Source organism: Deltaproteobacteria bacterium (assembly GCA_016930875.1).
Classification (GTDB): Bacteria; Desulfobacterota; Desulfobacteria; order Desulfobacterales.
Genome location: JAFGFW010000170.1, coordinates 1 through 57,671, shown reverse-complemented (window position 1 = coordinate 57,671; position 57,671 = coordinate 1). Strand labels below are relative to the sequence as shown.

Here is a 57,671-nt window from a genome sequence, read left to right as displayed (position 1 = left end):
AGACCAAGAAAAGAATCCAGGAAATGCAGCAGAGCAAAAAGGATGCCGCAACTGAGCTTGACTCTCGACAGGCAGAAGGGATGAAGGCGAGTCGATATCGAATCTATACTGACTATTTGCAAGGATTGAGCGATAGGATTGAATCCGAAAACGAACGTTTGGTCGGGATCGGCAGAACAGTTAAAGAAAAGCACCAGGCTGCTGAAGCCGAACGGATCAAGAAAGAGACTCTGGAGTGGGTAAGGCAAAGCGAATACACAAAGCATCTGCAAAGGATTAACCGGGCAGAACAAAAGGCGGCAGATGAACTTGTCAGCCTGAGGCGAGGCTCGTGTGAGTTTTAAGGGAAGGCAAATAGTATGAGCAGTAAACGCTCACCCATAAGATCTTATGCATTGATAACACTGTTGTGCTTTCTTATTGTCAAGTTAGGCTTGACCACCATATTTGTATGCACAAAAAACCCCACTCTTTCAGCGCCTATTTGGGAAAGTGCTGCAGCGTTGGCAAAGGATGATAAGGCAAGCCGCACAGAGAATCGGACATCAGGGCCACCGCCAGACACAGCGAGCCAAGCGCCTCCTGATGTGCCAGACCTGACCGAGCTCCAGAAGGAGATCGCCTCGCTTGAAGCCCACTTGAAAGGGATCAATCAAGATATTGACAAGTACTTCAAGGCGGGTGCGGCAAAGACCGTAATAACTCCGGAAACCCTTGAACAGAAACGCGCTCAACTGGAGAAAGAAGGAGAACGGCTCAAAGAGGAACGGAAACGGATAGAAGCGCTGAAACAGGAACTCGATGAAAAGTTTGTCAAATTAACGAAAATACAGGATGCCATACAGAGCAAACTCGACGAAAAGAAGATCCTTCAAGACAAAAGGATCAAGCACCTGATCAAGATATATACGACAATGCCTCCGAAAAAAGCTGCCGCCCTTATAGAAAAGCTTGAGATGGAAATCATTATTGCTGTGCTTTCCAAAATGAAAGGAGAAAATGTGGGGCAAATCCTCCCGTACGTGCCGTCCGAAAAAGCCGCCGCGATAAGCGAACGCCTTGCCAAACTCGGTTTATGAGTATAGGATCTAATTTAGGGATTCAGGGATTGAGGAATTAACGAATTGAAGGATTAAGCGATTGAGGGATTAGGGGATTGAGGGATTACATGAATTTCCGCCAACCCGCCTGCCGGCGAGGCAAGTTCCTGGATTCCTCAATTCTAAATTCTTCAATTCCGGTTCATCCGGGTTACGGACGTTCCATTTTTTCGATATAGATATTGAAACTGTCCTGGGATTGGCTCGGAGTTGTTGCCTCCGGTTTGGAAGACACACCTGTACCATAAACAACGCTTTCATTGCCTTGTTCGTCCACAACCCTTTTTACAGGAGTGGTATGAAACAGCTTCAGTATCATTTCCTCTGAATAACCCGCTTTTTTCAGTAGCTCAATTTGCTTTGCTGAAAGGTCCGCCTTGGCAGGGTCCTTGTATCGGTCGGCCAAAATTACCCCCTCCAGCATCTTATCATCCGCCCCAGATTTCTTTAGTGTTATTAGAAAAGCGGCTGTGACAGAACATGTTTGTTCGGCAATCAGCGTTTGAATCACAGCATCGCTGATCTTTGCTTTTCTCATTTTCTCGATATCGCCCGGACTGACCAGAGAGTTCATTGCCCAAACGGCAGAACTCAGGACTATCGCCAGACTCATAGCGCCAATGACTCTTAGATTTCTTTTCATGTGGTATCAGGCGTAGATGTCCACCAAGCTCCCCTTTTCAAAACTGGTGGGGTGTTTCGCAGGTCGAGGAATACGGGGTTTGCGGAAATCGTTAGATATCTCGTTTGTATCTTGACGTTGAAGAGTGGCCATGTATGGGTGTTTCCCGGAAGATGAGGTTGTTTTTGCAATTGGGAAAACTTGAACATGTTGTGTGGGACTGACTCCCATCTTTAACTTGTCTCCTTAAGAAGATATCTCATCTCATATACAAAATAATAGAAGGTAAGTCTCGTAAAGTCAAGTGTTTTATTTCACATGGAAAACGTGGGCCTTTGGGCGTCACTTCTTAAAAAGTTCGGGCAACGCGGTTGCCACAAGTGCCGGGGGCTGAAGGCTTTTTCTTCCAGACGATATCAATTATGCCCAAACATCGTGGCCATATACTTATGATTAGAAGAAGTTATTGCCAAGAGCAAGAGACCGTGCCAGCAATCATAAGTATCTGACCACTGCGAAGACCTGTGCCAATAACAGAGATATCGCCTTGCAGAAAAAACCTTCATCCCCTTAGTATTGAAAACCTACCTTCGGGCTTCGTCGCCGACTTCGCCAAAGTAGCCTTGGCTACGACGGCTGAAAGAGTGAGACGGCTCTGCGATACTCGGTTCGGTATGGCGTCGAAATGGCTAGCATATCAAAGCCACGTCCCCTGGGCCCGGATGTTTCCGTTACCGGCTTGGGAAACCGGGGAAATATTTTCCTCCACACCTTCTGCAGGGGAAATTATTTCAGCCTTTTCCGCGTATTTCGTGCTCTAAAATGCATGCCGCTTCCCTAACCTCCTGTCTTTCCAGCTAATATCTCAGACGATCTCTTTTGGCATGTTCGTTGCTCTAAACACAGCCAGCGACCATGAAAACCAGAGGGATCAAATAAGACAAACATGAATCCGCAAGCAATAAAACTCGACTGTCTGCTTGAGCACGTGAACGCCGTCCAACCACAAGGCGCTGCAGGAAGGACCGGGAATAAGGGAGAACCAGGGAAGCTGTTTTTGCTGTTTCTGGACCAGACATTAGATGCTGCGAAAAAAGGTTTTTCGCCTAAGAAGCGTCAGGGAGCAAAGGGGGCAAATACTGATCGTGACTGGCTCGATCTGCTCCGGAACCAGTTGTTGTCTGCCGGCCTTGCCTTAAAGGACATTTCGTTATCTGGCAATGCGTTGCCTGGGCTGGAAAAACTCCTGTTGGCCGAGGGCCTCCCGGAATCCGATGTAAAAGCCTTTCTCAAACGACTTTCTGGTGGTGATAGTGGACGTGAGATCAAAATCACCGAACTTTTTGAGAAACTCGCAGATTTAAGAAGAATGTGCGAGAAAAAAGCCAGTGATCCTGTGCTTGAAGTCTCGGCCTTGCCCTATTTGGAGACCCTGTTACGTTGCCTTGGGCTGGATGTCCAGCAGGCAAAAAAGGTCATCAGCCAGGCAAGGGTTGACGGCGGAGGTCTAAACCTGAAAGATCTCATTCAGAACCTGGAAGGAATTGCGGAGGAGCTGCCCAAAGGAACCAAACACTTTGAGCAACAGTCCGCTGAGGAAGTAAAGGGCATGCTGGCACGCATGGGCCTGGCAAAAGAGGCGGCCAGAATAGACGGGCCCGTGTCTTTGGAACGATTTGTCCGGATCATTGAAGAGAAGATTGGCAGCCTGTTGCCACAGAGTTTGTCGCAAGATCAGGTGGAGAGTCAAGTAAAGGGGCTTCTGGCCAACGTGTTATTGGCATCTAATGAAAACGGCCCGAAGTTCACCTTGGAGCGCCGTTATTCCCGCACACTCAAGGGGCTTCCCCATGATGGACCCAAGGGTAAGGGTAATCGGGCGGGGGAACCAACGGCAGAAGCCTGGAAAGAAGTGGCATCGCAGTTGAATAAGCCTGCAGTCAAGGGTGAGGGGCCTGCTGAATTGCGGTCAGAAAGGGACAAGTTCTTTCACGGAATAAAAAGACTGGCTGATACTGTTCGGAGTAAACCTTCGGAAAAGACGCCTGAGCAGAAAAGCGGGACTGCAGCCCTCCTGGGAAGAGAAGCCATGATGGGCCGAGCGCCTGTTTCTCAGACCGTTGCAGGGCAAGGAGCCAGAGTTATTCCCATGCACGTTGTTGATCAAGTGGGAAGACAGCTTGGCCTGGCCCTGAAGAGGGGAGACAACCAGGTGCGTGTCCAGTTAAAGCCTCCCCACCTCGGATCCATTCAACTGGAGATGACGCTCAAGGAAAACGTATTGAAAGTGGCCATGATCGCCGAGCATCACTCTGTAAAAGAACTCTTGATGTCTCATGTCCATGAACTCAGAGATGTCCTGGTGCAGCAAGGTGTTGAACTCCAAAAGATAGACGTTGAAATCAACCATAACTTCGGCCACTCCATGGCCAATGCTCAAAGGGACCTCAGCGGGGCACAATTGCGGAGGCACAGCCCTGCTTCTTCATTTGGTGAATCAGAAGGCGAAGCGGTGATTGCCGATACAGCAGCGGGCCATATGCGCGGGAATGCCTTGCTGGATATGTTTGCATAGAAACAGAGTCACTAGTTATTAGTCATTGGTTACTAATGACTAGTGACTAGTCACCAATGACCAACTGAGAAAGGAGCGATAGCATGTCCATAGCAGCTCTTGAACCAATCTACTCTCAGACCCCGGACGTTAGCTCGAAATCCAAGGACGACCTCGGGATGAATCAATTTCTGACTATGCTGGTTGCCCAACTCAAGCATCAAGATCCCTTGAATCCTATGGAGGGCACGGATTTTACAGCGCAGTTAGCCCAGTTTTCCGGCCTTGAGCAGCAATTCAAGATGAACGAGTACCTCGCAGATATCCAGGGGGCCCTGATGGCTCAGGAGAACGGCAACGCCATTGACTATATGGGAAAGATGGTCAAGACTTATGATAACACGATTTGCATAAAGGACGGTCAAACGGACTTGAGTTCCTATGAACTGGAGAACGGGGCCGATGTGACCTTTACTATCTACAACGAGCAGGGGGTCGAGGTCCGAAAAACCTATGAGGGTTGGAAGGATGCCGGTGAGCACGATCTTGAATGGGACGGCCGGGATAATTCCGGCGAGATGGTCGATGACGGAGTCTACGCCATTGAGGTCGAAGCTAGAGATGAAGAAGGTTCCATTGTAAGATGCAATGCCTATGTCACCGGAGAGGTAACAGGTGTGACCTATGTGAGCGGTATGCCTTACTTTATGATCGGGGATAAGCTGGTGTCACCTGCCAACATTGTAGAGGTCAGGGAGAGCGGTGGTTAGCGGGCAGTAAGGAGTAGACAGTAGGGAGGAAGATGGAACAAGTGACCAGTGACCAATGACCAGACAAAAGGAGGGGAGATAACATGTCACTTTCAAGCGCGCTTTTTTCAGGCATCAGTGGTCTAAGTACCCTTGGAAATTCCATGACCGTTATTGGCGACAATATCGCCAATGTGAACACGGTCGGTTTCAAGGCAAGCCGGGTGACTTTTCAGGATGTGCTGAGCCAGACCGTGGCCACTACGGCCGGCACGGCCCAGGTAGGGCGTGGCACGAATCTGGCTGATATTTCATCGAGTTTTGCCCAGGGATCTTTTGAATCAACCGATTCCACTACGGATCTTGCCATTGGTGGCGAGGGCTTTTTTATGGTTAGAGATCCCAACAATGAAAACAATGAATTCTATACGCGGGCCGGTGAGTTCCAGTTTGACAAGGACGGCAATTTTACCAATCCCGCAGGCTACATAGTAAGGGGATGGTCGCTGGACTCAACCGGAAATAATACGGGTTCTATTGGGGACATCACTTTGTCTTCGTTTACGTCCCCTCCCTCTGAAACAGACAGAATTTCTATGATCACAAACCTTGATTCCGATTCCACGAGTAACACAATAAATTTGCATGAAGCGTGGGACGGGAGCCAAACAACACCTCTGGGTACCAGCGCCTACGATTATTCGACAACCGTCAAGGTGTTCGATTCTCTGGGAAGCACCCACGATGTTACCATCTATTTTGACCCCACTACTTCCAATAACTGGGAGTATATTGTGACCTGCAATCCGTCCGAGGATCAAAGAACCACTGCTGCTGACCCAGGCACCGGTTTGCTGGCAAGGGGGACCCTCACATTCAATACGAGCGGCACGATTACCAGCGGGACCATGAGCACTTTCAATGGCGGCGCGTCGTTGAGTGACGCAGGTCTCGGCTGGACTGCTCAGAGCGTTACAACCAATGGCTATCTGGCGTTTGACGCATCATTTGTCAGCGGCACAACCATGACTATCGAACTAAATGCAGGGACCCGCCGCAATAGCACGACCAGCACCTGGGAGCCGGAATCGCTTTCCACAACCCAGTATTCCACAGCGTCTTCAACGACCTTTCAGTCGGCCAACGGGTATGGGGCCGGAGCTCTGCAGTCTGTTACAGTAGGGGTGGACGGCGCCATTACCGGTCAATACTCCAATGGCGAGGTCATTCCCCTCTACCGGGTGGCCCTTGCCAAGTTTCAGAACGAGAACGGGCTTTACAAGGAAGGAGGCAACCTTTTCAGGGAGACCAGGCTGAGCGGCGACCCCATTACCGGCGCTCCTGGAAACAACGGCCTGGGCAGTATCTCGCCCAACTCCCTTGAGCAATCGAACGTGGATATTGCCACGGAATTTGTGAGGATGATTACGACCCAGCGGGGATTTCAGGCCAACTCCAAGATCATTACGGTGACCGACCAGATGCTGGCGGAACTCATCGCATTGAAACGATAGTAAGAAATGAGTGGCCATGATAGCCCATCCTTTTCTGGAAGCAAATTTGAAGGCCCTGGAAAGACTGAATGCACCGGTTTTTTGCTGGCTGGCCCGTCAGAAAACTGAGGTCCGTGACCTTGGTGAGAACCTCACGACCAACAGGTGGGGACTGCTTGACTGGCGCCTTCCTTCGGGCAAGGGTTTATTCGATGCCATCTGTCCAAAGACCGCGTATCGCGACTGGATTCCCAAGGACAAGCCGGAGACAAGCGCCACTCTGATTATTGGCTGTAACCTGGGCTATGGGATCAATCATGTTCTGGCGAACAGCCCGGATTCTCACAAGGTGTTGGTGGTCGAACCCAGAGCCGAAATGCTCCTGGCCTGTCTGGGCCAGACCGATTATCGGCCGTTTCTTGAGAAGAGCAGGCTCTTGTTTGTTCCTCCAAACCTCGAATTTTTGCGCAAAGTCGTCTGGAAGCTGGACCTGCAATATGTGTTCGGAAATATCTTTGTTCTGCCTGACATACCCAGCCACCAATTGGGACCTGAATATGCCACCTGGGCCAACCACTGGAAAGAGATCCTGGAAAACTTCAGCGCTGACGTGAATACATTACGGTCAAATCAGGACGTCATGGTCAGGAACGAACTCAAGAATTTCGGCCGGGCGATTCAAGACGGAAGCCTTTTGGCTCTTGAAAACCAGGGCCGGGGGCTGACGGCAGTCATTCACGGCGCAGGTCCGTCTTTGGCAAGATTTGCCCCGCTCCTGGCAGAAAACCCGGGCTATGCCCTCCACGCCTGTGGCCTGCAAACCCTGCCAGCCCTGCAAGTGCATGGGCTTAAACCCCATTTGTGCCTTGCCATTGATTACACTATGGCCATGAAAAGGGTTTATGATCGGCTGGATATGCAATGGGCCAAAGACATCCCTCTCATCTATTCCTGCAAGGTAGCTCCTGAGGTAGTGAGGGCCTATCCTGGCCAGACCCTTCCCTTTTGGACCGTTTGGGGGTTGGGCACATACATGCCGCGGGATCGGGAACTGGTCTTAAGGAGCGGGGGAAGCGTTGGAGTTGCCTTGACCCGGTTTCTCAGGTGGTGCGGCGTGAGCCAGATCCTTCTCGTGGGATATGACTTTGCCTGGCCAGGGGACAAAACCCATGTGGCTGGTCACCTCGCATGTGGAAATACATTCCGTTTTGACCCCAAGCGCCACATCGTGATGAAAAACAGGGAAGGCAAGACTATCTATTCGGACCTGGCCTATATAACCGCACTGAGGGATCTGGAAAATGACCTGAAACAATGCGACATTCCTGTTTATAACCTTTACGGCGGAGGGGCAATCATTAAGGGAAGCAAAGAGGTTACCTGGACTCAAGTCATTGACAAGGGGCTTCTGAGCTCAATAGAGGGAAGCCTGGAACACTTTGTTGACACCCTGAAGCGGAGCAGGTCGCCCAGGCCCTGGCCTGAGTTTGAAGCCCGAAGCCCTCGGTGGGTCAGTTCTTTGCGGTCAGTGCAGAAGCGGCTCAAAAGGCTGTTTGAGAAGGCGGGCAGACACCAGCAGGAAATCCATACAGTATTAACGCAAGTCCTTTTTTTTCTTCGCCAGGATCCTTTGTACCAGCCGTATTTGTACAACGAGATCTTCAATATTGCCGGCCTGGTCCACGCTCGGTCCAGGTATGGCCTGAGAGAAATGGCAGAGTGCAGGTCTATATTGAAACGGGTTGCAAAAAAGGTCCGGGAAATGGATCAACACCTTGTATATAACAGGAAAGCCGCATAGTTAGGAACTGAGAAAGTGGGAAAGTGAGCAGGTGAGGAAGTGTACAGCATATCTACGATCTTCAATGACCAATGACAAGCGACCAACGACCAATCACCACTTCCTCAACACGTCAACAGATTGACAGGACCTTTCCCATTTGACACGCTTTGTCTGTCAGAAAACGCGATGGTGTCATTCACAACGGAATTCATTGCTTCTCAAACAGGCGGGCCTCTTGCAAGTTAGCCATAAAAGTATATGGATTTAAAAGATATTCAAGTCATGTCTCTAATGCTCTTACCGTTTTCGTCCTGCTAACTACCTCCCATTGATCACTCACACCAGCCATTTGATCGAAGTGGCACAAAGGTTGCTGTGATCCTTAAGTTGAGATCACACTATATTACAGGGGAACAAACATGGACATTGCAACCGTTCTCGGAATTGCTTCTGCCTTTGGCCTTGTGCTTGTGGCCATTTTTATGGGCGGAGGCCTCGGCCTCTTTGTCAATGCTCCTTCCCTGATGATCGTGGCCGGTGGAACCCTCGGCACGACCATGATCAACTACCCTTTGAAAGAAGTACTGGGTGTAATCGGGGTTGTGAGGAATGTCTTTTTTTCAAAGGTATCGCCGGCAAAGGATATCATCAACCAATTTGGCGAGTTTTCCAACAAGGCCCGTCGCGAAGGGATTCTTGCCTTGGAGTCTGAGGTAAAAAACATTGATGAGGAGTTTCTGCAGAAGGGTCTTCAACTCTCGATCGACGGGCTGGAGCCTGCCTCGATCAGAGAAATCCTTGAAACCGAGATTTCCTATGTGCGGGATCGGCACAAACTCGGCGCAGAGATCTTTACGACCATGGGGACTTATGCTCCGGCGCTCGGTATGGTCGGCACCCTCATCGGTCTTGTGCAGATGTTGCAGTCTATGAGTGATCCGAGCTCCATCGGACCGGCCATGGCTGTGGCCCTTTTGACTACCTTCTACGGCGCGGTTGCGGCCAACCTTCTTTGTATGCCAATTGCCGGCAAGCTCAAAACCCGCAGCAGCGAGGAAGTCCTGGTCAAGGAGTTGATGCTTGAGGGCGTGATTTGTCTTTCAAACGGAGAAAACCCTCGCATCGTGGAGCAGAAGCTTATGGCGTTTCTCCCTCCAAACCAGCGGGAAGCAGAGACCCAATAGGAATTGAGTCAAATGTCAGGTGAAATAAAACGGGAAAAAAGACAATCTGAGGGCGGTCCCAGCCAGGCTGGTATAAGGGTCTTGATTGTCAGCCTCTTTATTATTCTCCTGGCATTTTTTATCGTGCTTAATTCGATTGCCGTTGTTGATGAGAGGAAGACCCTTGCGGCATTGGGTTCATTGATAGGAAGCTTTGGGATTTTACCGGGCGGGCTTTCTGCTTCTAAGGAGGGAGAGGTGAGACTGATTTCCGCAACCCAGGTCCCCATGGCTTCGCGTCGAGCAGAGTCAATGGAGATACCTGATCTGGACAAGCCAGACACCAGATCTGTCGCCACACGAACAATGCCGAAGGGGGAGGTAATCAGTATACAGGACCGGGTGCTTTTCGACGAAGCAAGCTACAAAATCAAGCCTGCAGGCTACGATTTTTTGAAGAGACTTTGTAAGATCATCAATGAGGAAGGATACCCTGTTGAGATCACCGGGCATACGGACAGCAGACCTCCGGATGAGAAATCCGTACGTTCCAACTGGCAGCTTTCATCTCTGAGGGCATTTGAGGTCTTAAAGTTTTTTGTGGTCGTTGGCAAGGTCCTTCCGTCACGCCTGACAGCCTATGGCTGCGGAGAGCATAGACCGGTTGCAAGCAACGAGACAAGACAGACAAGGGCGCAAAACAGCAGGGTTGATATTATCCTGGCGCACAGTTCAACTGGAAAGCTTAAAGAGATTATTCAGAAGGGCCAATCCGGATTCGTCGTTTTCAAGCGATTTGTGTTTAGCATCTTTGATTAGGCGGGCAGGGCATGGGGAAAAACAACAACGAAAATGATGTCAAGACAGATACCACCATGTGGATGGTCACCTTCGGGGACCTGCTGATGCTTTTGTTAACGTTCTTTGTGATGCTTCTGACCATGTCATCCATGGACGCGAAGGCCCTGCGCTCTCTCTTTAGTGTTTTTGAGAGTGGCCTTGGTGTTATGGAGTTTTCTGATTTGGCGGCGATAAAGCCCATTAAAGAGCAAGGTGAAATTGTTTCTTCAAAATGCGGTGACCTGTCGATGCTTAGCGCTCTGAATAATCGGCTGGACGAGTTGTTAGGAAAGCGCCAGGAAACAGAAGTCGGGAGCCTGGAGACACTGGAAGGCCTCCTTGGCATAGGCCGTGGCCGGGAAACCGGTGAAGGCCTTGGAGGCTTGAGCAGTGTTATGGATGTCTCAGAAGATGAACGGGGCGTTGTCATTACAATTATGGCAAATGTGCTGTTTGACTCCGGTGCGGCTGAGATCAAAGCAGCCATATTTCCGTTACTCGATACAATTGCTAAATTGCTCGGTGGCGTTTCCAACGAGGTGCTCATTATGGGGCATGCAGACAATATTCCAATGCGCAGCGGGCGCTACCGTTCCAACTGGGAGCTTTCTTTTTATCGAGCCTTAAACGTGCACGGATATTTTGTGCAAGATAGAGGCCTTTCGCCCAAACGACTTGCCGTTGGAGGATACGGCGATTTGAGGCCGCGATTTTCCAACAGCACAAGACAGGGACGCGAGAAAAACAGGAGGGTGGAGATTATCCTAAAGAGGATATAGTTTTGGCTGTCTATGGATTACAAGAAAACATTTTTGGGGTAATGATTATCGAAATGAAAATTGAAGAGGCTTTTGTGAAAGGCTCTACAAGCCTGCAGGGATCGTGACTGAAAGGAGCGCAACATGGCAGAAGAAGAAAACCTGTCGGTTAATGAAAGTGAAGGTGCAGGAGGGGACCAGAAAGGCTCCTCCAAGAAGTTCATTGTTATAGGAGTCGCACTAGTCCTATTGCTCGGAGGCGGCTTTGCAGGATGGAAATTCTTTTTGGCTGAAAAATTCTCGGCACAGGACGGCGAGACGATTGAAGAGAGCGCGGAAACCGCTGAAAGCTCACCCGGGGCCAGGATCATTTATGAAATGAAGCCTTTTATTATTAATTTAATCGGTCAGCAGGGCAAGCGATATCTTAAGACAAAACTCGAACTCGAGGTTGACAGCGAAGCTCTCGAACAAGAGCTTGCAGAACGTGGCTCTCAGTTAAGGGACGCAATTCTCTTGCTGCTGGCAAGCAAGTCCTTTGATGATATCAGTACGCCGGGTGGAAAGATTCAACTCCGAAGTGAGTTGATTGCCCGGATCAATCAAACTCTAAAAGGGGGCGCTATCCGGACACTGTACTTTACGGAGTTTGTCGTGCAGTAAAGGGGTGGTGGAGTGACTCATGTCAAACGTTTTATCACAGGAAGAAGTCGATAGCTTACTAAAGGGGGTCTCAAGTGGCGAGATTGAGACTGAACCGGATAGCCCTGAGTCTGAAGATGTTGTCGTCGCATATGATTTTACTCGTCAGGAACAGATGCTCCGTAACCGAATGCCGAGTTTTGGGATGGTTACGGAGCGATTCGCCACGACTTTCCGGACCGACCTTTCTGCCATGGTCCGGAAAACCGTAGATATTGAGGCAGAGCCGGTTGATATGGTCAAGTTCGAAGATTATCGTCTTTCCCTGCCTGTCCCCACAAGTCTCCACATCTTTCGAGTTGACCCTCTCGTGGGACAGGCCCTCGTTGTTTTGGACGGTCGTTTGGTTTTTAGTCTGATTGAATGCTATTTTGGCGGCAAAGGGACAGAACAGGTGAAGATTGAAGGGCGGGACTTCACACCCATAGAGAACGCCATGATTCGGAAAGCCGTCAGGATCTGCCTGGAGGATCTCGCCGCAGCGTGGGAGCGCATTTTTAAGGTTAAAATGACGTATGTGCGTTCAGAGGTCAATCCAGAGTTTGCCACAATAGTGATGCCCGGCGACCTGGTTATAGTGAATCGTTTCAATATCGATATCGAGGGGATAGGGGGAAATATGAGTGTGTGCATTCCGTATTCCACTATCGAGCCAATTCGTAACAAGTTCTGTGGAGGCCTGCAGGGCGATCAAGTGAATAGTATGGATGCGAAATGGGAAAGGCGCCTGCACGAGAGGATTCGCGAGACGACGGTCGATGTGGTTGTCGAGCTGGGCACAGCGAAAATTACGGCAGAGAGGCTGCTTGATGTCAAGGTTGGCGATGTGATTCAGCTTGAGCAATATGCAACCCAACACCTGATTTGCACGGTTCAAGGTGTTCCGAAACTTGAGGGACGTCCGGGTATCATGAGGGGCAGTCGGGCTATTAGGATAGAGAAACTGAACCTAATGGGTGAGATATAATATCTGACAAATTTTAAGGAGTGACCTATGTCCGATATGTCGCAAGACGATGTTGATAGCGTTGGATCCGGAAACGATTCAACAGTGGAGGAGCAAAAGGATGAGAGGAGCCCGGATACTTCTCTGGAGACGGCTGAAGCCGCTAACGCACAGGGGGGAAGGGATGAGCCTGACGGGGGCAGGGGTTTGGACTTTATCCTCGACATTCCGCTGGAGGTGTCGGTTGAATTGGGCCGAACGCAGATGCTCGTCAATGATTTGCTCCGGTTGGGACAAGGTTCAATTGTCGAGTTGACAAAGCTTGCCGACGAGTCAATGGATGTCTATGTGAATCGCAAGTTATTCGCACGTGGCGAGGTAGTAGTTATCAATGAGAAATTTGGCATAAGGCTGACTGATATTATTAGTCCCATTGAGAGAGTCAAGAAACTGGCATAGACGGAATTGCCGCGCAATTTCATACAAGGCGGCTAGATAAGGAATTAGATCACTTGGACGGGTTAAGAGAAACATCGCAGATGATTCAACCTGACCTCTGGGGGGCCGGCCTCAAGACTCTGGCCATGTTGTGTATTGTTATCGGAGTCTTGATACTTGTTCTCTTTCTCATGAAGCGATTTCTGTATCTAAGAGATAGCTCAGGGCAGGGACAACTCATCAAGATGCTGTCGTCCTATCATGTTACTCCTAAAGAGCGAATTGTCTTGATTGACGTGGCAGGTGAAAAGCTGGTGATCGGCATCACTCCTGAAAACATAACTTGTTTAGCAAGAATTGCAAAATCAGAGGCCCTTGAAAGGATTGAAGGCGCAAAGCCCCTTCAGGCGGGCCGTGGTCTTTTCGAGAAATTGCTGACGTCGTCCCTGAAAGGCAAAGCCAGATCAACTGAGAGATAGGATCGATTGGAAGATGCAAAATAAGAAACGCAAAGTGAACCGACACACCGTTTTCATTTTTTATTTTGCACTATTGCTGATAATTCCTGCTATCGCCTTTTGTGCGTCTGTTCCGCTTCCATCGCTCCAGGTGGGCATTGGACAGGCAGAAAACCCGGAACAGGTCTCAGTGTTGCTTCAGGTTGTTGCATTGCTTACCGTGCTTTCCCTGGCGCCGGCTATTTTGATTCTAATGACTTCGTTCACAAGGCTGGCTGTGGCCTTTTCGTTTTTAAGACATGCATTGGGCACTCACCAGATGCCGCCAAACCAAATCATGATTGGCCTCGCCTTGTTTCTGACTTTTTTCATCATGATGCCGGTGTGGCAACAGGTTAACGACAAGGCTATCAAGCCGTATATGAATGAAGAGATATCGCAAGCTGAGGCGCTCGAGGCGGCCATGGCTCCGGTCCGCCGGTTTATGTTCAGGCAAACGCGAGAAAAGGATCTGGCGCTATTTGTGAATATGGCTAAGTTGGACAAACCAAACACGTCGCAAGATATTCCTTCTTCTGTTTTGATACCCGCCTTTGTTGTGAGTGAACTTAAGACAGCTTTTATCATTGGGTTTTTTCTTTATGTGCCATTCTTGATCATTGATATGGTAATCGCGAGTGTTCTTCTTTCAATGGGGATGATGATGCTGCCACCGATAATGATATCCATGCCGTTCAAACTCATTCTATTCGTTTTGATGGACGGGTGGCACTTGATTGTGGGTTCTCTGGTTAAGAGTTTTGTGAGCGGGTGATATGACTCCGGAATTTGTTGTCGGATTTACTCAAGAAGCTATCAAGGTGACGATTCTGGTCGCAATGCCGATGCTGGGCCTTGGGCTTATCGTGGGGTTGGCGGTAAGCATCTTTCAGGCTGTCACACAGATCCAGGAAATGACTTTGACCTTTGTTCCCAAAATACTGGTTGTGCTTTTGGGCCTCCTGTTTTTCTCTAACTGGATGCTACAGCAACTGATTGACTTCGGACAAAACTGTATCACACAAATACCGATATATATTAGATGACAGTGGAATAATGAAATGGTGGCATAATGGACCTTCTTGGCCTTTCACCTGAGCAATTCAAATCATTTGTTCTGATTCTGATCCGGATCATTGTTGTACTGTTTATGTTGCCTATTTTTGGAGGGCGCATGCAGCCAAACGCTGTCAAGGCAGGACTCGCCTTGCTGATTAGCATCGTCCTCTTTCCGGTAGTTCATCCGGATCCAAACCTGTTTCCGGAAGGCCTTCTGGCTGTCGTAAGGCTTATCCTTTCCGAGTTGGTTTTTGGGCTTGTTCTTGGTTTGATCCTGCGATTGTTTTTTGCCGGGGTCCAGTTAGGGGCGCAGCTCATCGGGTTTCAGATGGGATTTGCTATTGCTAACGTTCTTGATCCCGAGTCAGGGGCGCAGGGTTCTATTTTGGCCATGTTAGGCTATTGGATTGCCATTTTGTTTTTTTTGCTCCTGAATGGCCACCATATTTTACTAAAGACGCTGGTTGATAGCTTCTCTGTTGTCGAGGTGGGGTCATTGGGTTTGCATGATGGACTCTTTAGCAGGATGCTAGAGGTTTCAGCGGATATGTTTGCGATGTCCATCAAAGTGGGCGCTCCGGCCATAACTGCGCTGCTTTTGACAAGCGCTTCATTTGGCATCATTGCCAGGGTGGTGCCACAGATGAACATTCTTATTGTTGCTTTCCCGCTAAAGATAGTTGTTGGGCTGTTCTTTTTTGGCCTTTCATTGGAAGTCCTGCTTTGCTTCACGAAACGGTATCTTGTGGAATTTGAAGGCGTGTTGAGGATCGTAATGAATTTGGTGAGGGTGTAAACATTGGCAGAAGGGGATTTCCAGGACAAAACCGAAAAACCGACCGGCAAAAAGCGGTCTGACGCAAGAAAAAAGGGACAGGTTGCGAAAAGCCGTGAGGTGAGCTCCGTGGCTGTGCTCTTGGCCGGGCTTTCAACGCTTTATCTGTTTGGCTCCTTTATGTACGGTCACATAAGGTCCGTGATGGAAAAAAGCCTTTCCATGGTCTCGCAGCCCACTTTGGGCTTATCGGGGCTTTTGGTTTTTGGTCAGGATGTCGTGCAAAGCTTTGTCATAATAGTGGTCCCAGTGATGGCAGCCGGGGTCATAGTTGCTGCCTTATCGAATTTTCTTCAGGTGGGTGTGATGTTTACCTTTGAGCCGGTTATTCCGAAGTTTTCCAAAATAAGTCCCCTCAAGGGCTTGGGACGGCTCTTTTCCAAACAATCCTTTATGGAGCTGTTTAAGTCCGTGGCAAAGCTTGCCATAGTTGGCGTCATCGCCTACTGGACGGTTAAAGGAGAGATGGACCGGTTTTTGGACCTTGGAGGGATGGGCGTCGCAGCGATCGCCTTATATATCTTAAAGGTCATCTTGAAAATCTTTCTCCGGGTTTGTGTGGTTATGATCTTTTTGGCTGTCCTCGACTATGCCTTTCAGAAATGGCAGTTTGAACAGCAATTGAAAATGACCAAGCATGAGGTTAAAGAAGAATTCAAGCGGAGCGAAGGTGATCCGCTCATCAAATCAAGGATCAGAAGGATTCAACTGGAGATGGCTAGAAGACGTATGATGCAGGAAGTGCCCAAGGCCGACGTCGTGGTGACAAACCCGGTCCGCCTCGCTCTGGCCATTAGGTATGACCGCGCTGTCATGAACGCGCCGCAGGTTGTTGCCAAAGGATCGGAACTGGTAGCCGAAAGGATTAAGGCGCTGGCTAAAGAGCATGACATACCTATCGTTGAAAACAAGGGATTGGCTCAAGATCTTTACAGAATGGTTGAGATTGGCAGTGAAATACCTTCTGCTTTATTTCAAGCGGTGGCTGAGGTTCTGGCTTATGTCTACAGGCTAAAGGGCAAACTGGGATAGTAACCGTTTACAGGTTCACCCCGTTAAACAGGGTTCCCTTCTGGAAGTTTAACAGGGTGAACTCTGAACGTGTGAACGCTTAGAGGGGGATTTCGTGGCAACAGCAGGAGTAGGGACTCAGCAGAACACATTTTTTGCAAACAACAGTGATTCCGTCATGGCCCTTGGCGTGGTGGCCGTTTTGATGGTCATGATTATACCGCTGCCTCCATTTTTGCTGGATTTTCTGTTGGCCCTTAATATCACTATATCCGTTATTGTTATTCTGATGGCCATGTATACGGTTAAGCCTTTGGATTTTTCCATATTTCCATCTCTTCTGTTGGTGACCACACTGTTCAGGCTCTCATTGAACGTGGCTTCCACAAGGTTGATACTACTCCACGGAAACGAAGGTGGATTGGCTGCAGGGAAAGTCATCAAGTCATTTGGGAGCTTTGTTGTTGGCGGCAATTACGTTGTGGGGCTAATTGTTTTCATCATCCTGGTTATCATCAATTTCGTTGTCATCACCAAGGGTTCCGGGCGAATCGCTGAGGTGGCCGCACGTTTTACCCTTGACGCAATGCCCGGGAAACAGATGAGTATTGATGCGGATCTGAATGCCGGCCTTATAGATGAGAATGAGGCCAGACAACGCCGGGCTCTTGTTGCAAGGGAGGCCGAGTTTCACGGGGCCATGGATGGCGCAAGCAAGTTTGTTCGCGGAGATGCCATCGCAGGGATAGTCATTACATTCATTAACATCATTGGTGGTTTTGTCATCGGGGTCCTTCAAAAGAAGATGGCCGTTATCGTGGCAGCGCAGAACTACACGCTCCTTACGGTGGGTGACGGGCTGGTGACTCAAATCCCCGCTCTTATCATATCAACCTCTGCAGGTATTGTTGTGAGCCGTACTGCTGCCGAATCCAGCATGGGGGTTGATTTTGGAAGACAGCTTTTCTCCAACCCGCGAGCGGTATATGTCGGATCGCTGGTGATCTTCTTGTTCGGACTTGTTCCCGGCCTTCCCCATCTGCCATTTATGGTTCTCGGCGCGATTATCGGAGGGTGCGTCTATGTCTTCCAAAGAAAACAGCAGGAGGCTCTGGCGCAGGAATCTGCCAAAGAGGCTGAGACAGCAAAAGCCGAAGAAGGGGTCCCTGAATCGGTGGAACATCTTCTTCTGCTTGATCCCATGGAGCTTGAGGTGGGATACGCGATCATATCCCTTGTGGATAGACAACAGAACGGGGAGCTTCTCGATCGAATCAGGTCGATGAGACGCCAATTTGCCTTGGAAATGGGTATGGTCATTCCAGCGATTCACATAAGGGATAATTTGAACCTAAAGGCGTCTGAATATAGGATTTTGATAAAGGGTGTGGAGGTTGGCAGGTTCGAATTGATGGTCAACCATTTAATGGCCATGGATCCTGGGGACGTTGGCCAAGTGATCGATGGTATTGCGACCAGGGAACCCGCCTTTGATCTGCCTGCTTTGTGGATACCCGAAAAAAAACGAGATGAGGCGAAATTTGCGGGATACACCGTAGTCGACAATACTGCGATCATAGCAACGCACCTGACCGAAGTTATTCGATCCCATGCCGATGAATTGCTGGGGCGACAGGATGTTCAAAATCTCTTAGATAATCTTGCAAGAACCCACCCCAAAGTCGTGGAGGAAGTCACGCCCACCCTGCTTTCTCTGGGCGCAATTCAGAAAGTGTTGCAGAATCTTTTGAGAGAGGGAGTTTCGGTCAGGGATTTCCTGACGATTGTGGAGGCGCTGGCTGATTATTCGCCAGTTACCAAGGATCCTGACCTCTTAACAGAGTACGTCAGGCAGAGGCTCGCCCGCGCCATTGTGAGCAACCACATACCTGAAGACGGCGTCTTGAATGTTTTGACTCTCGAACAAGACGTTGAGGACGTTCTGCTGGATAGCGTTCAACATACTGAGCATGGTTCATATTTGTCAGTGGACCCGAAGGTGGCCACTTGCATCATGAAATCAGTCAACAATGAGACAGAAAAAGCTATGGCTAAAGGATTTCAGCCCATCATCCTATGTTCTCCGCAGCTCAGGCGACATTTTAGAAGGATGATCGAGCAGTTTGCGCCATCTCTAATGGTGCTTTCTCATAATGAACTCTCAAAGAATATCCGCTTTAAATCCTTGGGAAAGGTGCAGTTACAGCATGGAGGTTAGGAGGTTTCAGGCAGACACCATTCAAGAAGCGACCAATATGGTCAAGCGAGACCTTGGCTCGGATGCCCTCATATTGTCAACGCGAAAGCTGGACGTTGAAAAGGGGGCATCAGCATACAGAACCAAGGGGCTGTTTGAAATAAGCGCGATGGCAGGTGAAACACGCAGGGATTCAACAAGGGTGCCGCCTCAAGATCCCGCTTTTTTCGATGCTCTGAAGTCGGAGTTGATGAACATAAAGGAGATGCTTTTTCTTTTGGGTCGATCTCGGCCCCTTGCGGAAGGTTTCGCGGCCAATCCGGAGGCGATGGACGTCTATGCCAAAATGATTCGAAGCGGCATTGGCGAACCTTATGTTCACGCATTCCTGAAAAAGGCGGGGGCGTTTGATGAAGATATGCGATCAGATTCGAATGGATTGCACGAGCGGGTCTTGAAAGAGGTTTTAAAGGTCATCGATATCACCGATCCTTTTGCTCGGGCTGAAGGTCAGATCGTAGCCGCTCTTGTCGGGCCTACAGGTGTAGGCAAGACCACAACGATTGCCAAGTTAGTGGCCGATCTTAGCCTGAAACAGAAGATGACCGTAGGACTTATCTCCATAGACAATTATAGAATCGGAGCTATGGAGCAGCTTAAGACGTATGCCGCCATCCTGGGTGTGCCATGTTTTCCCGCATTCAGCTGCGCTGATTTGCAATTTGCTCTAAGACGACTGAATGAAAAAGATGTCATTCTTATAGACACGGCAGGGCAGAGTCACTACGACATGGAGCGTATGAAAGAGATGGCAGGGTTGGTCGGCAGTGATCGCTCCATCAAGAGTCATTTGCTTCTCAGTACGGCAACCAGTGCATCTGAGATGGATGCGGCCGCCAGGAATTTTGGTCGGTTGAACCTGAGCAGTTACATTTTTACCAAAACGGATGAGACCAGAGCAAGAGGAGTAATCGTAAACCAGTCTTTCAAGCTAAGGATGCCCATTTCCTTTATCACAACAGGCCAGCGGGTTCCGGAAGACATTCTGAAGGCAACCAAAACAGGCATACTGAGCCTGATTTTTCAGTAGGAGAGTATTAAGGTGGATCAAGCAGACGGCTTGAGACAGATGGTCAGAAAGAAAGTCCATGATATGCATGGCGGTCGAGATCGACGCAGATATTGTGAGGAAACATCCTTTACGCGTGTCATTTCTGTCACGAGTGGCAAAGGTGGCGTGGGTAAGACCAATATTGTAGGAAACCTGGCCATAGCGCTGAGAAGACTCGGAAAGAGCGTGTTGGTATTGGACGGGGATTTGGGCCTGGCAAATATTGACATTATTTTTGGCATTAGCCCTGCCTACAATATCAGGCATGTAGTCAACGGTGAAAAAAGTCTGGGCGAAATAATAGTGGAAGGGCCCGAAGGAATTCAAATCATTCCGGCTGGCTCCGGAGTCCAAGACCTGGTCCATCTGACGCAAGGACAAAAACTCAACCTGCTGAATGAGTTTGATGCATTAGAGGAAAATTTTGACATCTTTCTGATCGATACCGGGGCGGGCATTTCTTCCAATGTCATCTATTTTAGCATTGCTGCGGATGAGCGGATTGTAGTGGTTACCTCTGAGCCTACTTCAATAACAGATGCCTATGCCTTGATCAAAGTGATGTATACCAAGCATGGCACGAAGACTTTCAAGTTGCTGGTTAACATGGTGGACCGTGAAGAGGAAGCCAAGTCGGTTTTTGAGAACTTGAGCAACGCTGTCGTTCGCTTCCTTAATGGGATATCGTTGGAATATATCGGGTTTATTCCAAGGGATGGCAATGTGGAAAAAGCGGTTAGGCAACAGAACACTGTGATCCGGAGTTACCCGGAGAGCATATCAAGCAAGGAGTTCTCTGTATTGGCTGGTCGCATGCAGGTCTCGTCAGCAGATGTGGCGCAGGATGGGAATATCAAGTTCTTCTGGAAGAAACTAATAACTCGTTAGTCATTATGCAAAGAGCTTCAGCAATATACTCATACGGCAACACGAAGACCAAGTGGCCCAGCGCTATGAATGATATGGAGCGTAGCGCCTTGATTGTTCAATATGCTCCCTTGGTGAAATTGTTGGCAAACCGCTTGGCCATGCGCGTCCCGCCAAACGTCTCTGTGGATGACCTGACCAGTGTGGGCATTATGGGACTGCTGGATGCTATTGACAGATTTGATCCATCTCGAGATGTTCAGTTCAAGACCTATGCCGAATTCAGGATCAAGGGGGCTATGCTGGATGAACTCAGGAATTTGGACTGGATTCCGCGATCAACCAGAAAAAAGCTCCATGATATGGAAAAGGCCATCGTGGCCGTTGAAGCCAGGTTCAACAGGCCGGCAGATGACGCGGAAATTGCCGATGAGATGGAAATTGATCTTGATACTTACTATGGCATCCTCAGCATGGCTAAAGGAATTGATCTCTTGAGTCTGGATGGTTATGTGAAGGACGACAGGGATAATACGGAATCCAGAAAATCCTTCAAGAGTTTAATCCAAGGAGATGACAACCCAGGAGATCACGTGATTGTCTCGGAACTGAGGCGTGTCATAGCCAGAGCCATCAAGACACTATCGGAGAAAGAACAAATGGTGGTTTCGTTATACTACTACGACGAGTTGACACTGAAAGAGATTGGGAAGGTACTGGGACTGACTGAATCGAGAATTTCCCAGATTCACACCAAGGCCATTATCAAACTTAGAGCCAAGCTGAAGCCATATCACCAGACATAAGAGCTCATGCATGGACAATCTGGAAGAAAACACAAAGCAGCTTGATAACAATGACAATATCGAACCCGAATCGAGCGTCGAAAGGGAAGGTCAGCCTGAGACCAATAGCTCAGCCGGTAGGGGAGGCGAAACAGAGGGCGGTCAGGTGGCAGAGGCCACAATCATATTGGAAGACGCCACTGAACCGACTCGATCTGCAGAGTCAGAGGAAACGCTAGAAGAGAGTGGAAATTCTACGCAAGACTCAAGGGAACAGGAGACAGAAACAGCATTTCCGGATATTTCGCCTTCTGATGCCCCTGAAAGTGGGCCCCTGTCGGCAGTTCGTGCCCAACTCAAGAAATATCAACGTCCCATTGCCGGCTTCATTGTTGGCACATGTGTGCTTTTTTCGGTTTACGGGATAACAGGACTCGTCACAAAGGGCAAAGAGGAAAAACGCAAGACAGTCTCTGTGCAGGTATACCAGGCTTCTGTAGAGAACGGCACGGCTGATATTTTTCATTTTGCCAGGTTTCTGGTTTTTCTTGCCGAAAAAGGTGACAGGGCATATCTGTTGTTGAGTCTTTCGATTAAACCGTCAAACAGCGCGGTGTATAGTGAGGTGGACGAGAAAATGACCCTTTGCAGAGCTGCCATCTACGGAGTTTTGAGTAAAATAGCTATGGGAGAAATGGAACGGATTGACTCCAGGAAGAAGCTGAAGAAAGATATTATTGATGCCCTTAATGCCGTACTTGTGACCGGAACCGTGGACAGGATCGATTTTACCGAATTTCTGCTGGTGTAACCGGAAGCCAGGCGCCACGTGATACTTGATGCTGGTTACTGGATATAAAAGGATTTCTTTTTGATTTATCCAGCATCGAGCATCTAGCAACCAGCATCTTTACGTTGCGAGCTATATAGGTATTCTACCACCATAAACTGGTCGGTTTGAGGCCGTGGGTTCACTAGACAATGGCGCGTATCACGGACATGAAAGTCCCTCTTGGGCAAGGGACTGGAATTAGAGAGATACAAAAAGGCAAACGGCAGGCCTTTGAACTGAACCGGCCTTTGCCCGCAAATAGGAGAAAAGGGAAGAAAAAAAATAGGTCCGGCGATAAGTCCGCAGATTCCCGACGGAGTGCATACCAATACAAAGATTCAACAAAGAAGAGGGGTCAAGAGAAAGACTCAAAGATTCCGGGCGCCCTGTTAGATGTGGTGATTTGAGCCTGGGAACAAGAATGATGGACTTTTTACGAAGCCGTCAAGGATGAGTTCAAAATCGATTCATCATGCTGACAACATCCGTGGAATTCTGGGCGATCATACAGATTATTGTGGATCTGTGCCTGATCGTACTTTTCATCGTCTTTGTAAGACAAGTTAAGGCCCTGGGCGACAGGTCCGGAGCATCCGGGACGGAACATATCACTGATACACTTGAGCCTGTCCTAAGAGATGCGCAAGAAGTGGCGGGGCAATTTGAGGTCCAGCTCAAGGAGAAACAGAAAATAGTCAGAAGGCTCAACGAACACCTTGACAGGCGCATTATCAGTTTGAATTTGCTGCTCAACCGTGCTGAAGCCAGCCTTGCTTCCGGTGGGAGCAAGGCTATACGCCATAAAGATAAAGACGTGTGTCATTTGCAGCAAGAGATCATCACGCTTTCAGATAAGGGGCTCAGTTCGGAAAAGATAGCAAATCGCCTCGGCATTGCCAAAGGTGAGGTCAGCCTTGTGCTGGATTTGAGAAAGAGATTTCAGGAAATGGATCAGGCTTAACCCCTGCCCAGTCTCGTCCGATTGAGAAATGCTTCATAACCTTGACTACATTGTGCTTTCCCCGTCCAAGCTCGACCCTGGCAAAAAAGCAGACAATAGAGCAATTCCGCTATTAAAGAGACATGAGGTGGTAGAGGGTAGAATCATAAAATCAATTCCCCCTTATCACTCGCTTCTCCTGATCAAGGGCAAACAACTCGTCGCGCGAACACGAGTGCCGCTTAGGCCGGGAGACGTTGTCTTCTTCAAAGTAGAACAGCTTGCGCCGGAATGCATCCTGAAACTGGTTGAGCTGAGACATGAGAGCCTGGCTGGCGTTGGTGATCTGCTGAAAGGGAGCGCTTTTCAGGGGTTTCCCTATAATGCCCTTATCGACATCTTGAGTGTCTTGACAGTGTCTCTCAAGGATTCGGGTCCTGAGAAGTCGCCTCATATCCTCATGCGAATGTGGGCGTTGCTCGGCCGCATATCGCTTCACCCCGACAAAGCGCTTGACCCCGGGTTTTTGAAGTCATTCATAGATGGCTCGGGAATGATCTGGGAGCACAAATTGAAGTCGTTGCTTCTTTTGGGTTTGGAATCTCGGAACCAAGGCGCTGCCTTGACGGAACATGATTTGAAGGGATTGGCGTTGAGGTCGCTGGCAGATGCAGGCGCCATAAAGTTGTTATCCGGAAAGGGAGTAGGCAGATTCATCGACGCCCTTGAGCAACTTCAACTGCTGAATCTGAGCGGTTTGGAGGAAAAGGGCAAACTTCTATTTGTTATTCCTATGCAGTGGGATGATGGATTCAGCTTTGCCCAGCTTTTGATTGACATTTCGGGTAGGCGTGAAGATGGCGAGGATAAAAAAGATCAGAATAGGGTCGTCAACCTTTCTCTTTTTCTGGATATGTCTAGCCTTGGACCAGTTCTGGTGGATGCGTCGGTCTTTCAACAGGTCATAAAGATTGGCTTTTGCGTTTGCAATGAAAAAACTCAATCCCTTTTCAACAACCACACGGGTCATCTAGTAAAGCAGATCGAAAGACATGGCTTTTCCGTGCAGCAGATAAAGTGCCGGCTGGAGGAAAGAGGTCATCTGGCAGAGACATCGCTGGTTGACGCCATCTTGGATCCGGAAGAACACTACATCAGTATAGTCATATGACTCGAGAATCAAAAAAGGCAGTAGCCCTAAAATACAGGCCGGCTGACGGTTATGCGCCCCGTGTCACGGCAAGTGGCACTGGCGTGGTTGCTGAAAGAATTATCGAGTTGGCCCGAGAGCACGGAATCCCTGTAAAGGATGACCCCGACCTTGTTGAGGTCTTATCAAGGCTTGATCTTAACGAGGAAATCCCGCCCGAACTCTACGTAGTTGTTGCTGAACTCCTTGCCTTTGTCTACCGGCTGAACGGAAAAAACGGCCTGAAGTAGGAAGATTTTTCCCAGACCAGGGAATCAAAGGGCATTCACGGTTGGTCCTGTCAGGGTCAGCGCCACAAGAAAACAGCCCTTTATCGAGTGCACGACTCGTGTCGGACTGATTAAAAGTATCTGAAATAACATATAAAAAGCCTGGTCTACCTGTAGTTGTCTGTTCATACATGCGCAAGCCTTCAATAAAAACTCACCTGTGAGCAGGTATGGCATTTTCGTTGCAATCCCACTGATCAAAAAGAAGGAGGGCTGATTAAGTTGAATCCTGGTGTTTATAATGCGGTCAGAGGATGTCGCATTCAACAGTTCAAATTTGACACCATTGCCAACAATCTCGCCAATGTTGGAACTGCTGGATTCAAGAAGAGTGTTCTCTTTTTTGACGAGGCCCTGAGGGTCCACGAGAAAACAAACATGGCTCAAGGCAATATGAGGAATACAGGCAACCCACTGGATCTTGCTTTGTCTGGAGAAGGATTTTTCAAGGTGAACACCCCAGCCGGCATAAGGTACACACGAGATGGGAAGTTTCACCTTAACGCCCAGGGTGAGCTGGTGACTTCAAATGGCGACCCTGTGATGGGGTCAGGCGGTCCTGTCTCCATTGACGGAAAGGATGTGACTGTTGATGCCACCGGACGAATAGACGTGGATGGGACTGAGGTGGATACCTTATCGATCGTTTTTTTTGATCGATCTGGTCGCCTCCGGAAAGAAGGGCTGTCTTACTATGTCTATGAGGGAGATGTGGGGGAGGGCCCGCGTCCTGAACGGACCTCTGTTAGGCAGGGGTACCTTGAGGAGTCTAATGTGGCGCTCACAGAGGAAATGATCAGGATGGTGGAGGCCCTGCGAAATTTTGAATCGTACCAGAAAGTGCTCCAAACATTTGACGAAACCGACGGAAAAGCGATTAATGAAGTCGGCAAACTCTAAGGGTTCGCGAAGAAATCACTCAATATTTTCAGGACTCGAAGTCCGAGCAAATGGAGGTTACCTATGTTAAGGGGATTATGGACAGCCGCTTCGGGCATGGCCGCCCAGCAGCTAAACGTTGATGTCATTGCCAACAACTTAGCCAATGTAAACACGGCTGGTTTTAAGAAGAGTCGTCCTGATTTCCAGGATCTTATGTATCAAACGCTGCGTCTGCCGGGCGCTACTACGGCCGCAGGGACCCAGCTCCCAACGGGAATTCAGGTTGGGATGGGCACAAAACCGATGGGTGTGCAAAAATTGTTTTCACAGGGGGATTACAGCCAGACAGGTAATGAACTTGATCTGGCAATCGAAGGGAAGGGTTTTTTCAAGATCGTGAGCAATGATGAAGAGGTTTACACCAGGGCCGGCGATTTTAAGACCGACAGCGAAGGGTATGTCTGCACGCCTGGCGGCGACAGGCTCGAGCCTGAGATCACAATCCCTGCAAATACCGTTTTTATTTCCGTAGATTCTACGGGAAGACTGACAGCCTTTGGCGCGGGCAACACGGAACTGGCCACCTCTGATATCAAGTTGTACACTTTTCCAAATCCAGCGGGCCTCTTTAGCATGGGGCGAAATCTTTACCGATCCACGGAAGCATCCGGAGAGGAGACTGAAGGAGCGCCGGGAACAGACGGGGTGGGGACTATCGCCCAGGGCTATCTGGAGATGTCCAATGTGAATGTGGTGGAAGAGATGGTTACGATGATTATTGCCCAGCGGGCCTACGAGGCCAATTCAAAGGCTATCCAGACTTCTGATCAGATGCTTCAAATGGCTAATAATATCAAACGGTAGAGGAAAAATGAGAACTCTCAATGCCATACTATTGGCCACAATTATTGCTGTGGGGACAGCATTTGGCTATTCTGATGTCCGGGCAGATACGCGGGCTTACGTTGGCGTGATGGATGAGGCGTTGGTAAGAGCAGAAAAGGTCTATTTGAAGGACGTTGCTCGGATAGAGGGGCCGTCCGCTCTGCAGAAACGACTTGGAGCCACCTATTTGGCCTATTCTCCGAACCCGGGAAAGCACAAGACATTGCCTGGATCGTGGATCGAGTCTAAGGTTCGCTCGCAGAGGTGGCTTCCTGAAAATATTGTTCTAAGGATACCTGAGTATGTCAGGATCGGGAGGGCTTGTCAGTCTATTGAAGACGAGGACTTCTTGCGCCGTTACACCGGCTTTATTGCACAACAGATCAATGATCCCCATGTTGATTTTGGAATCAGTCGCTTCAGGGTCATTGGCAACGGCCCCCTGCCGGAGGGAGATGTCCGTGTTGATCTCAGAAATCAAGCTAATGAAAAGCCCATGGGGCATGTGAGCCTGAACGCCTTTGTAAGGGTCAACGGGAAAATCGAGAGTCGTGTTGTATTATCAGGTTGGGTGGATAGATTTGAAGAAGTTGTGTGCACTGTTGGACCCTTGTTGCGCCACGCCATCCTTGCCAAAGAGGACTTGTGTTTTGAGATGAAGAATATCTCCAAACTCCCAACCAACGTGACCAAAACACTTCAGGCGGTTGTCGGGAAAAGATTGAAACACGCGGTAAAGGCCGGCAGTGTGTTGATGGCCAACACAATCGAGGATCCGCCACTCATAGAAAAGGGAGATCGAGTGACGATCATTGCCGAGTCGTCGACGATAAGGGTGACAGCCATTGGCATAGCGAAAAGCAAGGGATTTGCCGGCGAGCAAATACGTGTCACAAACTGTATGAACAATAAAGAAATAATAGCCTCAGTGGTTAACGGCTCAACCGTAAGAGTTGAATTCTAAGGAGCGCCTGGATATGAGAACTAGGATGTGCATGCTGGGTTGCATTGTGATTGTAGGCATAATGGTTTTCTCAGGATGTGTCACGCCTGCGCAGAAAAAGCAATTGCAGGTCCATGCGGAGGACATCCGGGGACACGAATTTGAAACCCTAAAATCGCCGGCGCCATCTGAAGGGTCATTGTGGACAGATGCAGGCAGCGCCTTGCTGTTTGTGGACATGAGGGCCAGGGAGGTTGGAGATCTTGTCACCATAAGGATTTCTGAAAAGCCAACAGGCAAATTGTACGCCAAGACACAGACAAGCCGTGATTCGAGTATTGAGGCGGGGATTCCGAATCTCATGGGTTACATGAGCGCCCTTGGCGACAATCATCGGTTAGACAAAGCCAACCTGTTCAAGGCCAATTTCAAGCCGAGTTTCACCGGCCAGGGTACAAATAATCGCGAAGGCGAACTAGACGCTTACGTTACGGCAAGAGTGATACAGGTGCTTGCCAACGGAAATCTTCGCATATTTGGCAGACAAGAGATTAAGGTTAACAACGAGACCCAACACATTGCTATCTCCGGGATAATTCGGCCTGAAGATATTGACACCAGCAACGAGATTCAGTCAACCTATGTTGCGGATGCAAGGATAGAATATTCCGGCAAAGGCGTGATAGCGGACAAGCAGCGTCCCGGCTGGCTCATGCGAGCAGTTGACTGGGTATGGCCGTTTTAGGAATTAGATATATGAAAACAACAGCAACACAGTCAAAGACAATTTGCTTCACCATAGCCTTGCTGATGCTTTTGGTTTCCGAGGTTTTCGCCGCGAGGGTCAAAGACCTGGCATCGATCAAAGGCATTAGGAACAACCAACTTGTCGGTTACGGCCTTGTCGTTGGATTAAACGGCACAGGGGATAAGTCCGGGACAGGCTTTACGGTGCAGTCCCTGGCCAACATGATCGAACGGCTGGGCATCCATGTGGACAAATCAGCTATTTCAGTCAAAAACGTGGCTGCTGTTATATTGACTGCCAACGTGCCTCCCTTTGCGAGAATTGGAAACAAGATTGATGTGCTGGTCTCCTCCATAGGAGATGCCAAGAGTCTTCAAGGGGGCACTCTTTTATTAACGCCTTTACGTGGTGTGGATCGAAGGATCTATGCTTTGGCCCAGGGCCCTGTCTCGGTCGGTGGTTTTGCTGCCGGCGGCGCTGCCGGCGGAGGTGTGACCAAGAACCATCCCACTGCGGGCAGGCTTTCAGGGGGGGCCACGATTGAGCGTGAAATCCCTGTGCCTATGCAAGGCAAGCAGGAGCTTACTATCGCCTTGGGCAATCCTGACTTCACAACAGCTGTCAGGGTGCGTAATGCAATCAATACAAAATTCGGCCGGTATCTGGCCAGTACAATTGATTCCGGGACCGTTAAGATGCGCATACCGGAAGAGTTTCGTGAACGTGTGGTGGAGATGGTTGCGGCTCTGGAAAGCCTTCAGGTAACGCCCGACACGGTTGCGAAAGTGGTGTTAAATGAGAAGACAGGCACGGTTGTTATGGGCGAGAATGTCAGGATTTCCACGGTGGCCGTGGCCCACGGTAATTTGAATATTGTAATCAAGGAGCGCGCTTCCGTGTCTCAGCCTGCCCCCTTTGCTCCTACACCACCTCTCGAAAGCGGGACCCAACAATTCAAACCTGAAGACGGTGTCGTTATGGGGCCGGGAGGACAGACGGTCGTGGCCCCTGATACTGATGTCGCTGTTCAAGAGGAAAACAACAGGTTAATTCTGCTTCCCAGTGGCAGCACCATTGGCGAATTGGTCAGGGCGCTCAATGCCATCGGAGTAACCCCAAGAGATCTGATCACCATTTTTAGGTGCATAAAGGTTGCCGGCGGGCTTCATGCCAAACTGGAGCTTATGTAAAAAGAGATAGTCGGTGGTTGGTGATCAATAGGTTGGATGCCGGATTTCGGATGGCAGTAAGAAGTAAGCAGGAGGCGCCAATGGCAGGTGACGAATGACCAGTGACAGGCGACCAATGAGTGACATGACAGGCATAACAGCAAGCGAGATAGGGCTGAGAGCCCATGTTGTTTTGAAAGGGACAGACCGGAAAGACGCGAAGCTCAGACAGGCGTGCGCTGATTTTGAATCGATTTTTATCTATTTTGTCCTGAAATCAGCGCGAAAGAGCATTCCTGAAAACGGGCTTCTCGACAGCTCTCACGAGAGCAAAATTTACAAATCGATGTTGGATGAACAAATGGCCCAGTCCGTGGCAAAGGGGGGAGGCATGGGACTCGGGCAGTTACTCTATGAGAAATTGACGGATCAAGTTGCAAAGCAATATGACAAGATGTCTGGCGCCGAGTCCTCAACTTTAGCAAGTAAGCATTTTATCCGATAAGAACCTTGTGTGATTCCGAAACAGGAGAAAATCCCTATGAAAGCGCCAATTAAGAGCCTTGAAGATCTGTTTTATGAAAAAATCATGCTGTATCAGGATCTTGTGGAATGTTTGAAACAGGAACGCGAGTTCCTGATCAAGACCGATATGGACGCCCTATGGGAGATCTCCGATAAAAAACAGTCAATTGTGCCTCGCATCGAGGCGGTCCGCGTAAAGGCGCTGGCCGCTCTGTCCGAGGCCTCCATAGACCACGGTATGGATGTATCATCTTTTTCCCTGGCCACAGTGCTGTCGCTTATTCCGTCTGTGGAACGTAAACGGTTTAAGAAGGCCTATTTGTCTCTCGTAGGCCTGAAGACAGAGACCCGGCAACGGAGCCGGGAGAACAAGCAGTTTATTGAACAGAGCCTTGATTTTCTTGATCAGCTCATCAGTATCATTGCAAATGGGCATACGGCAGAACCCCTTTACAATGGCTGCGGGTCTCTGAATTCCAACGGCCCGGCGAATGTGTTGCTCACTAGAGAGGTGTAACTATGTCATCTGGTATCGGACTGGTATTGAGCATTGCCAAAGACGCCCTGGCAGCACAGCAGTACGGTATCTACGTAACCAGCCACAATATTGCCAACGTGAATACGCCTGGTTATTCCAAGCAGACTGCTGTGTTTGAAGCAAAGAAACCTGCGCCCTTTGGTGGCGTGCTTCTCGGCAGGGGGGTGGACACAACCGAGATCGTTAGGGCCAGTGACCAGATTATTGAAAATCGTGTCATGCAGCAAAAATCGAGCCTTTATTGCTACAAAGAAATGGAAAATTATATGCTGGCCATGGAGGGGCTGTTTAACGAGAACTCAGACACCAGTTTGAGCACTATGCTGGGGGAGTTTTGGAATTTGTGGCATGATATATCAAATGATCCCTCGGGTGCTGCCGAACGGATTGCCCTCTACGAGCATAGCCTCCTCATCTCACAGCAATTTAAATCCATTGATTCCGATTTGTTGCAGCTCAACACGGATTTGACCAACGCGGTTAAGGCCGGCGTAGGAAGGGTCAATGAAATTACGGCCGCAATCGCTAATCTCAACAATGAAATCGCTGGTCTGGAGATCGATGCTTCGGCTAATGACCTGAGGGATCAGCGCAACGTGCTTGCTTCAGAACTTGCCGAGTACATAGACATGAAGATCTTTGAGCAGAGCAATGGGGCGTTTACCATCGTTTCGGCCAAGGGTGTTGTTCTCGTTGACGGTAATGACGGATACGACATTGAGCTCGACGGGAGTTCAGTCAAATGGCAGGGCTCCGGCGGCAATGAGGTTGACATAACGGACAATATCAGCAAGGGGAAGCTGGGCGGATGGCTTGATATGCGGGACGAAATCGTGGCGAAATACAAGCAGGACCTGACAGAGCTGGCCTCTGAATTCATCTGGGCTGTAAACAAGCAGCACAGCCAGGGTGTTGGGTTGACCACTTTCAGCTCGGCGACCGGTACGTACGGCGCTTCAGCTCCGGGCGCGGCCCTTACAAGTTCTGCCTCCGGTCTGGATTACTATGAAAAGATCAGTGGTGGGACGTTTGAAGTCTGGCTATATGACAGTACAGACACTCTGGCGAACGGGGGAGGGACAACTGTGACTGTGACTGCTGGTGTAACCACATTAAACGACATAGCAACAGCCATTACCGCACTCGATCCAGACATATCAGCCAGCGTTAACGCTGATGGGAAGTTGGCAATTACGACTACGAATAACCACACCTTTGCGTTTTCAGATGACACGAGTAATGTCCTGGCCGCGCTCGGGATCAACACGTTTTTCACAGGCTCGGCTGCCGGGGGCATGGGTGTAAACGATGTAATTGGCTCTGACAAAGACTACATCGCTGCGGCCAAGATAGACAGCGACGTAACATCTTCCGGTTACGGGACCTTTGCCACTGGCGACAACACCAATGCGCTTGCAATTGTTGACCTGCAATACACCTCCATGTCCGTCTCAGAATGGACTTACGACAGGATCAACGGGAACACTGAGGGGACTAGCACTGCTACAATTGAGGAGTACTACCACAGCCTGGTGGGTTCTCTGGGGATCAAGGGGTCGAGTATCTCGCGGAGCAGGGCCTTCAATGAAGTCATGGTGAATGAACTCAAGACCATGAGGGAGAGCATTTCATCCGTTTCTCTTGACGAGGAGATGACCCAGCTCATGCAGTATCAGCATGCCTTTGCAGCAGGAGCCAAGCTCGTTAGCGTATCGGATGAGATGTTGCAGACGTTGCTCGGTGTAAAGTAATGGAAGGGGATTTGCCATGAGAGTATCGAACAAGATTATTTTCGATAATGTAAAGCTCAACCTGGCCAAGATCACTGAGGAATTGAACAGGGCAAACATGGTGGTGGCGACTCAAAAGCGTATTCTCAAGCTTTCTGATGATCCCGTGGGCCTGACCCAGGTGCTCAGCATGAAATCGAGTCTTTCCAACATTGAGCAGTTGAGCCGCAACATATCTATGGGCAAATCCTGGCTTGTTGCTTCTGAAAGCGCCCAGACCAGCGTTCAGGACCTGGTTTCAGAGGCCAAGGCCTTGTGTGTTCAGATGGCCAGCGCCAACACCGGGGCAGCGGAAAGGCGTTCTGCGGCCGAGATCGTTCAGAATACTCTAGAAGAGGTTGTCTCCCTGGCTAATACCCAGGTGAACGGGCGGTATGTTTTTGCCGGGTCGAAAACGGATGCAGCGGCCTTCACGCTCAACAGCGACAACAGTGTCACATACAACGGGGACAGCAACCCGTTTACTATAAAGATAGGCAAAGATGCCACAGTAGAGATCGGAGGCGACGGACAGGCCGCGTTCCAACCTTCGGGCGCGGGCGGTAGTGACGATATTTTTAGAATATTGAAGGACTTGAAAACAGCCCTGCAGGGCAACGACATCAGCGGCATTCAAACAGCCATGACAAACCTGGATACTCATTTTGACCACAATTCTGCCCAGATTGCCGATGTAGGGTCCAAGATGATCCGCATGGAGATCAAGGATAACGTGCTTCAGAATCTGGATATTGCAACTACCGAAAGTCTTTCGAAGATTGAGGATGCAGAGATCACGGAGGCGATCATGGACTTGAAGGCCAAGGAGGTGGCCTACCAGGCTGCCCTGGCTGCATCTTCCAAGGTTCTCCAGTTGAGTTTGGTGAATTACATGTAATATCTGGTTGTGACGCCAGGGAGGGCGGCATGCTTATACTGACAAGGAAGTCGGGAGAAGAGATAAACATCGGTGATGATGTAGTTGTCAGCGTTTTGGAAATCAAGGGATCACAGGTCAAGCTTGGGATCGAGGCTCCAAAGGGAATAGCGGTTCATCGCGGCGAGATCTATAACAGGATTCAGGAAGAAAACCTCTTGGCCGCACGGGTGGAAGCCAATGATTTTGCAGCGGCAGCACAACTGTGTGGAACCAACAATGAGTGTGACAATAGGAGCGGGAGGATAGTATGAAGGTTGAAACCACGCGATTCGGGACCGTGGAACTGCCGGAAGAAAAGCTAATTAGCATGTCCCATGGAATGCTTGGTTTTGCAGACAAAAAGCGATTCTGCCTTATCCAGCACAAAGAAGAGTCCCCTTTTTTCTGGTATCAGTCCCTTGATGATCCCGCGCTGGCCTTTGTCATTACCAACCGATGGTTATTCAAGCCCGATTACGAGGTTGACCTGGATGCTGCGGTTCAGGCAATGGGATGGGACCAACAAGGCGAGAAGGTTGCTTTGGAGTGCTACATCATTGTCACCATCCCCAGGGGGGCGCCTGAAAAAATGACGGCAAACCTTATCGGGCCGATGGTTCTAAACCCAAAAACCTGTGAAGCCGTACAGATTGTCTTATATAATGACTCTTATTCTCACAAATATCCCCTCGTTAAGAAAAAGGCCGCTTGATGGGCCGCTCCTTTGGTTCATACAAAAGACAAGGAATCCCTGAGTTCCGTCGCACAAGTGCAGAGGGGAATCCTCGCCCCTTAAACTCCATGGCGCGGCATCCATGGGGAAAGTCCTTATCCCAAGTGACATAGTAATGCTTACACTTGTGACAGTCGATATATACTGACCTAATACTCAGATCATCACCCACAACTTACAGCTCCTGATCGGGTTGTATTATTCAGGTTTCGTGCCAATTCTCCCATTTAGATAGATCGAGACCTCGTTTAAGACATTTCCGTCCATATTCTGGTTGACACCACGTATCAAAGTACATTATAAAAACAAACGAAAAGCAACGGTAGCCAGAGATTCGGGGGGCCGTATGGAGCAGGTATTACTGTTGAATGCAACTTTTGAGCCTTTGAAGGTGATCGACTGGAAAAGGGCCATAAGGCTTCTCACCTTGGGAAAGGTGGAGGTGTTGGAGGAGTACGAAAGGGATATCCACTCCGTAACCTTCGCTATCAAACTTCCGTCAGTGCTTCGGCTCCTTAGATTCGTGAGATACAGAAAGAGGGATATCAAGTTTTCCAGGCTCAATATCTATGGCCGGGACGGATTCCGATGCCAATACTGCGGGCAGAAGTTTGAGTCGAAAGATCTTTCTTTTGATGACGTTGTGCCCAAGAGGCACGGTGGAAAAACCGAATGGACCAATATTGTCACGTCATGTTGCATGTGTAACCGGATCAAGGGAGGTAGAACCATGAAGGAGGCGGGTTTCAGACTCTTAAAGAAACCCGTAAAGCCCTCTTGGGTGCCGTTTATCATGGTTACGATCGGTGTGAGAAGTGTTCCCAATGCCTGGGTTGATTATCTGTATTGGAATGCGGAGTTGATGGATACGTAAGGCTCGCTCAAAAACAACTTCACTCCTTGTTCAGCTTTTTTCTCAGCTCCCCAGCGCGTTTCGCTCTTAGGGCTCACGCAAGAATAAATTCGCAGAGTTGGCGCTCAAATTTGGGAACCGCCATGGGTCTCCTGTTTTCATCCAGCGAAATCATCGAGGGAAACATCACCTGGGCCATTTCAACACTTGATTCGCGAACAGCCTTTTGTCTTGTCATCTCACCTCTCACCACAGCTCATGATCTTGATTGATGTTCTTGTTGATGGATGTTAAACTTTAATAAAGGTTAGGGCTGGGTCAATGTAAAGAACAAGTGATGAAAAAACTGGCTGTTATTTTTCTGATAGTCTTGGGATTTATCTTTGGCTGGTGGCTGGCAAGGGAAAACAGAAAGCTGTTTGAATTGCCGGCGCCTGCAGGACGATTCCAAAGAGCTGTCATTGATAAGAAGAGCATAGTCATTGGCATGGACACTTGGCAGGTGAAGGAGGTTTTGGGTGTGCCTGAAAAGAGGCATGTGGTATTGGAAACCCAAGAAATGAGAAAGGAAGAATGGATATACGGGGATAGACACTTCTATTTCACGAACGGATTTCTGACCTCTTTAAAAGAATAAGAGTTCGGGAATGCGTGGCAGGCCTATGTGGCGTCTTTCTTTCCAGATAAGCGCAGAGCCTATCCCCAATATCGCAATACTTGGCAGCCAGCCCCTTGAAAGACCCTATTCCAGTCGAGTGAAAAGAGGATTTGATTTTCAACAGAGTTTTCCCATATCATGCATTTTGAATTATTGAGAACGCTTCCAACTCGGGACCCAATGCCATTAACTTAAGGAATTTTGTTCTGTCATTTCGAGGAGCATTGGCGACGAGAACTCCTTTGAATTCAAGCAGAACAAGATTTTTCCCTGGCCCAGACCGGGTTCATATGCCGACTTCGCCATAGTCCGCCTGAGTCGGATGACGGCTGAAATAGCACCGGTTATTATTCTCATGTCGCGCCCCTGGCCCAGACCGGGTTTTTCTCTCCTAGGCACTCTCCAACTTGTGTCGCGCCAAGGCGGGCAGGGCACGCGCTTCGCTCGAAATGACAAACTAACACTGACTTGAGCCTAAGTCAATGACATTGACTCGGGACTTGTTTTCCTTGCCTTGTATCGGCATCTAACCCGGATAACTTGATAGTATAGGAATTTCCTTTTTTCGTAGCGGGGAATTCAGCCGTCGTAGCCATGGCTACTATGGCGAAGTCGGCGCCGCGTTGCATAAAATCGCGCAGCGATTTTATGATCAGGTCGTATTTGAGATAGCCAAGCTGGCTGAATGATGCTATAAGATTAAGAGGTTACTGAGAAAGCCTTAAGGCGAGATCTCAAGCACAAAGACGCGCTGGCGAGCAGTGAAGAGGAGAGAATCGTGATGGAAAGAGTCGGGTTTGTATCCACACGGATTGCCGGAACAGACGGCGTGACGTTGGAGACCTACAAGTGGTATCAGGTTCTGGAACGAAACGGCTATGAATGCTATTTTTTCGGGGGAGAACTCGATACGCCGCAGGATCGGTCTTTTTTGGAACCCGTGGCCCATTTTGAAGCACCCGAGATTCTCGAAATCACTACCCTGTGTTTTGAGAAGACTACACGCAGGGCCTCGCTCTCTGCAAAGATGGCTGAGCTCAAGGAACATCTCAAGTCAAGACTTTACGAGTTTTGCGGCCATTTTAACATTGATTTACTGATTCCGGAAAATGCCCTGGCCATTCCGATGAACATTCCTCTGGGGTGGGCGCTCACAGAGCTCATAGCCGAGACAGGAATGCCGGCCATAGCGCACCACCACGATTTTAGCTGGGAACGCAAACGCTTTCTCATCAACGCCGTTCACGACCACCTCCAGTGTTCCTTTCCCCCGAATCTTCGGTCCATGCGTCATGTGGTCATAAACTCCGAGGCTTCCCGGCAACTGAGCTTCCGGAAGGGTATGAGCAATGTGGTTATTCCAAATGTTTTTGATTTTGCAAGCCCGCCTCCACCGCCTCCCAACGGCAAGTTACTCCGTGAAGAACTCGAGTTTGAAGATGATGATCTCTTTGTCCTTCAGCCCACAAGGGTTGTGCCCCGGAAGTGGATTGAACGGGCAGTTGAGCTAGTGAGTCTGATGAAGCTTAAGCGGCCCCGAGTCGTAATTTCCCATGAATCCGGTGACGAGGGTAGTCTCTATGCCAAACGGGTGATAGAATACGCCGAACGTCTTGGGGTAGAGGTCGTATATGTGGGTGACAAAATCGGATCAGCCAGATGTTTTAAGGCTAGATGCGACAGGAAATACACGATTGAAGATGCATATCACAATGCCGATCTGGTTACGTACCCTTCAGGTTATGAAGGGTTCGGAAATGCCTTTCTGGAAGCGATCTACTTCAAGAAGCCGGTTGTCGTAAATCGCTATTCAATATTCATAGAAGATATTGAACCATGCGGCTTTGACGTCATTTCATTTGAATCCTTTGTCACGTCTGAGCTCATAGACCGGATCAAATCATTTCTGGAACCTGGGAACATAGGATGGATCGTCGAGAAGAATTATGAGTTAGGCAAGAGGCATTTCTCATATGAGGTGTTGGAGAGAAAGCTTCTGCCTTTGATAGAATCTTTCCGGTAACATATGCCTGTGAACAATCCTGACAAGACCTCTGGGGTGTCTTTACGGCTGGGGATTTTGCACTACTCGTGCCCGCCGGTTATAGGCGGCGTGGAAGAGATCCTCAGTCAGCAGGCCTCTGTTTTTCATCGGAGGGGCCACTCGGTCTCAGTGCTGGCCGGCATGGGTGAGGTATTCACCAAGGATTTTCCTGTACGGATAGAACCGGTCTTGGGTTCAAAAAACGCTCGGATCATCAAGGCCCAGGAAGAATGCAAGAAGGGGCGTCAAGGGGCCTTGGAGGGGCCCACAAACAGGATTCATGGAATTCTAAAAGACTGGTCTCGAGACATTGATATCATAATTGCCCATAATGTGCTTCACATGCCGTTTAACCTTCCCCTGACCCTGGGCTTGCGACGTCTTGCAGATTCGGAAGACGGCCCGGTAGTGGTGAGTTGGGCCCACGATTCGCCTTATTTTCAAGCCGGTCCCCCGAAATATCTGAACGGGCTCCCATGGCTTGTGCTTCAGCACGTGCATCCGAACATACATTACGTGACTGTCTCGGAGTCACGAAAGGAGTTGTTCAGGAAACACTGTGGAGATGCCTCGTGGAGGGTTATACACAACGGGATTGATCCGGTGCGCTTTTTCTACGTTGATCAAAGATCGGTGATGCTATCAGAAGAACTTGATCTGTTTGGCCGGGACCTTGTGGTCGTGCAGCCGTCAAGGATCACGCCGCGAAAGAACCTGGAGCTCGCCATCCACATCATTCGAGGGATCAAGTTATTGGGTCATAACGTCCTTTTTGTACTCACAGGCGCCTATGATCCTCATGAAGAACGGGCTGTGGCGTATTACCGAAGACTGCGGTACTGGATCAAGGAACTGGGCCTGCAGGACAACATCGCTATTTTGGCCGAGTACAGGTTTCGCAATAAGACAAAGCTGGTTTCTGATCGTGTCTTTATTCGAGACCTTTATCTTATGGCGGATCTGCTCCTTATGACGAGTAAGGACGAAGGCTTTGGGCTGCCGTTGTTGGAGGCAGGTATGATCAAACTGCCCATTGCTTGCTCCGACATCTGGCCGTTTAGGGAACTGGGTGAGGGTGTATGTTTCTTTGGGCTGGATGAACCTCCATTGTTTATTGCAGGGCGCATTGTCGAATACTTGGCATGTTCAAATACTCACCTGATGTTTCGCAATGTGATGCGCCGATATGTGTGGGATGTTGTTTACAAACAAGAGGCGCTGCCGTTTCTTCGTGAGATCACCGGTAGGACTGGAACCCCTGACAAGGCAGGGTCAAAAGGCCAGACACCTGATCAAAGAAAAAACCGGGAGTCCGTGACCAAGGCATGACGCAAGATGCAATTATTTGTCCCAGAAAGGGCAAGCACGATCCCAGTATCGGTCCTGTCGCTGTCATGGTGGCCATGGAAAAAGATCTGGCCCTGATGCGGAGATCGATGGGCATCCAAGGCAGAGCAAGGTCCAGAATTCTGACGAGCAATTTGTACACGGTTGCGGTGTCTCATCAGGACATCACCTTGGTCGGACCTGTGCTTGGCGCCCCTTACGCAGCAATGGTTCTTGAGAAGTTAATTGTGCTGGGGGCGCAAAAGATCCTCTTTTTTGGGTGGTGCGGTTCGCTGCAACAGGTGGTGCAGATTTCAGACTTCGTGGTTCCTGACAGGGCGGTGATAGGGGAGGGGACATCCGGGCACTACCCGGTGGCTGATTCACGCCCAAGGCCGTCGGGGATTGTGTTTAAGGCCATTGAGCAGAGCTTCAAGGAGGGCTTGATCTCTTTTCACAGGGGCGCTGTGTGGTCAACGGATGCCCCTTACAGAGAAACCAAGCAGGACGTCATTTTGTTTCAAAACAGGGGTGTGCTTGGCGTGGATATGGAACTCTCGGCTTTATTTACCGTAGCCAGGTTCCGTCAGGTGGACATAGGGGCGCTGCTTGTGGTCTCAGATGAGATTGGCTCACTGCGCTGGATGCCCGGGTTTTCAAGCAAAAGGTTCAACAGATCGCGCAAGGTGGCAGCCGAGGTTATACACAGGATATGTCAAAAAATGAGCCAATCCGTGGTCAAGGAGAAGTAATAAGATAATCACGAAGGCGCGAAAGGACGAAAGCACGAAATAGAGATAGTATTAGAATTTTCGTGTGTTGCGGCGTTCGCCTTGAGAAGAGACGTATTTTCGTGCGTTGCGGCGTTCGCCTTGAGAACAGCACGTGGTAATTTTTTCTTTTTTGGTTCCGGCTTGTCCGGGTTAGGAAGAGGCATAGTTTTTGGCCATGAACGAAGATCCCAGAAAGATGATTGCCGAACTCAGAGAAACTATTAGTCGGCACAATTATGCTTATTATGTATTGGACGAGCCAGAGGTTTCTGATGCCCAATACGACCGTCTGATGCAGGAGCTTATCGCCCTTGAGACAGCGTATCCGGCGCTTATTGAGTTTGATTCCCCGACGCAGCGGGTGGGCGCGCCACCCCTTGAGAAATTTGAAACAATTGCTCACACCATTCCCATGTTGAGCCTGGAAAACGCCTTTAGCGAAGAAGATGTGCTGGCCTTTGATCAGAGGGTTCGGCGGTTCCTGAAGACAGAAACGGAAATCCTTTACACTGCCGAGCCAAAGATGGATGGTGTGGCTGTGGAGTTGGTGTATGAAAACGGCAGCCTGATAGAGGCCTCCACCAGAGGTGACGGATACACCGGTGAGCTCGTTACATTGAACATCAGGACGATCAGGACGATTCCCCTGGCCCTGCTTGAGACTGCCTCCATGACAGCGCCCTCTCGTCTGGAGGTAAGAGGAGAGGTATTTATCCCCCTTGATGCTTTTAGGCGCTTGAACAAAGAGCGTCTTGACAAAGGGAAACCCGCCTTTGCCAATCCGCGAAACGCGGCAGCAGGATCTCTCAGACAGCTTGATTCGAGGATAACGGCAAGGCGTCCTCTGGACATTTTCTGTTATGGCGTGGGCACGGTGACTGGCCTCCAATTCACCTCGCACTGGAAAATCCTTCAGACCCTGAAGGCTTTCGGGTTTCGCGTGAATCCCCATATCAAGCCCCAGGCGGGCATAGAGGAGATTCTTGACTACTACAGGGATTTGCTTGACGGTCGACATGAGTTTCCGTATGAGATGGACGGTGTTGTGATCAAGGTGGATGATTTGGCATTGCAGAGGAGATTGGGCGAGAAGTCCCGAAGCCCGAGGTGGGCCTTGGCCTATAAATTCCCGGCTACACAGGAGACCACCCGGGTGCTCAAGATCGACATTCAGGTTGGCCGGACCGGGGTGTTGACGCCGGTGGCCCATTTGGCTCCTGTCTCTGTGGGAGGCGTCACGGTTAGCCGGGCGACGCTGCATAATGAAGACGAAATCAAGAAGAAGGATATACGTATAGATGACACCGTGCTGGTCCAGCGTGCCGGAGATGTGATCCCGGAAGTCGTCAAGGCAATTACTTCAAAACGAACCGGAAGTGAGCAGCCGTTTCAGATGCCTCTTGTGTGTCCGGAATGCGGTTCAAAGGTCCTTCGAATGAAAGATGAGGCCGTATGGCGATGCGTGAACGCCAATTGTCCTGCCCAGGTGAAGGAGCGGATCAAACACTTCGCATGCAAAGGAGCGTTTGATATTGATGGTCTTGGAGAAAAGCTGGTGGGGCAATTGGTAGACAAGGGGCTATTAGAGTCCTATGCGGACCTGTTTTTTTTGGATAGGGCTACCGTGGCAGGCCTTGAAAGGATGGGCGAGAAATCGGCTCAAAACCTTATGGATGCCATAACAAGAAGCAAGCATATCAGCCTTTCTCGGTTTATCTACGGCCTTGGTATTCGCCATGTGGGTGAGCACATAGCTCATGTTTTGGCGCGCAAGTTTAAGGCATTAACCGCATTAAGGTCTGCAACCGCAGAAGAGTTGATTGCCGTGGATGAAATTGGACCGCAGGTTTCTGAGAGCGTAAGAGCCTTTTTTGATTCCCAGGAGAACCAGAAAAATATTGAGCGAATACTGGATGCCGGCATAAGAATCAGCGGCCAGGAGACCCCGGCACAGGATTCCTTGACTGGCAAGACTTTCGTCCTTACCGGGGCCCTTGACTCCATGGCCCGCTTGGATGCCAAGGCTCGCATTGAGGCATTAGGCGGAAAAGTCAGCTCATCTGTAAGTGGCAAGACCACGTACGTGGTGGCGGGTAAAGATCCAGGCTCGAAGCTCGACAAGGCCAGAGATCTCGGGGTCAGAATTCTAAATGAAAGGAAATTTATGGAGATGATCAGGGGCCATTAATCATTTGTCATATATGATTTGTCATATATCATTTTTCATTAACCAATAACCAATAACTAATAATAAATGATAAACGATAACTAATTAATATTAAATAATCAATGATCAATAATAGATGATAAATGATAGATGACCACTGACCAACAGGAGATAAGGTCATGAAAAAGGTTAGAGCACATGCAGTAATTGACGGACGCGTCCAGGGGGTCTGCTTCAGGATGGACACGAGGCTCGCAGCCTCGGAGCGGAACGTCAAAGGTTGGGTGAGGAATATGCGCGATGGCCGAGTCGAAGCAGTATTTGAAGGCGAGGAGAATGACGTAAAATCTATGCTGAAGTGGTGCGAGGCTGGTCCGCCTTTGGCTCGCGTGAACAAGGTGGCCGTTGAATGGGAATCCCACACAGGGCAGTTTGACACCTTTCAGATCACCTTTGCATAAAAAAATTGGTTCCCATCCGAAAAAGATATTTCCGAATAGGAACCAATGAATACCAAAAACCTGTCAGTCCGCGCTTAGATAGCTTCTTTCAGAGCTTTCCCCGGCTTGAATCTTACCGTATTGGATGCCTTGATCTTGATGGTTTCTCCAGTCTGAGGATTTCTTCCCTTACGGGCTTTGCGGCGTACCTTTGAGAAGGTCCCGAAGCCGACCAATGTCACCTTGCCGTCTTTTTTCTTCAAGGCCTTGGTTACGCTGTCGACAAAAGAGTTAAGAGCCGTTCCCGCCGCCGCCTTGGAAATGCCGGCATCCTTGGCCATGTTGTCCACAAGTTCTGCCTTTGTCATAATTTCTTCCCTCCCTTTTGTTCTTGGTTAACCCCAATCCTTATGCAGTGTAAGAGCCAGCTGTTATGGCGTCCTCCTTACATTGATAATTGTGAGATGTCAACCGCATAATTGGTTTTTCTTATATTTTTTTTGCGTGGAGCACCAATACACCGTAGTTTGCCGTAACTATCCATCCTTTTTTGCCTGAAACACAGGCTTTTCCGCACATGAGTTCTACGAAATGCTGTAGGTTTTCATCTTTGAAAGAAGCGTGGGATGACTGATTTCCAGGAGTCTGGCTGCACGGGTGCGATTGTTGTCAGTTTTCGCCAGAGCCCTTTCAATCAGGGCTTTTTCGAGAGCCATGGTATTTGCCTTGAGCGAGATTTCGTTGGAAGGCAAAGGGCCACCTATGGTTGAGGGAATATCCCGTATCGAATCCGGTAGTTCACTGAGGGGGATCTCGTCCAGTTCGGTCAATACCATAGTACGTTCAATAACGTTTTCCAGTTCTCTGACGTTGCCTGGCCACGAATAGTCCATGAGGGCTTGAAGCGCATCCGGTCGAAATGTCTTCCTCTCTTTTTTGAGTCGCTTTTTGAACTTACCGACAAAATGATTGACCAGGAGCGGAATGTCCTCTTTTCGATTGCGCAGGGCAGGCACTTCGATAAGGAGCACATTGATTCTGTAAAAAAGGTCGTCTCGAAAGGTTCCGTCTTTGACCTCATTTGCCAAATCTACTGACGTAGCTGCAATGATTCGCACATCAACCTTGATGGATTCCGTGGTGCCCACGGGCCTCACTATTTCGTCTTGCAGGACCCGGAGTAGCTTCACCTGAAGAGCCAGGGGCAGTTCTCCGATCTCATCAAGGAAGAGAGTGCCCCCATTTGCTTCTTGAAAGAGCCCTTTCTTGTCTTTGGCTGCGTCAGTGAAGGCTCCCTTCACATGCCCAAAGAGCTCGCTTTCTAAAAGGTTTTCGGGCAAGCCCCCACAGTTGACGGCTACCAAAGGCTTGTTTTTTCGAAAGCCGTTATAGTGAATGGCCCTGGCAATCAACTCCTTTCCAGTGCCGCTTTCGCCTGTAATTAAGACTGTTGTCTTGTAGTCGGCAACCTTGCGAATAGTCACAAAGATTCCTGCCATTGCCTTGCTTTTGGCCACCATATTCTGAAATGAGTAGGTTTGCTGGACAGCATTCCGGAGCCTGACATTTTCTTCTCTCAATCGGTTCCGTTCTTCAACCTGCGTTAGTTTAAGAAGGATCTCCTCCGGTTTGAAGGGCTTGGAGATGTAGTCTGCCGCACCAAGCTTCATGGCTTCCACGGCTGTATCGATTGTGCCGTATGCCGACATCACAATTGTCGTTGTGTTGATACGTCGTTCGGCTATCTCTTTCAGGAAGTCAATCCCGTCCATTTTCGGCATGCGCAGATCACAGAGGACAACGTCAAAGCCCCTGCTTTCCAGCAAGGGCAAGGCATCCATGCCGTTTGCAGCGCCAACAACCGCATACCCGGCCTTTTCAAGGACTGCAGTTAGCATGTGACGCAAGTTAGATTCGTCGTCGATGACAAGAACGTTTTTTGCCATTGGATTACCTAGAACAACGCCTTCATAAAGGCATCAGCGTCAAACTCCTGCAGGTCATCGACCTTTTCTCCCAGGCCAATATATTTGAGGGGAAGCCCGAGGCTGTGGCATATGCCCACGACGATCCCTCCCTTTGCCGTGCCGTCCAGTTTGGTAAGGGCAATTCCGGTGATTTCAATGGCTTCGTGAAAGAGTTGAGCTTGCGAGATGGCATTCTGTCCGGTCGTGGCATCAAGCACCAGCAGGATTTCATGGGGGGCGTCAGGGAGTTGCCTGGCCACTGTCCGACGGATTTTCTTGAGTTCTTCCATAAGATTGACTTTGGTGTGAAGACGTCCTGCAGTGTCAATGATAACCACATCAACGCCCCTTGATCTTGCCGCATGAATACCATCATAGACCACAGCGGAAGGGTCGGACTTTCCCTTGTGCCGGACCACTTCAGAGCCCACACGTTGGGCCCAAATGTCCAACTGCTCAACGGCTGCTGCCCGGAAGGTGTCAGCGGCAACCAACAGAACCCGCTTGCCGTCCTTCATATAACGAGCAGCAAGCTTGCCAATCGTTGTTGTCTTACCTACACCGTTTACTCCCACTACCATTATGACATAAGGTGTTTCCAGGGAAACACTGTCTGGACCTGGCTCGACCTTGAGAAAAGCCAGGATCTCTTCTTGAAGAGCCTCCTTGAGTTCTTCAGTATTGTTCACGTCTTTCCTACCGATCTTTTCTCTCACTTTTTGGATTAAGTCCATGGTGGTCTGCACGCCTATGTCCGAGGTGATGAGTATTTCTTCAAGGTTTTCGAGGAGTTCTTCGTCAATCTCCTTTTTCCCCAGCAAAAGCTGATCCACACGGTTTACAAAGGACTTTCGTGTCTTGGAGAGGCGGTTTCTGAGTCTCCGGAAAAATCCTTGTTTTTCTTCCTCGGTCGCAACATCTTGCTCTTCAGTCTCAACTGATTCGAGAATCTGTTCAGCCTCTTGTGCTGCGTCAGGCTGAAAATCCTGTCCCACGGGCTGGCAGGGTTCTTCCTCAGGGGCCTTTTCTGCCTTCTTTTTTCTTCTAAACCATTTCATATTTTTAAACGGCGAAGCCGCGTCGGATGAAATCGCGAAGCGATTTCATAGATTGATTGAGACAAGCTTGGATATCCCTTTTTCCTCCATGGTCACGCCAAAGAGTGCATGGGCCATTTCCATGGTTTGCTTGTTATGGGTAACCATCACAACCTGAGACTTTTTCCCTATCTCCTGGAGAAGATGGTTAAAGCGGGAGACGTTCATTTCATCCAGCGGAGCATCAATTTCATCAAGAACACAAAATGACGTTGGCTTTATCATGAAAAGAGAAAAGACGAGGGCAATAGCTGAGAGAGCCTTTTCCCCGCCGGAAAGGAGACTCATGCGCGTGAGCTTTTTCCCGGGAGGACGTACGAGGAAAGAGATGCCCGACTCCAAGGGCCGTTTCGGATTGGTCAGCGTCAGTTTGGCTGTTCCTCCCTCAAAGAGCTTGGGGAAGACTGTCTGGACTTTCTCGTTGACGGCCTTAAAGGTTTTCATGAACCGTTTCAAAGAGACCCGATTGATCTTTCGGATGACCTGATGAAGGGCATCAATTGCGCCCACGAGGTCGTCGCGCTGTTGGGTCAGGAGGCGATATCGTTCGTTCAGGGTTTCGTATTCCTCGATGGCCGTGAGGTTGACGTCCCCGATTCTTGCGATCCTCTCCCGCTGTTCCGTCAAAGCATCTAGTGTCTTTTCCACCGAAAAGCCCTCAGTCTCGCATTGCTGTGTCAATATTTCAATTTGTTGATGGTATTTCTCCCGAATACGACCGGCGAGATGATTGCGTTTCATCTCTCTTTCGGATTGCTTCAACTCGAGCTGCTGGATCTTTTGGAAGGTCTCTTGTCGTCTTGTTCTAACCTCAGAAAGGGCTTGATCATTTTGCTGCAATGCTCGTTCAATGGTCTGGTATTCAGTTTCGCTTTGAGCCAGAGCCTCTTCCATGGTCTTGAGTTTCGTGCATTGCTCGCCAATCTTGGCTCGATCTGTTGACAATCGTTTTTCAGTGGCAACTATGTCTTCCTCTGTATGTCTCAGCCCTCGCTCTAACTGGGCAAGCTTTTTGTTCCTGTCGCGCTGAAAATCCGTTAACCGTCTCAAAGTGCTCTCCGAGCTCTCGTATTCTGCCTGCAAGGCAGTCAGTTGCAGCTTGAGTTCTACGACTTTTTCGCTGATATATTGCAGCTTTTCCGACGTTTCTTTGATATCGGACTTTGTCTCTTCGATCATCGATTCTTCAGCGTGGATTTCTTCTGCCAGCTCAGTCACGATCTCCTGATGTCTTGAAAGTTCTTGCTCTACGTCAATTTGCTCTCCTTCAATCTGTTGTTCCTCAAGGCAAAGGATCTCCAGATGGCTCTGGGCATGTTCGAGCCTTTCCCGGACAACGTAAAGGTCTTTTTCTACCTCGACGAGCTGTTGATTTTTCTCGCTTTGGGCTTGTCGGGCCTGCTGAAGTTCTGTCTCCAGCGCCACTGCTTCGGTTTCCAGCTCTTTTTGTCTGGCCCTGGCGCTCTCAACAGAGCTATCCAACTCCAAGAGCTGTGCTGCCAGATTCCTTACTTCCTTCTTCTTGGTCAGGATGCCGGATCCGCTGTTCTCTGTGCTTCCGCCAGTCAGTATGCCTTGAGGGCAGACGCGATCTCCTTGAGGCGTTACAATGGCCTGGGGTGACCCGTTTTGGTTCCACAATTGCAAGGCCACTCCAAGGTCTTCAGCAACCATGACATGACCAAGAAGAGCTTGAACCAGGTGTTCGTAGCCTCCCTGGATTTTGACATATTTGATAAGGAGATCGTGAGTCTGGGAATCGGAGCTGGAAATTGCGCCAGTCAAGGGCCTGACCGTCTTCATTGGAATGAAACCACCTCGGCCTCCCGAGAGGGTCCGGAGAGAGTCAATGGCTGTCACAGCCCCCTGATGGTCTTTGACAATGACGTATTGTAAGGTTTCACCTAGAGCTGCTTCCACAGCATCTTCATAGGAGGGTTCGGGTTCGATAACGTCAGCCACAAGGCCACAAATGCCTGCTTCCTCAATGTTTCGGGATTTCCATTGCCTCATGACAACCTGAACGCCTTTCCTGAACCACTCATAGTTTTCATCCATCTTTTTGAGCGCCCCGTATTGGGATCGTATCTTTTGCCGTTCAAGTTCCGCAGCTTGGGTCTCACGGACTTGCTGGCTGAGGGCTTCACGGTTTTCCCGGAGTTGTTTCTCCAACGATTCAAGAACCGCCGTTATTTCGTTTAGGCTCCCTTTCAAGGCATGGCGTCTGTCTTCGGCTGCAGCCATCTTTTTGCCAAAGCCGATGACTTCGTTTTCGGTTTCGATTTTTTCCGTTTTGAGTTGATCAAGCCGTCTTGAGAGGTTTGCCCTGTTTCGGGAGGCATTCTCCAGGGTGTTTTGATAAGTCGCCTTGCGGCTTGCCAGGTTTACCAGCTTCGTTTTCTTGGCCTCAAGGCGTTGATTCGACTGCTCAATACGCTTTCTGATTGCCCCCTCGACACCCACTTCTTGTGCTACGGTATCCTCAATATTGCGCATGTCTTCGCGGATGGCGGACTTTCGTTCCTCGAGGTTGCGGCATTCTCCAGCGATTTCCCTTTTTTTCCCCTCAATTTCTTTTAGCTCGGCCTTGACATGATCACCTTCAGCAATCAAACGTTCCAAGTCTCTGGCACTATAATCAATGTCCGCCTCCAGTTTGTCGAGCGAGCGCTGCAGGTCATACCTTCGGGCCTTGTCTTCTGAGATACGCTGGTGCTTGGCTGCTCGTTCCTCTTTGATCTGTTCAATGGCGGCGTCCAGCTTTGCCAGCTGGGATTCGTGCTTGAAGTCCGCGTCTCGCAAGGATTCCAGCAAGCCCGCGGTTTCGTCCAGTTTGGCCGAGATAGCCTTGTATTGATAGCTTGCCAGCTTTATTTCCAGGTCTTCAATCTGTTTTTGATAGGTCTTGTAGCGCTCAGCTTTCCTGGCCTGGCGCTTGAGACTGCTCATCTGGCGTTTAACTTCGGAGATAACATCACTGATGCGCAACAGATTCTGCTGGGTTCGGTGAATTTTTAGAAGGGCTTCGTGTTTTCGGCTCTTATATCTGGTGGTGCCTGCTGCTTCTTCGATGAAGAACCGTCGTTCTTCAGGGCCGGCATCAAGGAGTGTTCCAATCTTTCCCTGTTCGATGATGGCATAGGTCCTTGACCCGACACCGGTTCCCATCAACAGGTTTTGGACGTCTTTAAGCCTGCACGGCCGCTTATTGATGAAGTAACCGCTTTCACCCGAACGGAACAGGCGTCGGCTTATCATGATCTCGGAAAAGTCTCGATATTCTTCAGGTGTGTTGCCGTTGTCATTAATGAGTGTCAGCTTCACCTCGGCCAGATTCAAGGCGCCTTTATTCTCGCTGCCCGAAAAGATGATGTCTTCCATGGACTTGCCGCGGAGTTGCTTGACACTCTGTTCCCCCATAACCCAACGCAGCGCGTCAACGATGTTGCTCTTCCCGCATCCGTTGGGACCTACTACGGCACAAATGCCTTGAGGAAACTGCATGGTTGTTTTATCCTGAAAAGACTTAAACCCGACAATATCTAACTCTTTGATCTTCATGGCAAAACACCTCTAGACAGCTATTCACATTCTAGCCATGTATAACAATCCAACGGAGATTAACAAAGTGATATAGGTTTGTAAAGGCAAAAATACTACAAAATGTATGTCCTGGACCTGCGAATACAACATATGGGGCTTCTGTCTCTTCTTGGCGAGATTCTATTGTCATTTCTAAACGATTAGGCTATTTATACAAGCATTATGTTCAACTTTCGTTTCGGAAGGCGCCTTGCCGAGGCTGAAGAGACTTATGATTTTCCGCCTTACAGGCCGCCCAGTGAGGCGGACAGCCTGTTGTTGAGGGTTACCCGAGGGTGCCCCTGGAACCGGTGTGCTTTCTGCCCCATGTACAAGGACGTCAAATTTGAGAAACGTCCGGTCGAAGAGGTTAAGAGAGATATTGATACGGCCAGGGCATTTACCGGCGGAAATGTAGAAACTGTCTTTATAGGGGATTCGGATAGCCTGGTCGTCAACACGGAGGCGCTGTGTGAAATCCTTGGTCATCTTCATGGCGCTTTTCCATCCCTTGCGAGGGTTACAAGCTATGCGCGCGCGCAAACCCTTAGGCGCCGATCCCTTAAGAGTCTGGAAAGGATAAGAGAAGCAGGGTTAACGCGACTTCACGTTGGTCTTGAGACCGGAAGCGCTCGGTTGCTCAAGCGGATTGAAAAAGGCGCGTCCCCTGACATCATGATCAGCGCCTGCGCCAAGGCAAAAGACATCCAATTTGAGGTCTCCGTCTATGTGCTGCTGGGAATCGGGGGTGAGGCAAATTGGCCTGAGCATGCTTGCGACACAGCCAAGGTGCTCAACCAGATAGATCCTGGTTTTATCCGTGTGAGAACCCTCACGCCTCAGCCCGGCACCCCGGTATATCAATGGTGGATGGAAGGTAGCTTTCAAATGCCGGGTCTGGAGACGATTTTAAGGGAGCAGAGGGCCCTCATCAAAAATCTTGAAGTTACCTCTCAATACCTCTCAGATCATGTCTCCAATTATGCCCACATTAATGGAAATCTCCCGGATGATAAGGCCAGTATGCTTTCGATGATCGATGAGGCCTTGGAGAGACTCTCAAACGATGAGGCGTTCAAAGGAGATCTGGAGAAGATGCGATATTTGCAAAGATTGTGAGTAACTTCTCAGGGCTGTGCGGTTACCATAAGCCCTGGGGATGAAGGCTTTTTCTGGAAGAAAAAGCCTTCATCCCCAGGGCCATTGAGAATTTAGGATTGTGAGGGGCGTTATGCCGATTTATGAGTATGAGTGCGCCAGGTGCGGATGCGTCTTTGAGGTTATCGTTGTTTTTAGTGGTGGAGACGCACCATCATGCCCGAACTGCGGGGAGATCGGCATTACAAAGCTCATTGCAGCGCCGGCCATACATGTCAAGGCAGATGTTGCCACCACACGTATTGAAAAGAAGGTCAAAGACTATCTAAAGGATGGGAAGTTCTCTGACGCAACGCGCTTTGCGGATAAGGCAGCGTCCATGGTCAAATCCGACAGGGTCAAACGGATAGCGGACAAACTTCATCAAAAAACCGGCAAATAGGACAGCGCCGGATACCAACTGCGTGACGCAATTCAACTCAACGCAAGAAGAAAAGTCCCCCCTCGGGCATGCGCGATCGGGCATCGGGGAGGGAAACTTTACCGGGCTTTTGCTGGCGAAGGAAATCCGGGAAGGTCTCCATACCAGGGTGTTTGGAAAGCAAGACATAGCCTGCTTCAAACAGACAGATTCAACCAATCTAAGAGCTAAAGAACTGGCTGAAGGCTACGCCCCGGAGGGAACACTGGTGGTGGCTGAAAGGCAGACTTCAGGCAGGGGCAGGAAGGGACGAAGCTGGTTTTCACCGGCAGGCGATGGAATCTATGCTTCTTTGATCTTAAGGCCTGCCATGCCTGCGAACCAGGCGCCCGGTATTACCCTTATGACAGCGGTTGCCGTGGCTGAGACACTGCTTTCACTTACGCAACTGCCGGCAAGGATAAAGTGGCCAAACGATATTCTCGTAAACGGAAAAAAGATAGCAGGGATTCTTACTGAGATCAGCACGAAAATGGATTCAATAGCCTATGTCGTCGTGGGTGTCGGAGTAAATGTCAATACTCCGCCCGACAGATTTCCTCAAGAGATCAAGGGCAAGGCTACTTCCATATTGGTTGAATCGGGTGAACCATTTCCGAGAGCCGATATTATCAGAGCCTTTTTGAAATGTTATGAGACACATTATGAAATGTTAAGGGAAAGTGGGTTTAAGCCGATCATTAAGAGGTGGAAAGAGCTTACGGACGTTATAGGACAGAGGGTTATTGTTGACGTGATCGGGAAGCAATATTGCGGAAAAGCGATCGATGTTGATGACGCCGGGGCCTTAATGGTCGAGGATAGTCATGGAAGGTCTCACAGGTTTTATTCAGGAGATCTTAATCTCGTTAGAAAGTAGCCCGATGGGAAGGCGAAAAGATCCTAAAGAGCTCAAAAAACTGATGACTTATGTTCTGGGGCGACACCCGGAGGAATTCGGTTTGGTCCCTGACGAGGATGGGTTTTTTCATCTCAAGGATCTCATCAAGGCCATCTCTGAAGAACCGGGATGGGGATATGTGCGCAAGTCCCACATCCATGAAGTCCTTATTACCTTTCGCGAGAATTCCTTTATTTTTCAAGATGAGCGCATCAAAGTGGCGAATCCGGATGAAACCGTAAGCCCAGTCTCAGGAGCAGTGCCGCCGAAACTCCTTTATCACTGTGTGCGCCAGAGGGCATATCCGCTGGTCTGTGAGAAAGGAATCATGCCCATGGGACAACGCCGTGTATTCTTGGCAACTACTGAAGAATTGGCCCTGCGCATGGGAAGACGGCGTGACCAGAAGCCGGTGTTGCTTACCGTGCAAGCAAAAAGGGCCTATGATGCCGGCGTGATATTCTCCGGGCAGGGAGAACTGATTTATCTGGTGGACCGTATTCCGGTAGGCTATTTTTCAGGCCCGTCTCTTCCAAAGGAGAAGAGAGATGCCTCAAAACCGAAAAAGGAGTCCCTTTTTGGGCCTGAAAAGCAGGCTGGAAGCTTCATCCTGGATATGGAGCGATCCCTGGAGCTTCATCAGCAAAAGCTAAAAAGAAAAGGTGTCAAGAAGGAGATTTCCTGGAAGAAGGATAGTAGAAGGTCGAGACGCAAACACAGATGAAGATAGCACACCGTTTCCACGATTTTTCTCGTATTGGCCCTGTTTACCTGGTAGGCGGTTCTGTTCGCGACAGCGTGCTCAATCGTCCTTCTTGCGACCACGACTTTGTCGTGCCCGGCAATGTCAGGACCTTTGCAGAAAAGGTGGCCAAAGGACTTGGCGTGCGATTGATAGATCTCGGCAAGAACAGCAAGGCCATCTGTAGAGTGGTTTCAGGAGACGAGACTCTCGATTTTTCCCCCATGGAGGGTAACTGTATCGAAGAGGATCTGAAAAGGCGGGACTTTACGGTCAACGGCCTTGGCTATGATCTTCGTACCAAAAGACTTATCGATCCTGTCAAGGCCATGGATGACATAAAGTCCAGAACCATTCGACTCATTTCAAAAGATGCCGTAGTAGCTGATCCGCTGAGGATGCTCAGGGCATTTCGCTTTGCCGCTGCTCTGGGTTTTGATATTGCGCCAGAGACCCTGGCAGTCATCAGCAAGAAAAGCGCGCTCATTAGACAATCGGCCGGAGAGCGTATAAGCACAGAGCTTTTCAAGATGATGGAGGTCAAAAGGTCCTTTCATCACCTCAAGCAGATGTCTGACAGTGGACTTCTGACCGATCTCATCCCTGAGCTTGAACCGTGTCGTGACTGCCGGCAGAATGAGATCCACGCACGGGATGTCTTTGAGCATACCATGGCGACCTACGATGAAATGGAGACTGCCCTGATCAACCATGCTGTGTTGTGGCCCGATTATGCCAGGTCGATCTCGAGTTATCTCCGGGCGCACGACCGCCGGGTTCTCCTGAAGCTGGCGGCCTTGTTTCATGATCTGGGCAAGCCCGGAACGCGCAGTGTTGATTCCACGGGAAAGGTCCGATTTCTCGGTCATGAGGACGAGGGAGCGGATATTGTCCAAAATATCTGCGCAAGGCTGAGGATGTCCGGCAAAAAACGGTCATACATAACACTTATCGTCCAAAAGCACCTTCAGCCCCTTTTTCTCTTTCATGCCCACCAGCGGGGTAGCCTCACATTGAGGGGGATAATTCGCTTTGCCGGAAAATACAGGGATGACATCATCGGGCTCTTGATCCACAGCGTTGCGGATCAGCGTGCCAAAGCGGGATTGGGGAGTGAACTCCTCAGCGACTTTATTAAGTTCTCGGCAGGAGTACTCTCAATGTACTTTTCCGGCCTGAGGCCCAAGATTGTAGCCCCGAGGCTCTTAAACGGCCACGAAGTGATGGAGTATTTCAATCTGAAACCGTCTGAGCTTATTGGAAGGTTGCTTCAGACAGTGGAAGATGCGCGACTCAACGGGGAGATCAAGACAAAAAAAGAAGCTACGGGTCTGGTTGCCAGGTTGCTTGAATTGGAGGGCGATGCCGGAATCGAACCGGCGACACCAAGCTCCGGAGGCTTGTGCTCTATCCGCTGAGCTAATCGCCCTCAGAAGGCTGTCCTGACAATACCATTTTGTTGCTTTTTGTCAACAGGGATTAGAGGGCAGCACAGTAACTTCTCAACAACCTCGGGGATGAAGGTTATAGTAATCGTGCGAGCAGCATTGGCATTTTTCTTGAATTTTCCTGTGAGGTGATTATGTTGAGGTGGGTAAACATTGTGAAAGCAGGACATCATGACTCAGAAAGACGAAAAAATGCCGGATCCCAAAGATGTTGAGAAAGAGATTAGCGAGTTCCTCTCGGAAAAATTCGGGGGCCGCGTAAAACTCATCTCACCAATGGTAATTCCCAGTGAGACCTCTTTGGGCAAAGAAGAAGAGCCCCCCAAAAAGAAAAAGAAGATCGATTTTTCCTTAAAGCCCGAAGAACTCGCAGCTTACCTTGACCAGTACGTGGTTCAGCAGGTTGAGGCCAAGGCTATCCTGGCCACTAAGATTTGCACCCATTTTAATCGTATCAAATACGCCGAATCATCCAAGGATGACGTTCAACCCTTGCTGGGCAACATCAAGAACAATATTCTCATGGTAGGGCCAACAGGCGTGGGCAAAACCTATATGATTAAATTGATCGCGCAAAAGATCGGTGTGCCCTTTGTCAAAGGAGATGCCACGAAATTCAGTGAAACCGGTTATGTTGGCGGCGACGTGGAAGACCTGTTGCGGGACCTTGTGCGCGAAGCCGATGACGACATCGAACTGGCCCAGTACGGCATCGTCTACATCGATGAAATCGACAAGATCGCCTCCAGCAGCAATCTCATCGGGCCGGATGTCTCTCGCACCGGGGTCCAGCGCGCTCTGCTCAAACCAATGGAAGAAACAGAGGTGGACCTCAAGGTGGCCCATGATCCAATATCCATGCTTGAGGAGATCGAACGCTATCGCAAAACCGGCAAACGGAAAAAACGTGTGGTGAATACAAAGAACATCCTGTTCATCATGAGCGGCGCCTTTAATGAACTTGGTGACATAATAAGGAAGCGGATGGAAAATCAGGGCATCGGTTTTGGCGCTTTTCTCAAGAGCAGGTCAGAGTCGCTCGATTACTTGAAACATGTCAAACCAGAGGATCTTATCAAGTTCGGTTTTGAGACTGAGTTTATTGGACGTCTGCCGGTCACTTCCGTATTTGAGAAACTGAGCGAAGATGACCTCTTTGCCATCTTGAAAAACCCGAATAATCCGGTTGTTCTGAGCAAAAAGCTAGACTTCAAGGCTTACGGCATTGAAGTCAAGTTTGATGACCGCGCCCTGAGATCCATGGCCGGCCTTGCTTACAGGGAGGGCACTGGCGCTCGCGCCTTGGTCAGCGTGATTGAGAAAACGCTGCTCAAGCTGGAAAAGGGACTTCCTTCCACGGACATCAAGAAGCTTTCCGTTACAGAAGAAGTAGTGAAAGACCCTGAAGGCGCTCTCCGCGAGATAGTCTCAGAGGCGAACGCGGCCAAGTGGGATAGGATCTACACAGAGCTTCTTGAAAACGAAAAGGAATCAATAAGGAGTTACGTGAAAGAGAACCAGTCCATTCTGATCAACAGGTATGATATGATCATGACCCGGTCTCGCATTAATGTGATTGCCGAGATCTATGCTTCAAACACCTGCGACGTTGATGGGGTCATGAAGAAGATCAGAAGCTATTATGACCAGATAAAGGAATTGGAGGCATACTTTTGCAGGACCCATGACCTGCATGTCACCCTCCACGAAGATGCCACAGATGCCTTGATCCTCCAGATGAACGGTTCTCAGACAGCCCTTGGGGCTTTCTACAAGAAGCTGACGGGTGACTTTGAATACGGTCTTAAACTGATCCGTGATAGGACGGGCAGGAAGGATTTTGTTCTGACAAAGGAGGCCTTGCAAGACCCTGAAGAATTCCTGAATGCTTCAGTGAAGGGGATTTTTTCCGAGGAGGGTTTTGAAGATTATCCAGAATAGAGGTAAACGATGCTTTTTCCAGACTACAGACCAAGACGGCTTCGGCAACATGAGAATTTCAGGCGTATGATAAGGGAAACCCGGGTTTGTGTTGACGACCTGATCCTGCCTCTTTTTGCTGTGGAGGGCAAGGGCGTGAAGAAGCCCATAGAGCCTATGCCGGGACACTATCAACTCTCCAGAGAATATGTGGTAAAAGAGGCCAAGACCGCTTACGACCTGGGCATTCCGGCTGTGATGCTCTTTGGCATCCCTGACAAAAAGGACGCGCTGGGCACTGGGGCCTATGCCAAGGATGGAATTGTTCAAAAAACCGTCAAGGCAATAAAGAACAAGGCGCCGGATCTGGTCGTTATCACTGATGTCTGCCTTTGTGAGTATACGGACCACGGGCACTGCGGTATGGTCGAAGACGGGATCATAGTCAATGATGCCACTTTGGAACTGTTGGCCCGCACAGCCCTGTCGCATGCACGGGCCGGCGCTGACATGGTAGCTCCGTCGGATATGATGGATGGTCGTGTTGCGGAAATACGTGATGCCCTGGAAGAAAACGGTTTCCAGAGCACCCCCATAATGTCCTATGCGGCCAAGTATTGTTCGGCCTTCTATAACCCCTTCCGCGAGGCCGCTGAATCTGCCCCGCAGTTTGGAGACCGGCGGACCTACCAGATGGACCCCGCCAACAGCCTCGAGGCCATTCGTGAAGTAAGTATGGATGTGGAAGAGGGCGCAGATATTGTCATGGTCAAGCCTGCCATGCCATATCTGGACATCATCTGCAAGGTGCGAGAAGAATTCGATTTGCCGTTGGCAGCATACCAGGTGAGTGGCGAGTTTGCTATGATAAAGGCTGCTGAGAAGTTGGGGTGGATCGACGGGGAAAGAATCATGATGGAATGCCTTGTTGCCATTAAACGGGCCGGCGCAGACATGATTGTTACGTATTTTGCAAAAGAGGCGGCAAAGAAATTGGCGGGTGGCTAGCCATTTCAGTGTCCGTGTTTCGTGTACTTGCTTTTACCGACACGAATCACTGACACAAACACGTTTTTCTGTTTTTTTAGGGCCTGAGCAATGACAATGACTAATAATCAAGGAGAACTTCAATTGAACGGGCATCCACACACATCACCGAAACATACCGGCCAGGGTGGCAAAAAACAGGGGTCCGAGCTACGCCTTATTGCCTGGGAGGTTACCCGGAATTGCAACCTTAACTGTATCCATTGCCGGGCTGCGGCGACTGCAGGGCCCTACTCTGGAGAACTGGATACTGATGCCTGCTTTAGGTTTCTTGACGAGGTCAGAGAGGTCGGAAAACCTGTCATTATCCTGACAGGTGGCGAACCCTTGATGCGACCGGACATCTTTGAGATTGCCCGGTACGGCAATGACAAGGGCCTCCGCATGGTCATGGCCCCCAACGGCACACTAATCACGGAGTCAAATGCAAAAGAGATGGTTGAGGTCGGAATTCAGCGAATCAGCATTAGCCTGGATGGAGCCACAGCGGAAAGCCACGATCGGTTCCGCCGGGTGGAAGGCGCCTTTGAGGGGGCTTTGCGTGGCATCAAATGGGCTAATCAGGCCGGTCTTGACTTTCAAGTGAACACTACCATCACGCAGCAGAATTTTGATGAGCTGTCAAAGATTCAAGAACTGGCCGTTGAGTTGGGTGCTGTGGCTCACCATATCTTTCTGCTTGTTCCCACTGGCAGAGGCAAATACATTGTGGATCAGGAAATCTCGGCGCAACAGTACGAAGAAAGCCTGAACTGGTTTTATGATCAGAGGGACAGAGTCCCTCTTCAATTGAAAGCCACCTGCGCCCCACACTATTACAGGATACTTAGACAGCGGGCCCGTAAGGAAGGCAAAACGGTTACGTTCAAGACCCACGGGCTTGATGCCGTGACGCGGGGTTGCCTGGGCGGGGTCGGCTTTTGTTTTGTGTCAAACACCGGCATAGTCCAACCATGCGGATTTCTCGACCTCAATTGCGGTAATGTGACGCAGACTCCATTCCCGCGTATCTGGAATGAATCAGAAGTATTCAATAACCTGAGAGATTACGACAAACTAAAGGGGAAGTGCGGCAAGTGCGAGTATCGAAAGGTCTGCGGTGGTTGTCGCGCAAGAGCTTATGAGGCTACAGGTGACTATCTTGCTGAAGAACCTCTCTGTCTGTATCAACCGAAAGGGAGTTGATCCCGCCCTGGATATTCGATAAAGCAAACGTCTCAGGCCAACCAAGTTAGGTCGGCGGCGGCTAGTCCGCCTGCGAGCCCAAAATATTTTT

Annotated in this window: 55 protein-coding genes, 1 tRNA gene and 2 pseudogenes (1 of these 58 running past the window's edge); 52 read left to right on the top strand and 6 right to left on the bottom strand. The window is 49.6% G+C overall.

The window, feature by feature from the left end; genetic code table 11:
- Both fliJ and JW883_14620 read left to right on the top strand, forming a co-directional pair.
- Positions 1-344, top strand: the 3' portion of a protein-coding gene (gene fliJ / locus JW883_14625) for a flagellar export protein FliJ (protein ID MBN1843501.1). It extends 103 nt beyond the left edge of the window; only the last 344 of its 447 coding nucleotides appear in the window; its start codon lies beyond the left edge, outside the window; it ends in the stop codon at positions 342-344.
- Positions 345-359: 15 nt separating this feature from the next.
- Positions 360-1,079: a hypothetical protein gene (locus JW883_14620; GenBank protein MBN1843500.1), complete on the top strand. Its 720-nt coding sequence runs from the start codon at positions 360-362 to the stop codon at positions 1,077-1,079.
- A gap of 172 nt (positions 1,080-1,251) precedes the next feature.
- Here JW883_14620 and JW883_14615 read toward each other — a convergent pair whose 3' ends face one another.
- On the bottom strand, positions 1,252-1,743 hold the full coding sequence (locus JW883_14615; GenBank protein MBN1843499.1) for a hypothetical protein: 492 nt from the start codon (positions 1,741-1,743) through the stop codon (positions 1,252-1,254).
- 925 nt (positions 1,744-2,668) lie between these two features.
- On the opposite strand from JW883_14615, the gene JW883_14610 reads away from it, so the two are divergent.
- The 41 genes from JW883_14610 (at position 2,669) to JW883_14410 (ending at position 42,154) form a co-directional block, all read left to right on the top strand.
- On the top strand, positions 2,669-4,297 hold the full coding sequence (locus JW883_14610; protein ID MBN1843498.1) for a flagellar hook-length control protein FliK: 1,629 nt from the start codon (positions 2,669-2,671) through the stop codon (positions 4,295-4,297).
- Positions 4,298-4,380: 83 nt separating this feature from the next.
- Positions 4,381-5,046 carry a flagellar hook assembly protein FlgD gene (locus JW883_14605; protein MBN1843497.1) on the top strand — a complete coding sequence of 222 codons (666 nt, stop codon included), beginning with the start codon at positions 4,381-4,383 and terminating at the stop codon, positions 5,044-5,046.
- A gap of 83 nt (positions 5,047-5,129) precedes the next feature.
- Entirely contained in the window at positions 5,130-6,539 is a 1,410-nt protein-coding gene (locus JW883_14600) for a flagellar hook protein FlgE (protein ID MBN1843496.1), read from the top strand.
- Positions 6,540-6,555: 16 nt separating this feature from the next.
- On the top strand, positions 6,556-8,319 hold the full coding sequence (locus tag JW883_14595; protein ID MBN1843495.1) for a motility associated factor glycosyltransferase family protein: 1,764 nt from the start codon (positions 6,556-6,558) through the stop codon (positions 8,317-8,319).
- Between the two features lie 401 nt (positions 8,320-8,720).
- Positions 8,721-9,485 carry a MotA/TolQ/ExbB proton channel family protein gene (locus JW883_14590; protein ID MBN1843494.1) on the top strand — a complete coding sequence of 255 codons (765 nt, stop codon included), beginning with the start codon at positions 8,721-8,723 and terminating at the stop codon, positions 9,483-9,485.
- 12 nt (positions 9,486-9,497) lie between these two features.
- On the top strand, positions 9,498-10,283 hold the full coding sequence (locus tag JW883_14585; GenBank protein MBN1843493.1) for a flagellar motor protein MotB: 786 nt from the start codon (positions 9,498-9,500) through the stop codon (positions 10,281-10,283).
- 11 nt (positions 10,284-10,294) lie between these two features.
- Entirely contained in the window at positions 10,295-11,083 is a 789-nt protein-coding gene (locus JW883_14580) for an OmpA family protein (protein ID MBN1843492.1), read from the top strand.
- Positions 11,084-11,206: 123 nt separating this feature from the next.
- Entirely contained in the window at positions 11,207-11,725 is a 519-nt protein-coding gene (locus JW883_14575; protein MBN1843491.1) for a flagellar basal body-associated FliL family protein, read from the top strand.
- A 19-nt stretch (positions 11,726-11,744) separates the two neighbouring features.
- Complete coding sequence (gene fliM, locus JW883_14570; GenBank protein ID MBN1843490.1) at positions 11,745-12,731, top strand: flagellar motor switch protein FliM; 987 nt, start codon at positions 11,745-11,747, stop codon at positions 12,729-12,731.
- 36 nt (positions 12,732-12,767) lie between these two features.
- On the top strand, positions 12,768-13,169 hold the full coding sequence (fliN, locus tag JW883_14565; GenBank protein MBN1843489.1) for a flagellar motor switch protein FliN: 402 nt from the start codon (positions 12,768-12,770) through the stop codon (positions 13,167-13,169).
- 80 nt (positions 13,170-13,249) lie between these two features.
- The gene (fliO, locus tag JW883_14560) at positions 13,250-13,627 is read left to right on the top strand and encodes a flagellar biosynthetic protein FliO (GenBank protein ID MBN1843488.1); all 378 of its coding nucleotides are present in this window, start codon (positions 13,250-13,252) and stop codon (positions 13,625-13,627) included.
- A gap of 13 nt (positions 13,628-13,640) precedes the next feature.
- Entirely contained in the window at positions 13,641-14,420 is a 780-nt protein-coding gene (fliP, locus tag JW883_14555; protein MBN1843487.1) for a flagellar type III secretion system pore protein FliP, read from the top strand.
- A 1-nt stretch (position 14,421) separates the two neighbouring features.
- Positions 14,422-14,691: a flagellar biosynthesis protein FliQ gene (fliQ, locus tag JW883_14550; GenBank protein MBN1843486.1), complete on the top strand. Its 270-nt coding sequence runs from the start codon at positions 14,422-14,424 to the stop codon at positions 14,689-14,691.
- Positions 14,692-14,717: 26 nt separating this feature from the next.
- Positions 14,718-15,500, top strand: coding sequence for a flagellar biosynthetic protein FliR (fliR, locus tag JW883_14545; GenBank protein ID MBN1843485.1), 783 nt, complete (start codon positions 14,718-14,720; stop codon positions 15,498-15,500).
- Positions 15,501-15,503: 3 nt separating this feature from the next.
- On the top strand, positions 15,504-16,571 hold the full coding sequence (gene flhB, locus JW883_14540) for a flagellar biosynthesis protein FlhB (protein ID MBN1843484.1): 1,068 nt from the start codon (positions 15,504-15,506) through the stop codon (positions 16,569-16,571).
- A gap of 157 nt (positions 16,572-16,728) precedes the next feature.
- On the top strand, positions 16,729-18,768 hold the full coding sequence (gene flhA / locus JW883_14535) for a flagellar biosynthesis protein FlhA (GenBank protein ID MBN1843483.1): 2,040 nt from the start codon (positions 16,729-16,731) through the stop codon (positions 18,766-18,768).
- Complete coding sequence (locus JW883_14530; protein MBN1843482.1) at positions 18,758-19,837, top strand: protein FlhF; 1,080 nt, start codon at positions 18,758-18,760, stop codon at positions 19,835-19,837. Before flhA ends, JW883_14530 begins: the two co-directional genes overlap by 11 nt.
- 39 nt (positions 19,838-19,876) lie before the next feature.
- Positions 19,877-20,746, top strand: coding sequence for a MinD/ParA family protein (locus tag JW883_14525; GenBank protein ID MBN1843481.1), 870 nt, complete (start codon positions 19,877-19,879; stop codon positions 20,744-20,746).
- Between the two features lie 65 nt (positions 20,747-20,811).
- A complete protein-coding gene (locus JW883_14520; GenBank protein MBN1843480.1) occupies positions 20,812-21,531 on the top strand; it encodes a FliA/WhiG family RNA polymerase sigma factor in 720 nt (239 codons plus the stop codon).
- A gap of 10 nt (positions 21,532-21,541) precedes the next feature.
- Entirely contained in the window at positions 21,542-22,321 is a 780-nt protein-coding gene (locus JW883_14515) for a flagellar basal body-associated FliL family protein (protein ID MBN1843479.1), read from the top strand.
- A 493-nt stretch (positions 22,322-22,814) separates the two neighbouring features.
- Entirely contained in the window at positions 22,815-23,303 is a 489-nt protein-coding gene (locus tag JW883_14510) for a hypothetical protein (GenBank protein ID MBN1843478.1), read from the top strand.
- Positions 23,304-23,331: 28 nt separating this feature from the next.
- Positions 23,332-24,453: a hypothetical protein gene (locus tag JW883_14505; GenBank protein MBN1843477.1), complete on the top strand. Its 1,122-nt coding sequence runs from the start codon at positions 23,332-23,334 to the stop codon at positions 24,451-24,453.
- Complete coding sequence (locus tag JW883_14500) at positions 24,450-24,722, top strand: EscU/YscU/HrcU family type III secretion system export apparatus switch protein (protein MBN1843476.1); 273 nt, start codon at positions 24,450-24,452, stop codon at positions 24,720-24,722. The genes JW883_14505 and JW883_14500 overlap by 4 nt, the downstream gene beginning before the upstream one ends.
- 261 nt (positions 24,723-24,983) lie before the next feature.
- Positions 24,984-25,661: a flagellar hook-basal body protein gene (locus tag JW883_14495; GenBank protein MBN1843475.1), complete on the top strand. Its 678-nt coding sequence runs from the start codon at positions 24,984-24,986 to the stop codon at positions 25,659-25,661.
- A gap of 63 nt (positions 25,662-25,724) precedes the next feature.
- The gene (gene flgG, locus JW883_14490) at positions 25,725-26,507 is read left to right on the top strand and encodes a flagellar basal-body rod protein FlgG (protein ID MBN1843474.1); all 783 of its coding nucleotides are present in this window, start codon (positions 25,725-25,727) and stop codon (positions 26,505-26,507) included.
- A 7-nt stretch (positions 26,508-26,514) separates the two neighbouring features.
- Positions 26,515-27,492, top strand: coding sequence for a flagellar basal body P-ring formation protein FlgA (gene flgA, locus JW883_14485; protein MBN1843473.1), 978 nt, complete (start codon positions 26,515-26,517; stop codon positions 27,490-27,492).
- A 13-nt stretch (positions 27,493-27,505) separates the two neighbouring features.
- Positions 27,506-28,216 carry a flagellar basal body L-ring protein FlgH gene (locus tag JW883_14480; protein ID MBN1843472.1) on the top strand — a complete coding sequence of 237 codons (711 nt, stop codon included), beginning with the start codon at positions 27,506-27,508 and terminating at the stop codon, positions 28,214-28,216.
- 11 nt (positions 28,217-28,227) lie between these two features.
- On the top strand, positions 28,228-29,409 hold the full coding sequence (locus tag JW883_14475) for a flagellar basal body P-ring protein FlgI (GenBank protein ID MBN1843471.1): 1,182 nt from the start codon (positions 28,228-28,230) through the stop codon (positions 29,407-29,409).
- A 94-nt stretch (positions 29,410-29,503) separates the two neighbouring features.
- Positions 29,504-29,893: a rod-binding protein gene (locus JW883_14470; protein MBN1843470.1), complete on the top strand. Its 390-nt coding sequence runs from the start codon at positions 29,504-29,506 to the stop codon at positions 29,891-29,893.
- Between the two features lie 36 nt (positions 29,894-29,929).
- Positions 29,930-30,430 (top strand): flagellar protein FlgN, encoded by a 501-nt coding sequence (locus tag JW883_14465; GenBank protein MBN1843469.1) that lies wholly within the window; start codon positions 29,930-29,932, stop codon positions 30,428-30,430.
- Positions 30,431-30,432: 2 nt separating this feature from the next.
- Entirely contained in the window at positions 30,433-32,202 is a 1,770-nt protein-coding gene (gene flgK, locus JW883_14460; GenBank protein ID MBN1843468.1) for a flagellar hook-associated protein FlgK, read from the top strand.
- 16 nt (positions 32,203-32,218) lie between these two features.
- The gene (gene flgL, locus JW883_14455; protein MBN1843467.1) at positions 32,219-33,118 is read left to right on the top strand and encodes a flagellar hook-associated protein FlgL; all 900 of its coding nucleotides are present in this window, start codon (positions 32,219-32,221) and stop codon (positions 33,116-33,118) included.
- Positions 33,119-33,147: 29 nt separating this feature from the next.
- On the top strand, positions 33,148-33,411 hold the full coding sequence (csrA, locus tag JW883_14450) for a carbon storage regulator CsrA (protein MBN1843466.1): 264 nt from the start codon (positions 33,148-33,150) through the stop codon (positions 33,409-33,411).
- The gene (locus JW883_14445; protein ID MBN1843465.1) at positions 33,408-33,851 is read left to right on the top strand and encodes a flagellar assembly protein FliW; all 444 of its coding nucleotides are present in this window, start codon (positions 33,408-33,410) and stop codon (positions 33,849-33,851) included. Before csrA ends, JW883_14445 begins: the two co-directional genes overlap by 4 nt.
- Positions 33,852-34,218: 367 nt before the next feature.
- Positions 34,219-34,746 carry an HNH endonuclease gene (locus JW883_14440; protein ID MBN1843464.1) on the top strand — a complete coding sequence of 176 codons (528 nt, stop codon included), beginning with the start codon at positions 34,219-34,221 and terminating at the stop codon, positions 34,744-34,746.
- Between the two features lie 316 nt (positions 34,747-35,062).
- A complete protein-coding gene (locus tag JW883_14435; GenBank protein MBN1843463.1) occupies positions 35,063-35,362 on the top strand; it encodes a hypothetical protein in 300 nt (99 codons plus the stop codon).
- An 802-nt stretch (positions 35,363-36,164) separates the two neighbouring features.
- On the top strand, positions 36,165-37,406 hold the full coding sequence (locus tag JW883_14430) for a glycosyltransferase family 4 protein (GenBank protein ID MBN1843462.1): 1,242 nt from the start codon (positions 36,165-36,167) through the stop codon (positions 37,404-37,406).
- Between the two features lie 3 nt (positions 37,407-37,409).
- The gene (locus tag JW883_14425) at positions 37,410-38,756 is read left to right on the top strand and encodes a glycosyltransferase family 4 protein (protein ID MBN1843461.1); all 1,347 of its coding nucleotides are present in this window, start codon (positions 37,410-37,412) and stop codon (positions 38,754-38,756) included.
- Entirely contained in the window at positions 38,753-39,505 is a 753-nt protein-coding gene (locus JW883_14420; protein ID MBN1843460.1) for a nucleoside phosphorylase, read from the top strand. Before JW883_14425 ends, JW883_14420 begins: the two co-directional genes overlap by 4 nt.
- 196 nt (positions 39,506-39,701) lie before the next feature.
- A complete protein-coding gene (gene ligA / locus JW883_14415) occupies positions 39,702-41,714 on the top strand; it encodes an NAD-dependent DNA ligase LigA (GenBank protein MBN1843459.1) in 2,013 nt (670 codons plus the stop codon).
- Positions 41,715-41,872: 158 nt separating this feature from the next.
- Positions 41,873-42,154, top strand: a complete 282-nt coding sequence (locus tag JW883_14410; GenBank protein MBN1843458.1) for an acylphosphatase — start codon at positions 41,873-41,875, stop codon at positions 42,152-42,154.
- A gap of 74 nt (positions 42,155-42,228) precedes the next feature.
- Here JW883_14410 and JW883_14405 read toward each other — a convergent pair whose 3' ends face one another.
- The 4 genes from JW883_14405 to smc form a co-directional block, all read right to left on the bottom strand.
- Complete coding sequence (locus JW883_14405) at positions 42,229-42,501, bottom strand: HU family DNA-binding protein (GenBank protein ID MBN1843457.1); 273 nt, start codon at positions 42,499-42,501, stop codon at positions 42,229-42,231.
- 216 nt (positions 42,502-42,717) lie between these two features.
- On the bottom strand, positions 42,718-44,079 hold the full coding sequence (locus tag JW883_14400) for a sigma-54-dependent Fis family transcriptional regulator (GenBank protein ID MBN1843456.1): 1,362 nt from the start codon (positions 44,077-44,079) through the stop codon (positions 42,718-42,720).
- An 8-nt stretch (positions 44,080-44,087) separates the two neighbouring features.
- A complete protein-coding gene (gene ftsY, locus JW883_14395; GenBank protein ID MBN1843455.1) occupies positions 44,088-45,158 on the bottom strand; it encodes a signal recognition particle-docking protein FtsY in 1,071 nt (356 codons plus the stop codon).
- Positions 45,159-45,203: 45 nt separating this feature from the next.
- Entirely contained in the window at positions 45,204-48,758 is a 3,555-nt protein-coding gene (gene smc, locus JW883_14390; protein ID MBN1843454.1) for a chromosome segregation protein SMC, read from the bottom strand.
- A gap of 204 nt (positions 48,759-48,962) precedes the next feature.
- Between smc and JW883_14385 the strand changes: the two genes are divergently transcribed.
- The 6 genes and pseudogenes from JW883_14385 (at position 48,963) to JW883_14360 (ending at position 53,071) form a co-directional block, all read left to right on the top strand.
- Positions 48,963-49,898 (top strand): radical SAM protein, encoded by a 936-nt coding sequence (locus JW883_14385; GenBank protein ID MBN1843453.1) that lies wholly within the window; start codon positions 48,963-48,965, stop codon positions 49,896-49,898.
- Positions 49,899-50,010: 112 nt separating this feature from the next.
- On the top strand, positions 50,011-50,319 hold the full coding sequence (locus JW883_14380; protein MBN1843452.1) for a zinc ribbon domain-containing protein: 309 nt from the start codon (positions 50,011-50,013) through the stop codon (positions 50,317-50,319).
- Between the two features lie 22 nt (positions 50,320-50,341).
- Positions 50,342-51,217: a biotin--[acetyl-CoA-carboxylase] ligase gene (locus tag JW883_14375; protein ID MBN1843451.1), complete on the top strand. Its 876-nt coding sequence runs from the start codon at positions 50,342-50,344 to the stop codon at positions 51,215-51,217.
- A gap of 4 nt (positions 51,218-51,221) precedes the next feature.
- Complete coding sequence (locus JW883_14370) at positions 51,222-51,962, top strand: RNA 2'-phosphotransferase (GenBank protein MBN1843450.1); 741 nt, start codon at positions 51,222-51,224, stop codon at positions 51,960-51,962.
- A pseudogene (locus tag JW883_14365) lies at positions 51,959-52,339 on the top strand (hypothetical protein). Before JW883_14370 ends, JW883_14365 begins: the two are co-directional and overlap by 4 nt.
- 171 nt (positions 52,340-52,510) lie before the next feature.
- A pseudogene (locus JW883_14360) lies at positions 52,511-53,071 on the top strand (HDIG domain-containing protein).
- Positions 53,072-53,333: 262 nt separating this feature from the next.
- On the opposite strand, the gene JW883_14355 reads toward JW883_14360, so the two are convergent.
- Positions 53,334-53,409, bottom strand: a tRNA-Arg gene (locus tag JW883_14355).
- Between the two features lie 190 nt (positions 53,410-53,599).
- Here JW883_14355 and JW883_14350 point away from each other — a divergent pair.
- The 3 genes from JW883_14350 to ahbD all read left to right on the top strand — a co-directional run bounded on the left by JW883_14350 (position 53,600) and on the right by ahbD (position 57,580).
- A complete protein-coding gene (locus JW883_14350; GenBank protein MBN1843449.1) occupies positions 53,600-55,369 on the top strand; it encodes an AAA family ATPase in 1,770 nt (589 codons plus the stop codon).
- Positions 55,370-55,378: 9 nt separating this feature from the next.
- Positions 55,379-56,356: a porphobilinogen synthase gene (hemB, locus tag JW883_14345; GenBank protein MBN1843448.1), complete on the top strand. Its 978-nt coding sequence runs from the start codon at positions 55,379-55,381 to the stop codon at positions 56,354-56,356.
- A gap of 90 nt (positions 56,357-56,446) precedes the next feature.
- Positions 56,447-57,580 (top strand): heme b synthase, encoded by a 1,134-nt coding sequence (ahbD, locus tag JW883_14340; GenBank protein MBN1843447.1) that lies wholly within the window; start codon positions 56,447-56,449, stop codon positions 57,578-57,580.
- Positions 57,581-57,671 lie beyond the last annotated feature (91 nt).

Coding starts and splice junctions, on each gene's coding strand:
- JW883_14620 (MBN1843500.1), top strand. CDS start 360: ATGAGCAGTAAACGCTCACCCATAAGATCTTATGCATTGATAACACTG.
- JW883_14615 (MBN1843499.1), bottom strand. CDS start 1,743: ATGAAAAGAAATCTAAGAGTCATTGGCGCTATGAGTCTGGCGATAGTC.
- JW883_14610 (MBN1843498.1), top strand. CDS start 2,669: ATGAATCCGCAAGCAATAAAACTCGACTGTCTGCTTGAGCACGTGAAC.
- JW883_14605 (MBN1843497.1), top strand. CDS start 4,381: ATGTCCATAGCAGCTCTTGAACCAATCTACTCTCAGACCCCGGACGTT.
- JW883_14600 (MBN1843496.1), top strand. CDS start 5,130: ATGTCACTTTCAAGCGCGCTTTTTTCAGGCATCAGTGGTCTAAGTACC.
- JW883_14595 (MBN1843495.1), top strand. CDS start 6,556: ATGATAGCCCATCCTTTTCTGGAAGCAAATTTGAAGGCCCTGGAAAGA.
- JW883_14590 (MBN1843494.1), top strand. CDS start 8,721: ATGGACATTGCAACCGTTCTCGGAATTGCTTCTGCCTTTGGCCTTGTG.
- JW883_14585 (MBN1843493.1), top strand. CDS start 9,498: ATGTCAGGTGAAATAAAACGGGAAAAAAGACAATCTGAGGGCGGTCCC.
- JW883_14580 (MBN1843492.1), top strand. CDS start 10,295: ATGGGGAAAAACAACAACGAAAATGATGTCAAGACAGATACCACCATG.
- JW883_14575 (MBN1843491.1), top strand. CDS start 11,207: ATGGCAGAAGAAGAAAACCTGTCGGTTAATGAAAGTGAAGGTGCAGGA.
- fliM (MBN1843490.1), top strand. CDS start 11,745: ATGTCAAACGTTTTATCACAGGAAGAAGTCGATAGCTTACTAAAGGGG.
- fliN (MBN1843489.1), top strand. CDS start 12,768: ATGTCGCAAGACGATGTTGATAGCGTTGGATCCGGAAACGATTCAACA.
- fliO (MBN1843488.1), top strand. CDS start 13,250: ATGATTCAACCTGACCTCTGGGGGGCCGGCCTCAAGACTCTGGCCATG.
- fliP (MBN1843487.1), top strand. CDS start 13,641: ATGCAAAATAAGAAACGCAAAGTGAACCGACACACCGTTTTCATTTTT.
- fliQ (MBN1843486.1), top strand. CDS start 14,422: ATGACTCCGGAATTTGTTGTCGGATTTACTCAAGAAGCTATCAAGGTG.
- fliR (MBN1843485.1), top strand. CDS start 14,718: ATGGACCTTCTTGGCCTTTCACCTGAGCAATTCAAATCATTTGTTCTG.
- flhA (MBN1843483.1), top strand. CDS start 16,729: ATGGCCCTTGGCGTGGTGGCCGTTTTGATGGTCATGATTATACCGCTG.
- JW883_14530 (MBN1843482.1), top strand. CDS start 18,758: ATGGAGGTTAGGAGGTTTCAGGCAGACACCATTCAAGAAGCGACCAAT.
- JW883_14525 (MBN1843481.1), top strand. CDS start 19,877: ATGGTCAGAAAGAAAGTCCATGATATGCATGGCGGTCGAGATCGACGC.
- JW883_14520 (MBN1843480.1), top strand. CDS start 20,812: ATGAATGATATGGAGCGTAGCGCCTTGATTGTTCAATATGCTCCCTTG.
- JW883_14515 (MBN1843479.1), top strand. CDS start 21,542: ATGGACAATCTGGAAGAAAACACAAAGCAGCTTGATAACAATGACAAT.
- JW883_14510 (MBN1843478.1), top strand. CDS start 22,815: ATGCTGACAACATCCGTGGAATTCTGGGCGATCATACAGATTATTGTG.
- JW883_14505 (MBN1843477.1), top strand. CDS start 23,332: ATGCTTCATAACCTTGACTACATTGTGCTTTCCCCGTCCAAGCTCGAC.
- JW883_14500 (MBN1843476.1), top strand. CDS start 24,450: ATGACTCGAGAATCAAAAAAGGCAGTAGCCCTAAAATACAGGCCGGCT.
- flgG (MBN1843474.1), top strand. CDS start 25,725: ATGTTAAGGGGATTATGGACAGCCGCTTCGGGCATGGCCGCCCAGCAG.
- flgA (MBN1843473.1), top strand. CDS start 26,515: ATGAGAACTCTCAATGCCATACTATTGGCCACAATTATTGCTGTGGGG.
- JW883_14480 (MBN1843472.1), top strand. CDS start 27,506: ATGAGAACTAGGATGTGCATGCTGGGTTGCATTGTGATTGTAGGCATA.
- JW883_14475 (MBN1843471.1), top strand. CDS start 28,228: ATGAAAACAACAGCAACACAGTCAAAGACAATTTGCTTCACCATAGCC.
- JW883_14470 (MBN1843470.1), top strand. CDS start 29,504: ATGACCAGTGACAGGCGACCAATGAGTGACATGACAGGCATAACAGCA.
- JW883_14465 (MBN1843469.1), top strand. CDS start 29,930: ATGAAAGCGCCAATTAAGAGCCTTGAAGATCTGTTTTATGAAAAAATC.
- flgK (MBN1843468.1), top strand. CDS start 30,433: ATGTCATCTGGTATCGGACTGGTATTGAGCATTGCCAAAGACGCCCTG.
- flgL (MBN1843467.1), top strand. CDS start 32,219: ATGAGAGTATCGAACAAGATTATTTTCGATAATGTAAAGCTCAACCTG.
- csrA (MBN1843466.1), top strand. CDS start 33,148: ATGCTTATACTGACAAGGAAGTCGGGAGAAGAGATAAACATCGGTGAT.
- JW883_14445 (MBN1843465.1), top strand. CDS start 33,408: ATGAAGGTTGAAACCACGCGATTCGGGACCGTGGAACTGCCGGAAGAA.
- JW883_14440 (MBN1843464.1), top strand. CDS start 34,219: ATGGAGCAGGTATTACTGTTGAATGCAACTTTTGAGCCTTTGAAGGTG.
- JW883_14435 (MBN1843463.1), top strand. CDS start 35,063: ATGAAAAAACTGGCTGTTATTTTTCTGATAGTCTTGGGATTTATCTTT.
- JW883_14430 (MBN1843462.1), top strand. CDS start 36,165: ATGGAAAGAGTCGGGTTTGTATCCACACGGATTGCCGGAACAGACGGC.
- JW883_14425 (MBN1843461.1), top strand. CDS start 37,410: ATGCCTGTGAACAATCCTGACAAGACCTCTGGGGTGTCTTTACGGCTG.
- JW883_14420 (MBN1843460.1), top strand. CDS start 38,753: ATGACGCAAGATGCAATTATTTGTCCCAGAAAGGGCAAGCACGATCCC.
- ligA (MBN1843459.1), top strand. CDS start 39,702: ATGAACGAAGATCCCAGAAAGATGATTGCCGAACTCAGAGAAACTATT.
- JW883_14410 (MBN1843458.1), top strand. CDS start 41,873: ATGAAAAAGGTTAGAGCACATGCAGTAATTGACGGACGCGTCCAGGGG.
- JW883_14405 (MBN1843457.1), bottom strand. CDS start 42,501: ATGACAAAGGCAGAACTTGTGGACAACATGGCCAAGGATGCCGGCATT.
- JW883_14400 (MBN1843456.1), bottom strand. CDS start 44,079: ATGGCAAAAAACGTTCTTGTCATCGACGACGAATCTAACTTGCGTCAC.
- ftsY (MBN1843455.1), bottom strand. CDS start 45,158: ATGAAATGGTTTAGAAGAAAAAAGAAGGCAGAAAAGGCCCCTGAGGAA.
- smc (MBN1843454.1), bottom strand. CDS start 48,758: ATGAAGATCAAAGAGTTAGATATTGTCGGGTTTAAGTCTTTTCAGGAT.
- JW883_14385 (MBN1843453.1), top strand. CDS start 48,963: ATGTTCAACTTTCGTTTCGGAAGGCGCCTTGCCGAGGCTGAAGAGACT.
- JW883_14380 (MBN1843452.1), top strand. CDS start 50,011: ATGCCGATTTATGAGTATGAGTGCGCCAGGTGCGGATGCGTCTTTGAG.
- JW883_14370 (MBN1843450.1), top strand. CDS start 51,222: ATGGGAAGGCGAAAAGATCCTAAAGAGCTCAAAAAACTGATGACTTAT.
- JW883_14350 (MBN1843449.1), top strand. CDS start 53,600: ATGACTCAGAAAGACGAAAAAATGCCGGATCCCAAAGATGTTGAGAAA.
- hemB (MBN1843448.1), top strand. CDS start 55,379: ATGCTTTTTCCAGACTACAGACCAAGACGGCTTCGGCAACATGAGAAT.
- ahbD (MBN1843447.1), top strand. CDS start 56,447: ATGACAATGACTAATAATCAAGGAGAACTTCAATTGAACGGGCATCCA.